Source organism: Pseudomonas sp. SA233 (assembly GCF_054792385.1).
This window is the reverse complement of record NZ_CP096449.1, coordinates 4,575,761-4,632,451: the sequence shown is the minus strand read 5'-3', so window position 1 is coordinate 4,632,451 and position 56,691 is coordinate 4,575,761. Positions and strand designations below refer to the sequence as shown.

Genomic DNA, 56,691 nt, shown 5'->3' with positions numbered 1-56,691 from the left:
GCGAGTGGCGAGGTTCCAGACGAACTCGCCGGTCTGCTCGATGTTGTTCAGGCTGTCTTTGCGCCCGACGCTGCAGAAACCGATGATTGGCGGGATGTAGTTGAAGGCGTTGAAGAAGCTGTAGGGCGCCAGGTTCAGGCGGCCTTCGCGGTCGTGTGAGGAGATCCAGCCGATAGGGCGGGGGCCGACGATGGCGTTGAACGGGTCGTGGGGCAGGCCGTGGCCTTTTGCGGGTTCGTAGTAATACATCTGTGCTGGGCTTGCTGGCCCTACCTCCTGGTGGACAAGGCGCCTAGTGTGCCAAGCCTGTGCCCGCCTGAAAATGATCAAGCCCGGCCGAAGCCGGGCTGGGTGCTCGCATCAGGGATCAGCTGATGCGGTGGGCGTTGGTGCGGTTGAAGCCGTCTTCGGCGAAACGCTGGCCACCAGTGCGGTCGAAGCCGTCTTCGGCGAAGCGTTGACCACCAGTGCGGTCGAAGCCGTCTTCGGCGAAGCGTTGACCACCAGTGCGGTCGAAGCCGTCTTCGGCGAAGCGCTGGCCACCGGTGCGGTCGAAGCCATCTTCAGCGAAGCGCTGGCCGCCAGTACGGTCGAAACCATCTTCAGCGTAGGCAGCGGATTGGCTCTGGGTCGCTGCGAAGGTGTGGGCGTTGGTGCGGTTGAAGCCATCTTCGGCGAAAGCGCCAGCAGCGAAAACCGAGAGGGCCAGGGTGAGGATCAGTTTGTTTTTCATGGTCGTTGCTCCAGGGGTTTTTGAGGTTGTTTTGTTTCTATGGGTTTAATCCTACGCTTATTAATTTGATTAAAAAGCGCAAATAGTAGTGCTTAAAAATCGAATAGTTCGATATGTGTTGGCGTGCATCTTGTGGCTCGGGCAGCGGTTCTGGCTCAGGATGTGCCCGCCCATGCGCCGACGTTCTGCCAGCCATTTCAGCTTGAGGCGGTGGAATTAATGGGGCGTTAAGGATGAAAAATTTGTCATTGAAGGCTGCTGAACGCATTTTTCATACATCACCAACCGATTTTTCAAATGCTGTTCAGCACCATCGCCGCACCTCAAACCGGAGCGGCACAACAATGAACAAACTTCCGCAAATCACCTTGGCCTTCTGGGTCATGAAGATCTGCGCTACCACCCTTGGCGAAACGGCGGGGGATTTGCTGTCGATGACCCTGAACATCGGCTATGCCCTCAGTTCGTTGCTGCTTATCAGCGTGTTCCTGCTGACCTTGCTCGGCCAGCTGTACTCGCGCCGCTACCACCCGATGCTGTACTGGCTGGTGATCCTCTCCACCAGCACCGCAGGCACCACCATGTCCGACTTCATGGACCGCACCCTGGGCCTGGGCTACGCCGCGGGTTCGGCCATCCTCATCGGCATCCTGCTGCTGACCTTCCTGGTATGGCGCCTGAGCGGCAACCCGCTGGATGTCACCCGCATCAAGAACCGCACGGGCGAATTGTTCTACTGGGTGGCGATCCTGTTTTCCAACACCCTCGGCACGGCGCTGGGCGATTACCTGGCCGATGACTCGGGGCTCGGTTTTGCCGGTGGCGCACTGTTGATCGGCAGTGCCATCGCCATGGTAGTGGTGGCCCGCTACTGGACACGCATCCCTGGCGTGGTGTTGTTCTGGGTCGCGTTCGTGCTTACCCGCCCGTTCGGCGCCACCTTGGGCGACTTCCTCACCAAGCCCCACGAGAAGGGCGGTTTGGACTTCGGCACGGTCGGCTCTTCGGCGGTGCTGGGAGGGGTGTTGTTGGTACTGGTGCTGATGGCCACCTGGTACCAGCGCCGTGAGCCGCGTCAGGCGTTGGAGATGTCCTGAGTGTTGATGCGGTAGCGGGTACTGCGGCCCCCGCCAGGCAGGCGAACCAGACAGGCTTTGTCGAGCAGATCGGTCAGGTGGCGGGTCGCAGTGGCCTTTGATACCTTCGCCACCGCCTGGTATTGCGCTGCGTTGATACCTTCCTCGAATCCTCGGGGGCCGCCATCGAGCAACCTGTTGAGCACCTTTACCTGTTCGGGCAGCAAACCATCTGAGCGATGTGCTTGCCAGAACCTGGCCTTGGCCAGTATCCGGTCGATATTGGCCAGGGCCTTCTCCAGGCTGCGCAGCAGGGTAGCAAGAAACCAGGATAGCCAGCGGGTGATATCCAGGTCTCCTTTCTGGCTGTTCTCCAGCACTTGGTAATAGCCGGCCCTGTCTTCGAGGATGCTTGCAGACATGGCATAGAAGCGAATGGCCTGTCGCTCACCTTGTGCCAGCGCCAGGTCGGTGATTGCCCGAGTCAGACGGCCATTGCCATCGTCGAACGGATGCAGGGTGACGAACCAGAAGTGGGCGATGCCGGCACGTAGCAGTGGGTCCAGGCTGGTGGAATCGCGACTGTTGGCAAACCAGTCGAGAAACTCGTTGAGCCGGGCTTCCAGGCCATCGCGCGGTGGTGCTTCGAAATGCACGGTAGGCTTGTCGAGCCGGCCGGAGATCACCTGCATGGGCCTTTCATCACGCAACTGGCCGACCAGTATCGCTTTGCTCAAGGCGCCTTGTGCCAGCGGGAAAAGCCACTGGTGCCAGGTGTACAAGCGCTGCAGGGTCAGAGGTCGGTCATACCCTTGCGTTGCATCCAGCATCAGCTCCGCCAGCCCTTCACTCCGGGCATTGGTAGGTCCTTGCTCCTCGATGCCCAGCCGGCGAGCGAGGGAAGAGCGGACAGAACCCACGTTCAACTGCTCACCTTCGATTGCCGAAGAGGTGACGATGTTTTGCAGCAGCGTATCGAGGATGTTCTGGCACTCGCTGAGCGCATCGACGCTGCCGATCTTGCCCAGCAGGCGTCCTTGCATGTCGATGCAATTGCGTAGCATTGGGGCGATGGCTTCGTTTTGCCAGGTGAAGCGTGGCCAGGCAGGTTGCTGCCAGATCCATAAGGGGCTATTCATGATCCGTCCCATGAGCCAAATAAGCCGGCTATTCGGCTCATTCTGTGAGCCGAATAATAGCGCTATTCGGCTCATCCTGTGAGCCGAATAAGGCCGTTAATCGGCTCACAGGCTGCCGCGTATCACAAAAAAGGGGGCGCCCCATGCACTGGAGCGCCCCTTTTCAGTACTGCCAGGCCAGCATCACTCAGTGGTAATCCGCGAGTGCTGCTTGGTGTCCTTCATGGTTGCGTAAACCAGCAGCGAGCAGGCGATGCAGGCGGTCACGTACCAGTAGAAGCCACTCTCCATGCCGGCGCTCTTGAACCACAGGGCCACGTACTCGGCGGTGCCGCCGAAGATCGACACGGTCAGCGCGTACGGCAGGCCCACGCCCAGAGCGCGGATTTCGGTAGGGAACAGCTCGGCTTTGACCACGGCGTTGATCGAGGTGTAGCCGCTGACGATGATCAGCGCCGCCATGATCAGGAAGAACGCGCCCCACCAGGTCTGGATGGTGTGCAGGGTGCTGAGGATCGGTACGGTGAACAGGGTGCCGAGCACGCCGAAGGCGATCAGGATCGGGCGTCGACCGATCTTGTCGGACAGGCCGCCGATCACCGGCTGCAGGCACATGAACAGGAACAGCGTGGCGGCCGAGATGGTGGTCGAGTCGCTGATGCTCATGCCAACGGTGTTGACCAGGTACTTCTGCATGTAGGTGGTGTAGGTGTAGAAGGCCAGGGTGCCGCCCATGGTCAGCCCGACCACGGTCATCAGCTCCTTGGGGTGGCGCAGCAGGGTGCGCATCAGGCTTTCCTTGGCCTTTTCCTTCTTGGTGAAGGAGGCGGTTTCTTCCATGCCGCGACGCAGGTACAGCGCCACCACGGCGCACAGCGCACCGATCACGAACGGTACGCGCCAGCCCCAGGCATACAGCTGCTCGGTGGTCAGGGTCTGTTGCAGGACGATCAGTACCGCCAGGGCGATGAGCTGGCCGGAGATCAGGGTCACGTACTGGAAGCTGGAGAAGAAGCCACGGCGGTCCTTGCTGGCCATCTCGCTGAGGTAGGTGGCCGAGGTGCCGTATTCACCACCCACCGACAGGCCCTGCATCAGGCGTGCAATGACCAGCAGGATGGGTGCGGCGACTCCGATGGTTTCGTAACCCGGGGTCAGGGCGATGACCAGCGAGCCTGCGCACATCAGCAGTACCGAGGCCATCAATGCGGCCTTGCGGCCTTTGCGGTCGGCGTACAGGCCCATCAACCAGCCACCGATCGGGCGCATGAGGAAGCCCACGGCGAAGATCGCGGCGGTATTGAGCAATTGTGCGGTGGAATCGCCGGCCGGGAAGAAGGCCTTGGCGAAGTACAGCGAGAATGCGGCGTAGACGTACCAGTCGTACCATTCGACCATGTTGCCGATGGACCCGCTGAAGATCGACTTCAGGCGGCTGGCGGTGGTTTTTTCTGTGGCAGGCGCGGTGGACGCCCCGGCTGGCAGGGAGGTGGCATTATCCATCAGGGATACCTTCTCGTTGTTTTTGTGGAGCGCGCCGTGGCGCAGCTTGCACAGGTGATTGCAGAAGGTGTGCCAAATGGGTGCATTGGGTTTCAAATGGGGGCGCTGTGCGCCCCTTCGCGGGCACGCCCGCTCCCACAGAAGCCGCGTTATTCCTGACGTGGCGCATTTCCTTGTGGGAGCGGGCGTGCCCGCGAAAGGCTGCAAAGCAGCCCCGGAAAATCAGATTAATGAGCGGTTTTTTGCTTGCTGATTGAGCGAGATAAGCGGATTTCCGCTCATTCCCGCCCGATGAAGTCCTCGCGCACCAACCCATGCCGCTGCATCTTTTCGTTCAGCGTGCGCCGCGGCAGCTGCAAGGCCTCCATCACCGCCTTGATTTCGCCCCCGTGCTGGCGCAGCGCCGCGCGCAGGCATTGCGCCTCGAACGCTTCCATCTGTTCGCTCAACGACTGCCCGGCAGGCGTCACCTCGATGTTCGGCGAGCCCAGCCCCAATGCATGCCGCTCCGCCGCGTTGGCCAGCTCACGCACGTTGCCCGGCCAGTCATGCGACAGCAGCTGCGCCAGTTGCGCGCCCGACAGTGGCGGGGCTGCGCGACCAAGCTTTTCGCCGGCGGCACGGGCAAAGTGCTCGAACAGCAGTGGAATGTCCTCACGCCGTTCACGCAACGGCGCCAGGCGCAACTCGGCCACGTTCAGGCGATAGGCAAGGTCTTCGCGAAAGCGCCCAGCGCGGGCTTCTTCGAGCAGGTCGGGCTTGGTCGCGGCAATGATGCGCAGGTCGACGCTGATGCTCTGGTTGGCCCCCAGGCGTTCCAGCTTCTGTTCCTGGATCACCCGCAGCAGCTTGGCCTGTTGGGCCAGTGGCATGCTTTCGATTTCGTCGAGGAACACCGTGCCACCGTTGGCGTACTCAAGCTTGCCGATGCGCTTGCCCTGGGCGCCGGTAAAGGCGCCGCTTTCATGGCCGAACAGCTCGGCCTCGAACAGCGACTCGGGGATGGCTGCACAATTGAGGGCGACGAACGGCTTGTCGGCGCGCGGGCCAAAATCGTGCAGGCAGCGGGCCACGCGCTCTTTGCCACTGCCGGTTTCGCCGCGGATCAGCACATTGACCGGCAGGCTGGCCAGGTCCAGCACTTGCCGACGCAGCTGTTGCAGGCCCTGGGACATACCCAGCAGTGTGCCTTCCAGGCGTGACTTGAGATCGGCCTGCTCGTGCAGCCGGCGGTTTTCCAAGACCAGCTGGCGCTTTTCCAGGGCCCTGCGCAGGCTGCCCAGCAGGTGCTGCGGGGTAAAGGGTTTTTCCAGGAAGTCGTAGGCCCCGCTGCGCATGGCTTCCACTGCCATGGGCACATCGCCGTGGCCGGTCAGCAGGATCACCGGCAAGTCGGGGTCGTCCGCCTGCAGGCGTTCGAGCAACTGCAGGCCATCCATGCCCGGCATGCGTACATCGCTGATGATCACCCCGGGAAAGTGCCGTGGCAGGTGTGCCAGGCATTCTTCGGCGCGGGCGAACAGTTGCACGCTGAAGCCCGACAGGCTCAGCCATTGCTCGACCGCCGTGCGGATACTGGCTTCATCATCGACGACGATCACTGAATTCAACATGCAGGCTCCAGTTCACGGGGCAGGGTAAGGCTCAGGCGCGCGCCGCCAGGCAGGTTTTCGGCCTGCAGCTTGCCGCCGGCCTCGTGGACGATGCCGTAGGAAATGGCTAGCCCCAGCCCAAGGCCTTCACCCACCGGCTTTGTGGTGAAGAATGGGTCGAAGACCTTGGCCAGGTTGGCCTCGGCAATGCCGCCACCCGAATCCAGCACGCTCAGGCGCCATAGCTCGCCGTCGGGCTCGATGCGGATCTCCAGGCGTTTGTAGCGCTTGTCGGCCATGGCGTCGAGGGCATTGCGCAGCAGGTTGATCAGCACCTGCTCCAGGCGAATGGCATCGCCGCGCACCCAGGCCGGGCGCGCCAGGTACAGGGCTACCTCCACTTCTTCGCTGCGAATACGCGCCTCCAGCAGGTGCAGTGCCTGGTCGACCACGGTGGCCAGGTCGAGGCGTTCGCGCAGGCCGACCGGGCTGTTGCGGGCGAAGGTTTTCAGGTGACTGGTGAGCGCGGCCATGCGCGTGAGCATCTGCTCCAGCGGCTCCAGTGCCTGGCGTGCTTCGTCATATCGGCCATGGTCGAGCAGCAGACGCAGGGTTTCCAGCTGCATGCGCTGGGTGGTCAGCGGCTGGTTGATTTCATGGGCCATGGCCGCCGACATCTGCCCAAGCGCCGCCAGCTTGGCCGATTGCACCAGCCCCTCCTGGGCGGTGCGCAGCTCACGGGTGCGTTCCTCGACCTGGCGCTTGAGCTCCTCCCGGCTACGCTGGCGCAGGCGGGCAAGGCGCAGGCGCTGGCTGACGAACAGCGCAGCGAACACCAGGCTCAGCCACACGGCGGCGGCGCCGAGGGCGGCATTGCGACCGTCGGCGGCCACCTGCGGCTTGCGCAGCAGATGCAAGGTCCAGTTTTCACTTTCCAGCGGCAGGCTTTCCCACAGGTACTCGGCGCTACCCTCCGGGCCTTGCACGCGGCTGAGGGTGCTGTTGGCGGCAAAGCGGGTCAGCACCTGGTGCTGTAGCGGCACCAGCGGTTGCTTGTCGTACTGACGGGTTTCGGCCAGTTCGGCACGGTCGGCACCATTGAGCGGCTGCAGCTCGCGGTAGCGCCAGCCGTCCTGGTTGGCGATGAAGGTGATGCCACGGGCATCGCTGACCAACAGGATGTCGCTGCCCTGGCGCCACTCGCGCTCCAGTTCGGGGAACTCCAGCTTAACCACCATGGCGCCGAGGAAGCGGCCATGCTCGTCGTTCACCGCGCTGGCGAGGAAGTAGCCCGGCACGCCACTGGTCACACCGACTGCGTAGAAGCGGCCACTGCCTTGGCTGCGGGTTTGCTTGAAGTAGGGGCGGAAACCGTAGTTGGAGCCCACATAGCTGCTGGGCAGCCGCCAGTTGCTGGCGGCGATGGCCAGGCCGGTGCGGTCGAGCAGTTCGAGGGTGGAGGAGTTGGCAGCGCCGTTGATGCGTTCGAGCTTGCGGTTCAGGGCGTCCTGCATCGGTTCGCTGACCGGGCCGCGCAGGGCGGCGATCAGTTCCGGGTCCAGCGCCAGCACGGCGGGCAGGGCGCGGTAGCGGTCGATCAGCGTGTGCAGGGCATTGGCATACAGGCCCAACTGCTGGCTGGCACGCTGGGCGTCGGCTTCCATGGCCTGGCGCTTGGCCTGGTGCATGGCCCAGCCGGCGCTGAGGGCGGTGCCCAGCACGATCAGCAGGGAGATCAGCCCCAGACGCAGGGCGCGAACGGAAAAGGGCATGGGGCGGATCCGAATAAATGGGGTATCAGGGCTGGCCTATTCGCGGGCTTGCCCGCTCCCACAGAAGATTCACAGCCCGATGGACCTGTGCATTACCTGTGGGAGCGGGCAAGCCCGCGAAGGGGCCGGTACAGGCATAACCTGTCAGTTACAGCAGTTCAAAGCTCTGCTGTTGCACCGCCTGGGAATCCAGGCCGACCTGGACATTGAATTCCCCTGGCTCGGCAACCCGCTGCAGTTGGCCATTGTAGAACTTCAGGTCTTCTTCGCTGATGCGGAAGCTCAACGTGCGCGATTCGCCAGGCTTGAGCATCAGCTTCTGGAAGTTCTTCAGTTCCTTCACCGGGCGGCTCATCGATGCCGATACATCCTGCAGGTACAGCTGCACCACGGTCTCGCCTGCCACCTTGCCGGTGTTCTTCACCGTCACCTTGGCCTCCAGCGTGTCGCCACGCCTGAGGTCCTTGTTCGACAGCTTCAGCCCCGACAGCTCGAAGCTGCTGTAGCTCAGGCCATAGCCGAACGGGTACAGCGGGCCATTGGGCTCTTCGAAGTACTGCGAGGTGTAGTTGCCCGGCTTGCCCGGTGTGAAGGGCCGGCCGATACGGGTGTGGTTGTAGTACATCGGGATCTGCCCGACCGAACGCGGGAAGGTGATGGCCAGCTTGCCGGACGGGTTGTAATCGCCGAACAGTACGTCGGCGATCGCGTTGCCGCCTTCGGTACCGGCGAACCAGGTTTCCAGGATGGCGTCGGCCTGCTCGCGTTCCCAGGCAATCGACAGTGGGCGGCCGTTCATCAGCACCAGCACCAGTGGCTTGCCGGTGGCTTTCAGGGCCTTGATCAGCTCCCGCTGGCTGGCCGGGATTTCCAGGGTGGTACGGCTCGACGACTCGTGGGACATGCCGCGGGATTCGCCGACCACTGCCACCACCACATCGGACTGCTTTGCCGCCTTCACCGCCTCGTCGATCAGCACCGCGGGCGGGCGCGGGTCGTCGACGATTTCCGGAGCATCGAAGTTGAGGAAGTTCAGGTAATCGAACATCGCCTTGTCGCCGGTGACGTTGGAACCTTTGGCGTAGACCAGCTTGGCCTTGCCCTCCACGGCGCGGCGCAGGCCTTCGCGCACGGTCACCGAGTGCACCGGTTTGCCGTCGGCAGCCCAGCTGCCCATCATGTCGATCGGGGCATCGGCCAGCGGGCCGACCAGGGCGATGGTGCCGGCCTTTTTCAGCGGCAGGGTCTGGTTGTGGTTTTCCAGCAGTACCAGGCTGCGGCGCGCCACGTCACGCGCGGCGTCGCGGTGCAGGCGGTCGTTGCCGTAGTAGTCCTTCAGGTCAGTTTCGGCCTTGCCGATGCGCACGTACGGGTCCTTGAACAGGCCCATGTCGTACTTGGCGCCCAGTACTTCGCGCACTGCCTGGTCCAGTTCGGCCTGGGTCACTTCGCCAGACTTCAGCAGGCCTGGCAGCTCTTCGCCGTACAGGGTGTCGTTCATGCTCATGTCGATGCCGGCCTTGATCGCCAGCTTGGCGGCTTCGCGCCCGTCGCGGGCGACGCCATGGCGGATCAGCTCCTGGATGGCGCCATGGTCGCTGATGGTCACGCCCTTGAAGCCCCACTCCTTGCGCAGCAGGTCGTTCATCAGCCAGGTATTGGAGGTGGCCGGCACGCCGTTGATCGAGTTCAGCGCCACCATCACCCCGCCGGCACCAGCGTCGAGCGCGGCGCGGTAGGGTGGCAGGTAGTCGTTGTACATTTTCGGCAGGCTCATATCGACCGTGTTGTAGTCGCGCCCGCCTTCCACCGCGCCATACAGGGCGAAGTGCTTGACGATGGCCATGATGCTGTCGGGGTTGGCCGGGCTGCTGCCCTGGAACGAGCGGACCATCACCTGGCCGATCTTCGAGGTCAGGTAGGTATCCTCGCCGAAGCCTTCACTGGTGCGGCCCCAGCGCGGGTCGCGGGCGATGTCGACCATCGGTGCGAAGGTCATGTCCAGGGCGTCGGCCGCGGCTTCGATGGCGGCGGTGCGGCCGACCTTGGCGACGGCGTCCATGTCCCAGGTCGCGGCCATGCCCAGGCCGATCGGGAAAATGGTGCGTTCGCCGTGGACGGTGTCGTAGGCGAAGAACATCGGAATCTTCAGCCGGCTACGCATCGCCGCGTCCTGCATGGGGCGGTTCTCGGGGGCCGTGCGTGAGTTGAAGGTACCGCCGATGCGCCCGGCGGCAATTTCCTCGCGGATCTTATCCTTGGGCATTTCCGGCCCGATACTGATCAGGCGCAGTTGGCCGATCTTCTCGGCTTCGGTCATCTGGCTGATCAGATGGTCGATGAACGCCTGCTTGTCCTGCAGGGGCGGGGCGGAGGGGGCGGCGAGTGCCGCCTGACTGGCAAGGCCCATGGCCAGGCCCAGCAAAGACAGTTTCATCATCAATTCCGTTGTGAGGCCTGTGCCGTATCCACGGTGATACGCGCGCGGCCGAAGTTTTCAGGCGGCTATTGTTGTACGATTTGCAGGCATTTCTTCCAGCGGCGGATTATGCCTGAATATGTCGCCTGCGGATGAAGCCCCGAATGCCGGGACAACAACTATAAGAACGCTCAAGAGACCGACGGCATGACCCCCCTCGACGAATACCATCAGCGCCAGATCGCCGAAGCCATTGCCCGTGCCGAACGGCGCACCGATGCCGAACTGGTGACGGTGCTGGCCCGCCGGGCCGATGACTACGCCTACTGGCCGTTGTTCTGGGCCGCCGTGCTGGCGCTGGCCGTGCCGGCCCTGTTGCACTGGCTGCTGGGTTGGCCCGGAGTGCGTGGCTTGCTGGTGGCCAATGTGCTGCTGTTCGTAGGCTTGTGCCTGCTGCTGCGCAGCCCGCGCCTGGCCGGCTGGCTGATCCCCCGGGCCCTGCGCCGCTGGCGCGCCTCGCGCCTGGCCCGCCAGCAGTTTCGCGAACAGAACCTGCAGCACACTGCCGGTGCCACGGGTGTACTGATCTTCGTCAGCGAGGCGGAGCGGCATGTGGAGATCCTGGTCGACCGCGGTATCGAGCGCCATCTGGATGCCACCGCCCGCGCGGCCATCGTCGCCCGCCTTGCCGAACAGGTACGCCAGGGCCGCACCTTGCAGGGGTTTGTGGAGTGCATAGAAGCGTGCGGCGAACTGCTCAGCGAACATGTGCCGCCTACCCATGCGCGTAACGAGTTGCCCAACCGGTTGGTGATTCTCGATTGAGCCGACCCCGATGGCTTGACGCGCCCCCCTGTAGGAGCGGCTTTAGCCGCGAACACCGGCGCAGCCGGGGCCATGCACCGCGTTGGATTCTTCGCGGCTAAAGCCGCTCCCACAGGGTACGCGTACCGCTTGCGAATTCAGCTCCCTACGCGACAGCGCAGCCCAAAGGACTGGGCGATCTCCCACAGGAAGTTAGCCACCCTGTAGAATGCGTGCATTGCGCCATGCGCTCCCCGCTACCCGAGGCACCGTTTTTCCATGTCCGCCAGTTCTTCTGCCCCATCCGCGCCGGATGCGCGCACCCAGTTTCTCGACCTGCTGAACGCCGCCCTGCATGGCAATACCCTGGTCAAACTGGTATTGGCGCGCCATGTCGGTGCCGACCAGACCCTGCAACGGATCATTGCCAAGCCGCTGCAGGTCAAGGGCCAGCCGTGCCTGTCGCTGGTCTATCGCCACCAGACCCGCGACATCACCCGCAACCTGGCGCTGGAGCAGGCCCAGGCGCTGGTCGCCGAGCTGCTACCGGACAGTTTCCGCAACGCGCACCTGTTCGATGCCGACGGTGAAGTGCAGTTGACCTTCAGCAAGAAGGGCAAGCCCATGCTCCAGCGCCACGGCGCACAGGCGCCACGCGAAGCTGCCAGCAGCAGCGGCCATGACCGCGAGAAGAAGCGCTATCTGGAGCTTTCACGGCCGTTCCTGCGTGATCTCGGGGTTACTGACGCACAAGGCGCGCTGATACCGTCGATGTCGCGCAAGTGGAAGCAGATCAACAAGTTCATCGAAGTCTTCGACCACGCCCTGGCCAGTGCACCGGTGCCGGCGGAGCAGGCGCTGCGGGTGGCCGACTTCGGCTCAGGCAAGGGCTACCTGACCTTTGCCATGCACGACTACCTGCGCAATAGCCTGGGCCGCGAAGCGCAGGTAACCGGCGTCGAGCTGCGCCAGGACATGGTCGACCTGTGCAACGCCGCCGCCTTGCGCCTGGAGCACCCGGGCCTGGAGTTCCAGTGTGGTGACGTGCGTAGCGTGGTGCCCGAGGCCATCGAAGTGATGATCGCCCTGCATGCCTGCGACATCGCCACCGACTACGCCATCCACACCGGCATCCGCTGCAACGCCGCGATCATCATGTGCTCGCCGTGCTGCCACAAGCAGATCCGCCCGCAACTGCACAGCCCGGGGTTGTTGCAACCGATGCTGCAGTACGGCCTGCACATGGGCCAGCAGGCCGAAATGCTGACCGACAGCCTGCGCGCGCTGTACCTCGAAGCCTGCGGGTATGAGACCAAGGTGTTCGAGTTCATTTCGCTGGAGCACACCAACAAGAACAAGATGATTCTTGCGGTGAAGCGGCGTCAGGCAGGGGACAACGGCGCGTTGCTGGAGAAGATCGGGCAGCTCAAGGCCTTTTACGGGGTGCAGGAGCATTGCCTGGAGACGTTGTTGCGTGCGGATGGGTTGCTCTGACGTTGCGACACCAGGCAGCTCCTGCAGCTGACTGCGTTGAGCGATCAGGTGCGAGCTGGCGCCTCGATAGCCAGTTCTGCCTGTCCCAACGGATGCGTACTGGCATCAAAGAAGTGCAGCACTGTCCCCGGCATATCCCCGAACCTGTCGACAAAATGCTGCTTCTGGTTGATCACCGATGCCTCGCTCAATGGCCGTATGGCAATCGACAGATGCTTCGGCCGGGCCTGTCGGATGGCTTCGAGCAGATGCTGGTCACTGCTGCCCAGGTGCAGCCCGAACAGGCATAGCCCCTGGCTTTCCCGCGCCAGTTGCCCCAGGCACCAGCCCAGGTAGTCAGAGTTGCGGATGGCGCGCAGCTTCTCGTCGCTGCGGTCTTCGTTGACGAACAGCGGCACTTCGCCCGGGATGTTCACGGCAAAACCATCGAGCAGTTCGGCGCTGTCGGCACTGCGTTGGCGGGTGGTGCCGTCGGGCAGCTTGAGCAGGTGCAGGCCGCCATGCAGGTGCAGTACCCGCGTGCTTTCGCCGTTGGTGCGGCGCACGTCGAAGAAGCCTTGCTCGTCGAACAGTTCGGCGAAACCCTGCGGGGCGTGTTGCACGGCCCACGGTAGCAGCAGGTCGTAGTTGCTGGTGTAGACGCTGCGGTAGCCGCGCAGGGCCTGGTTGAGGGTTGCCAGGGTCGTGGCCGGCATGAGTGGCCACGGCAGGTGCACCGTGCGTACGGCGTGGATCAGCGCTTCCTTGATCGAGTAGTAGCGGTTCAGCGGCGCGGTGGAGTTGATGGCCAGCGCGGCGTTGGTGCGCACGGTGGTGTTGAGGGCGCTGAGCACCGGCTCGAACAGTTCCGTACCCAGTGACTTGAACAGTGCCTGGTCGCTGACGGCCAGGCCTTTCTTGCGCCCGGCACGTTGCGCTTCCTCGAACAGCGAGAAGTAGCCGAACGGCTTCCACAGCACGCGGCTGGCGCCGTTGCCCAGCATCAGGGCGTCGCAAGGGTGGCGGGCGGCGAGTTCCGGCCAGGGGGTGAGGGTGGCGTCTAGTGCGGGCATGCTGGGGTCCGTTGGGTGGAGCGGGAACGGGGGCGACTTTAGCATGTCATGCAAGGTGTGCGAGGGTTGGTGTCCAGGCAACTGCTTTGTGCAGCCTGTACTGGCCCTATCGCCGGCAAGCCAGCTCCCACGGTTCGCCACAGGCCTTGAGAGCAGTGCAGTACCTGTGGGAGCCGGCTTGCTGGCGATATGGCCAGTAGCAACGACGCAATGCTTCAACCTTGTTCAGCCCGTTGCTCAACGCGACTCCTGTTACGCCAAACCCGATAGGCGCGAATGCCCGCCCGCACCGAGCCGAACAGCAGTTTGTCTTCCATCTCCCGGGCCATCCCCGAGCGCACCAGCATGCGCAGGAAGGTGCCGCGGGCGCGGGCGATGGCGAAGAAGATGCCCTGGGCGGCCAGGGTGTCGCGCACTTCGCGCAGGGCGGCGATGCCGCTGACGTCGATGCTGGTCACCGCCTCGGCATCGAACAGCACGGCCCTGGGTCGTTCCTGGCTCTGCACCGCTTCGAGCAGGCGCATCTTGAAGTAGTCGGCGTTGAAGAACAGGATCGCGTCGTCGAAGCGGTACACCACCAGGCCTGGCACGGTGCGGGCATCCTTGTGTTTGCGGATGTCCACCTGGCCTTCGGTGCCGGGCAGCCAGCCCAGCACCGCGTCGGTGGGCTGATAGATGCTGTACAGCAGGCGCAGGATCGCCAGGGTCACGGCAAACACGATGCCGGGCAGCACGCCCAGGCTCAGCACACCGACCGTGGTCAGCAGGCACAGCCAGAACTCGAAGCGGCTCAGGCGGCGAATGTGCTTCAGCGACTTGATGTCGATCAGCCCCCAGCCTGCCATCAGCAGCACGGCACCCAGCGCTGCCTGCGGGATCCACGCCATCGGCGCGGTGAAGAACAACAGGATCAGGGCGATGACCAGTGCTGCGATGATGCCCACCAGTTGGCTCTTGCCACCGACCATGTCGTTGACCGCAGTGCGCGAGTCTGCACCGCTGATGGCAAAGCCCTGGGAAACCCCGGCAGCCAGGTTGCTTACGCCCAAGGCGACGAATTCGTGGTTGGCGTTGATCGCGTAGCCGTGCCGGGCGGCAAAGCTGCGTGCGGTGAGCATGGCGCTGCAGAAGCTGACGGTGGCGATACCCAGGGCGTCGCGCAGCAGGCTTTTCATTTCTGCCAGGTTACTGTGTGGCCAGGCCAGCTGCGGGATGCCGGCAGGTACCGGGCCGAGAATGGCGACGCCAAAGCGGTCAAGGCCGAGCAGGCCGACCAGCAGCATGAACAGCGCCACTACAGTTAGCGCCGCAGGCAGCTGGGGGTAGCGTCGTGGCAGCCAGATCAGCAGGCCCAGTGCGGCGATGCCGATGAGCAGCGTCACCCAGTGGATTTCGCCCAGGCGCTGGAAGAAGTTGATCAGGCTGAGGATGAAACCGTCGCCCTCGATCTTGAACCCCACCACCTTGGACAACTGCCCGGCGATCAGGCTCAGGCCGATACCGTTGAGATAACCGATCAGGATCGGCCGCGAGAAGAAGCTGGCGATGAACCCGGCCCGGGCCACCCCGGCCGCGATCAGCATTACCCCGACCAGCAAGGTGACGATCACCGACAGCTCGGCAATCCGGTGCGGTTCGCCCATGGCCAACGGCGCCACGGCGCCGGCGATCATCGCGCAAGTGGCGGCGTCTGGGCCGACCATCAGCTGGCGCGAGCTCCCGATAAGGGCATAGACCATCATCGGCAGCACACAGGCATACAGGCCGTACTGCGGCGGCAGGCCGACGATCTGCGCGTAGGCGATGGCAATGGGAATCTGGATCGCCGCCACCGAGAGGCCGGCCTGCAGGTCGGCGTGGAACCACTCGCGGCGGTAGTGCAGCAGGTTGGCAAGGCCCGGTAGCCAGCGGGAGAGAAACATGCGTCGTCCTTTCGAAATGCTTCACGAATCCATCCACGCATTGAAGCGGATCGGCAGGCAAATGGCCATGGGGCAGGTCAAAGGGAGGGGGAGAAACGAAAAAAGGAGCCTGGGCTCCTTTTGACAGCGATGACGTTGCTGGAACGCCATGCGGGAATGCGATGTGGAGCGGGTAGAGGGAATCGAACCCTCAACTAAAGCTTGGGAAGCTTTCGTTTTACCACTAAACTATACCCGCGTTTGCGCAGCACTTTTTACCAGAACCCTCAACGAATTAGAAGCCCAAGTTATTAAAAAGCTTGTCGGCGCCCCATGGTTGCGGGTTTGAGCCACAGGACGCCGAGTTGCTCAGATGGCCAATGCATGCTGCCCCTGTTTTACAGGCTGGTAACGTTGACGAGGTTCACGCACGGTTGGCTTCAGGAACCCCAGCATGACACTGCGAGTGTCCTCGCAAGCGGCCTTGTTTTCCATATCCAGGAAGTGGCCTGCATCGCGGATCACGCTGAAGTGGCTTCGGCCCACGTGCTTGCTGAACTGCCGCGCATCTTCGACCGTGGTGTACTCGTCGCGGTCACCATTGATGAAAAGTACCGGGATGTCGATATTGCGTGCACCATCCAGCGCCCGCTCCAGGTCATGTTGCAGCACCTCGTTGATATGGAAGTGCATCTGCGCATATTCGTGGCTGTCCAGGCTGCTGACATGGCGGTAGTTGAAGCGCTTGAACAGTGACGGCAGGTGTTTGCCGATGGTGTCGTTGATCAAATTGCCGACCTGATAACGGTCGCAGGCGGCCAGGTACTGGCAACCACGGTCCAGGTAGTCGCGCATCGGTTCGTTGATCACCGGTGAGAACGAACTCACCACTGCCTTCTTCACGCCCCGCGGCTGGTGCGCCAGCGCCAGCAGCGTACTTGCGCCACCCCACGAGAACGACATCACGTGGTCTGCCTGGAAGTGCTCGATCAGCTCGAGGAGAATATGCGCTTCGGTCTCCTTGCTGATAAAGCGTTCCTGGCGATTGTGCGGCTTGGATTTGCCAGCGTATGGCTGGTCGAACAGTACAACGTTGAACTGCGGGTGCAGGTTACGTACCGTCTGGGCGAACGAGGCCGTGGTGGCAAGCGAGCCATTGATCAGGATGATCGTATTCTCGGCCGCATCCGCGCGATAGAACTCCGTGTAAACCCGATACTGACCTTGGATATCAAGTACAGCGATTTCTGGCCTCATGTCATCGACTCCTGGCGCAAAAAGGGTATTCGCGTCACCTAGGGTGCACGTTCTTTATGACAGGTAGGCATTTGCCTGAAGAGAAACCGGGGGGCCCTGTGTCGATCCTTGGCACGTGCGTCGACGGTATTGTTTTTGGCGGGCAATTCGCCGTGCCCCAAGGCATCGAGGCCTTGGGTGGCCGGCAAAAAGTGTCTTCGGCTGCGGGCGTGACTTGGTAGTCACATGCAGACTGACGATTTGGATTCAAGCAGTGGGTCGGGAATCCCGCAAGTGCCGTTCGGGGGAAAATGTGACTTTTGTCGCTGAGCGGTCGTATGACGACCCCTGATCTGTCTGGTCCGGCCTCTTCGCGGGCTCGCCCGCTCCCACAGGGATTACACCAGCCCGGAGGCCTGTGGTGTACCTGTGGGAGCGGGCGTGCCCGCGAAGAGGCCGGTACAGGCTGATTAGACCGTCGCTATTTCATCCGCCGTCAGCTCACGAAACGCCCCAGGCGCCAACCCCGGGTCCAGCCGGATCGCCCCCATGCTCTCCCGATGCAACCCCACCACCTTGTTGTCGAAATGGCCGAACATGCGCTTCACCTGGTGATAGCGCCCTTCGATGATCGACAGCCGTGCCTGGCGCGGCCCGAGGATGTCCAGCTGGGCGGGCAGGGTGGTGAGGTCTTCGAAAGCGAAGTAGAAGCCCTCGAGGAACTTGGCCACATAGTGCTCGCCAATCTCGTCCTCGGTTTGCACCAGGTAGTGCTTGGGCAGCTTGGTCGCGGGCTGGGTAAGCCGGCGTGACCATTGGCCATCGTTGGTCAGGATCATCAAGCCCGTAGTGTTGAAGTCCAGCCGCCCGGCAATGTGCAGGTCCTCACGCAAACCGGCTGGCAGCAGGTCGAGCACGGTGCGGTGTTGCGGGTCCTGGGTGGCGCTGACGCAGCCTGCGGGCTTGTGCAACATCAGGTAGCGTGCCGGGCGGCCAGCCTGCAGCAGCTGATCGTCCAGCTCCACGCGGCTGAATTCGCGCACTTCGGCCAGTGGGTCGCTGACCACTTGGCCATCCACCCGCACACGGCGTTGCGCCAGCATCAGACGGACTTGCTGGCGGTTGTGGCTGGGCAGGTTGGCGAGGAAACGGTCGAGGCGCATGGCAAACGGTCAGTCGGAAGCGGGGGAGCGAAGTTGTTCTTCGACGGCGGCGCAGCGCGGGCACAGGCAGGCTTTGTCGCGCAACTCGGCGGGCAGGGCTTCGAGCACGGCAGGGTCGATGGTCACGCTGTAACACCAGCAGGCCTGGGTGGCTCGGCGCGGATCGGCCAAGCTGCACTGGTTGAGGGAGCCACAAGCGGGGCAGTGCTGGTTGTCGGGCATGGCCGCCATTCACCTGTATCAAATTGTTGCAGAAATGGCACTGCACCTTGGCGGCACTGTCTTATTCAGTGTCGATGATCGCATTTCGCATCGACGCTCGCCAGCGCCGCTGTTCGGGCACTCCAGCGGTCCAGGAGGCCGCCATGTCCTATCGAATCCTGTTGATCGCCCTGCTGGGGCTGATGACTTCCGCCTGCGTTCCGTACTACGAGAGCGGGGGCTATTACCGATCGGACCACTACTACTCCGACCGTTATGTGTCACCGGATTATTACCGTTATGACCGCTATTACGTAGCGCCGCAGCCCCGTTATTACTATCAGCCTGCGCCACGCTACTACTACCGCTCGGCGCCCGCGCCTCACTACCGGTCTCATCCGCAGCCGGGGATGAAGCAATGGTATGGCAACCCACGCAACGACTATGGCAACCGCCAGCGGTATGACTATGGGCGCGACCGGGATCGTCATGATTATCGCGATGGCAGCCAGCGCTATCAGCAGAAGGACCGTTGGCACTCCAACGGGCGGGGGGATGGTGACCGGCGCGGGGACGGGCGGCGTGGGCACGGGCAAGGGGGGAACTGGCAGCGGTAGGTGAATTGAAAACCGGGGGCGCGTTGCGCCCCTTTCGCGACGCAAGGCCGCTCCCACAGGTACGGCGCAGCATTGGAAACCATCGCTGTACCTGTGGGAGCGGCCTTGTGTCGCGATGGGCTGCAATGCAGCCCCAACTTCTCGAAGCTACCCGAGATCCGCCAGCGGATGCCGCCCCTCCCACACCTTGGCAAAATGCGCCTCCACCACCGCCGCCGGCACTTGCGCCACATCGGGCCAGTGCCAGTGCGGCTGGTTGTCCTTGTCCAGCAGGCGCGCACGCACGCCTTCGCTGAATTCCGGGTGGCGGCAGCAGTTCAGGCTCATGTTGTATTCCATCTGGAATACCTGCGCCAACGACAGGTGCCGTGCCCGGCGGATCTGTTCCCACACCAGATGTGCGGTCAGTGGGCAACCTTCATGCAACCGTTGGCCGGCATCTGCCAGCAGCGGGTCGCCGTGGTGCTTGAGCCCCTCCAGCGCACGCCAGGCGGCAGCTGCGTCGGCCACGTCGAGCAACTGATCGATCACCTGTCGCCTTGGTAGCCACTGGGCCTCGGGCAACTCGGCGCAGACGCGGTGCTGTTCGGCCTTGAGCAGGCTGTTCAGTTGCAGGGCGGTCTGTTCCTGCCAGTTCAGTTGCAGCAGTTCCTCGATCAGCGCCTCTTGCTGGTACTCGCCCAGAAATCGGTCGGCCAGGCCCAGGTCCAGGGCGTCGTGGGCATTGATCGGCGCACCCGTCAGGCCGAGGAACAATCCCAGCTTGCCCGGCAGGCGGGCAAGGAACCAGCTGGCGCCCACATCCGGATACAGGCCGATGCTGATTTCCGGCATGGCCAGCCGACTGCTGGGGGTGACAATACGCACATTGGCGCCCTGCAGCAGGCCCATGCCGCCGCCCAGCACATGCCCGTGCCCCCAGCACAGCAGCGGCTTGGGATAGGTGTGCAGGGCAAAGTCCAGGCGATATTCGGCGGCGAAGAAGGTGGCGGCCAGCGGGGGCACGCTACCAGGGTGGTCGCGGCAGGCTTGTACCAGCGCACGCACATCACCGCCGGCACAGAAGGCCTTGGCACCGTTGCCGCGCAGCAGCACGCAGACGATTCCTGGGTCGCGGGCCCAGGCGTGCAACTGTTCGCCCAATACTTCGATCATCGGCAGGCTCAGCGCATTGAGCGCCTTGGGCGCATCCAGGGTGGCGATGCCGATGCGGGCGCCATCGGCGCCGGTGAGTACCTCGCAATGAATGGCCATGGACTACCTCGCGCAAGTCATCGCCCAAGTATGGCTTGCCTGGCCGAACATGCCGGTCGTCGGTCGGATCGTTTGACAAGCGGGAAGGGCTTACCTAGTGTCGCGCCATTGTTTATGGAAGGCCCCATGACTGACGACGATCGCATCAAACTCGAACCCAGCTGGAAGGCCGCCTTGCGCGCGGAATTCGACCAGCCCTACATGCATCAGTTGCGCGAGTTCCTGCGCAGCGAGTACGCCGCCGGCAAAGAGATCTACCCGCCAGGGCCGTTGATCTTCAACGCACTCAACTCGACGCCGCTGGACCAGGTGAAGGTGGTCATCCTTGGCCAGGACCCTTACCACGGGCCGGGCCAGGCGCATGGCCTGTGCTTCTCGGTGCAGCCGGGCGTGGCCACGCCACCGTCGCTGGTCAACATCTACAAGGAGCTGCAGCGCGACCTGAACATCCCGATTGCCAGTCATGGCTACCTGCAGAGCTGGGCCGAGCAGGGTGTGCTGTTGCTCAACACGACCATGACCGTGGAGCGCGCCAATGCCGCGTCGCATGCCAAGAAGGGCTGGGAGTTCTTTACCGACCGGATCATCCAGGTGGTTAGCGAGCAGTGCCCGAACGTGGTGTTCCTGCTGTGGGGCTCGCATGCGCAAAGCAAGCAGAAGCTGATCGACGGGACCAAGCACCTGGTGCTGAAATCGGTGCATCCATCACCGTTGTCGGCTTACCGTGGGTTCCTGGGGTGCGGGCATTTCAGCCGGGCCAACAGTTTCCTCGAGCAGCGTGGGCTGGCGCCGATCAACTGGGCATTGCCACCCTTGTAAAGGCCTGAAATGTCGCGTTGCCTTCTTCGCGGGTGAACCCGCTCCCACAGGTTCTGCACTACCCTCAGGGCTTGTGTGGTCCCTGTGGGAGCGGGTTTACCCGCGAAGAGGCCGTCACAGTCATTCCGGGGTTGCGTTCCACACCCGGAACAACGGCTCTGCCAGAAACAGCACAAACAACAAGCGCATCACCTGCAGCGCCGTCACCAGCGGCACCGACAGCTGCAGGGTCTCCGCCGTCAGGCTCATCTCGGCAATTCCGCCCGGCATCATCCCCAATGTCAGCGAACGCAGATCCAGCGCGGTCATCATGCTCAGCACCCATGCGGCACTGCCGGCAATCGCCATGCACAACGCCGTGGCCACCAGGGTGCGGCCCAGGAACGACGGTGCGCGGCGGAAGAACGCGCGGTTGAAGTGGCAGGCCAGGCCGCTGCCGATCAACCACTGGCCGATCTGGCTGGCGCCATTGGGCAGGGTTATCTGCAGGTCGCCCGCCAGGCTCACGGTGGCTGCGACCAACAATGGCCCGAACAACCACGGGTTGGGCTGGCGCAAGCGCTGCCACAGCAGGGCGACGGCAACGCCCAGCGGTGCAATCAGCGCCAGCCAGCCCCAGCTCACACTGCCGGTGTGATTCAGCGGTACCCCGTCACCCAGCAGGAACTTGAACAGCGCCGGCACGCACAGTACCACCGCCAGTACGCGCAGGCTTTGCGCCGCCGCCACCTGGCTGAGCACTGCGCCATTGCGGGCGCCAAGGTTGACCATCTCCCCCGAACCACCCGGCATGCTGGCGAAGAACGCCGTGGCACGGTCTTCACCGGTGCGCCGCAGCAGCCATACGCTGATCACGCTGGACAAGGTGGTGAACAGCGCGCCGAAGAAGATCAGTGCGAAATGGCTGGCCACCTGCTCGATCACCGCCGGGGTGAAGTGCAGGCCAATGCCGATGCCGATGATGCATTGCCCGCATTTGCGGCCATTGGGGATTTCCGGGAGCTGCCAGGGTGTCAGGCAGCGCACCAGGATGATCGCCAGCAACGAGCCGACCATCCATGGCAAAGGCCAGCCGACCTTGCTGGCGGCAAAACCGCCAGCAAGGCCGACCAGCCCGGTCGCGACAAACAACGGCAACGAGCGATCAGGCATCGGCCATCGCCCGGCGCTGCAGGCTGCGTTTGCGCCAGATGCGCAGCAGCGGCAGGGTCAGCATGCAAATGGTCAGTACCCATACCGACATGCTGATCGGGCTCGACCAGAGGATGCCCAGTTCGCCGTTGGAGATAGACAGCGCCCGGCGCAGGTTCTGCTCCATCAGCCCACCGAGGATGAAACCGAGCAGGATCGGCGACAGCGGGAAGTCCAGCTTGCGCAGGATATAGCCCATGATGCCGATACCGACCATCAGGAACAGGTCGAAGGTAGTGGCATGCACGGCGTAAACGCCGATTGCGGTGATGATGGCGATCACCGGTACCAGCGCCCAGTTTGGCACGGCGAGGATGCGGGTGAAGATGCGGATCATCGGGATGTTGAGGATCACCAGCATGATGTTGGCGACGAACAGCGAGGCGATCAGGCCCCAGACGATGTCTGGCTGCTGTTCGAACAACAGCGGGCCCGGGGTGATGTTGTACAAGGTCAGCGCGCCGATCATCACCGCGGTGGTGCCCGAGCCAGGTACGCCCAAGGTCAGCATCGGTACCAGGGCGCCACAGCAGGAGGCGCCGATGGCGGTTTCCGGTGCGGCCAGGCCGCGGGCGTCGCCCTTGCCGAACTTGCCCTTGTCGCCCGCCAGGCGTTTTTCGGTCATGTAGGCCACGGCGCTCGCCAGTGTTGCACCGGCACCAGGCAGCACACCCATGATGAAGCCAAGCAGGCCGCAGCGGATGTTGACCACGAACACCGAGGCCGCTTCCTTGAAGTTGAACAGCATGCGGCCGGTGGCTTTGACTGCCTGGTGGCCATGGTGGGTCTTTTCCAGCAGCAGGAGGATTTCGCTGATGGAGAACAGGCCCAGCACCAGTACCACGAACTGGATGCCGTCGGCCAGGTGCACGCTGTCGCCGGTGAAGCGGTACACGCCACTGTTGGCATCGATGCCGACTGCCGACAGGAACAGGCCGATCAATGCGGCAATGAAGGTTTTCAGCGGCTTGTCGCCGGCCATGCCGCCGAGCGCGACGATGGCAAACACCATCAGCACGAAGTACTCCGCCGGGCCGAAGGCGATTGCCCATTTCGCCAGCAGCGGTGCGAACAGCACCATGCCGCAGGTGGCGATCAGCGCACCGATGAACGAACTCCAGGCCGACAGCGACAGCGCTACGCCAGCCAGACCATTGCGGGCCATCGGGTAGCCATCGAGAGTGGTCATCACGGTCGAGGCTTCGCCGGGGATGTTCAGCAGGATCGAACTGATACGTCCGCCGTACTCGCAGCCCAGGTACACCGCTGCCAGTAGGATCAGCGCCGATTCCGGCGGCAGGCCGAGGGCGAAGGCGATGGGGATCAGCAAGGCCACGCCGTTGATCGGGCCCAGGCCCGGCAGCAGGCCGACCACGGTACCGATCAGCGTGCCGGTGAGGGCGGTGACCAGGTTGTAGGGGGACAGGGCGACGCCGAAGCCCTGGCCCAGGTAGCTCAAGGTATCCATGTGTCAGTTCTCCAGTACGCTCAGCAGGCCAAGGGGCAGGGGCACGTCCATCACGCGGTCGAACAGCCAGTAGAGAAACAGGCTCATGCCCGCCACCACGATGGCGCTGTGCAGCCAGCGGCCGCCGTACAGGCGGGCCATGGGCACGCCGACCAGGATGGCGCTGAGGATGAAGCCCAGGGCTTCGAAGGTGCTGGCGAACACGATCAGCAGGCCGACGCAGGCGGCGATCTTGATCAGGGTCTCGCGGTCCAGTTCCGGTTCGTCGTCCTTGCGCACGATGGGGGTGGGGCGGAACACCAGGTACAGCAGGCCCAGGCCGAGCAGGCCGAGCGTCAACAGCGGATAGGCGCGCGGGCCCACCGGTTCATAGGAAAACGCCGCCTGGTAAGGCCAGGCCATCACGGCCAGGGCGGCGCACACCGCCAGCAGGGCCAGGGCGAAGATGCGTTGCAGGATCATCAGAGAGTCCTCATTGAGCACGGGCCCTGTGGGAGCGGGCATGCCCGCGAACACCGGCAACGCCGGTGCCAGGCACCGCGGTGTCTTCTTCGCGGGCGCGCCCGCTCCCACAGGGTCGGTGAAAGGGCGTTGGCGTGTTACTGGATCAGGCCAAACTCCCTGGCCAGTGTCTTGTAGTCAGCCACTTGCTTCTTCACATAGCCGTCCAGCTCTGCACCGGTCATGGCGAACGGGAACAGTTCGCGCTGGTCACGCAACTTGGCGAAGTCTTCCGAAGCCAGCATCTTGTCGAATGACTGCTTCCACCAGGCGTATTCTTCGTCGCTCACCTTTGGCCCCAGGTAGAAGCCGCGTACCACTGGCCAGACGATGTCGTAACCCTGTTCCTTGGCGGTGGGGATGTCTTTCATCTCGGGCTCGTCCAGGCGCTTTTCCGAGAACACCGCGAGGATGCGCATGTTGCCGCTCTGAATGTGCGGCATGGAGTCGGAGATGTCGGTCGAGCCTACCTGGATATGCCCGCCCAGCAACGCCGTGGCGATCTCGCCGCCACCTTCCAGGGCGACGTAGCGCAGGTCACGCGGGTTGATGCCGGCGGCCTTGGCAATCAGGGCGGTCTGCATCCAGTCCTGGCTGCCGACGGTACCGCCGGAGCCGATCACCACCTTGCTCGGGTCTTTCTTCAACGCTGCGACCAGGTCGTCGAGGGTCTTGTAGGGCGAGTCGCTTTTCACTGCGATGGCGCCGTAGCTGGTGCCGACGGCGGCCAGCCATTTCACCGCGTTCTCGTCGAAGCGGCCGAACTTGCCCTGGGCCAGGTTCAGCAGCGAACCGCTGGACCAGGCCACCAGGGTGCCGGCATCGGCCGGGCGCTGGGCGACCACGGCGTTGTAGGCCACCGCACCAACACCGCCGGGCATGTAGGTGACGCGCATCGGCTTGGTGAGGATTTTTTCCTGCACCAGGGCGCTCTGCACCAGTTTGCAGGTCAGGTCGAAGCCGCCGCCGGGCGAGGCGGGGGCAATGCATTCGGGGCGTTTCGGTTCGGCAGCGAGGGCGTTGCCGGCCAGCAGCAGGCAGCCGGTAGCGAGGACGAGGCGGCGCAGTGAGTAGGTCATCGTCTTTCTCCGTGAGCGTTGTTGTTATCAAGTTATCGCTATGGGGTTACCACAGCGCCACGCTGTAGCTCACCAGCAGCCGCACCTCGTCCGCGTCGCGGGCGAAGTTGGAGCGGAAGGTGGCGTTGCGCAGGCGCACGGCGACGTTCTTCAACGGGCCGCTTTGTACCACGTACTTCATTTCGGTATCGCGTTCCCACTCCTTGCCCTCGCCACCGACGGCGCGGCTGACGTTGTCGCCGCTGATGTAGCGGGTCATGAAGGTCAGGCCGGGCACGCCGAGCGCGGCGAAGTTGTAGTCGTAGCGCGCCTGCCAGGAGCGCTCGTCGGCGCCTGCGAAGTCGTTGATCTGGACGAAGTTGACCAGGTACGGGTCGGCACCATCGACGTACGGGAAGGCGCTGTCGCCTGACAATTGCTGCCAGGCGGCGCTGACCTTGTGCCCGCCCAGGGCGTAGCTGAGCATGCCATTGACGGTGGTGTTGTCGATGTTGCCGGCCTTGGCGGCGCCGGCGTCGTCACTCACAGCCAGGCGCAGGTCGGCGCCCAAGGTGCCGGGGCCCCATGGCTGGGTGGCGACCATGCCGATGAAGTGCTGGCGGTAGATATCGTCGAGCTGGGCAAAGTGGTAGCTGCCGGTGATGCGATCGGTGAACTGGTAGTCGAGGCCGGCCAGGTCCAGGTTGTCGGCGCTGAACGAGCCACCGAAGCGGCCGTTCTTGTTGTTCAGGGCCAGGTCTTCCCAGTTGGTGTCGTTGCGGTCCTTGGCCTTGTCCAGTCGGCCTCCGGTGAAGGTCAGGCCCTTGACCTCCTTCGAGGTGAGCAGGCCGCCTTCGAAGGTTTGCGGCAGGATGCGCCCATCGTTGGGCTGCAGGGTCGGCAGTTCGGGGATCAGCGTGCCGATCTTCAGTTCGGTCTGCGACACCTTCACCTTGCCGGTCAGGCCGAGCTTGGAGTACTCGTCGGCGGCCTTGCCATCATCGTGCGTCGGCAGCAGGCCGGTGTCGGTGCGGTCGGGGCTGGAGTCGAGCTTGATGCCGAGCATGCCCAGCGCATCCAGGCCGAAGCCCACGGTGCCATCGGTGTAGCCAGACTCGAAGTTGAGCATGAAGCCCTGGGCCCACTCGTCGCGCTTGGATTGCTGCGCACTAGTGCCGTCGCGGAAGTCGCGGTTGAAGTACATGTTGCGGGTTTCGAAGGTGGCCGTGCTGTCTTCGAAGAAGGCGGCCTGGCTCATCGGCGCGACACCGGCAAGCGCAAGGGCGCTGACGATGGCGGAGGGGCGTGCGGCAAAGGAACGGGTAGGCGCGAACGCCTGAGGCTGCGATGACAGCATCACTGATGGCTCCGTTTATTGTTCTTATTCGTTGCACCTTGCTGGTGCTTTTTTTCGGCGCGTAGGGCGACCGTGGTGCGATGCTAGGTAACCAACCTTTCGCTAACCTTTCAGCGTGAAAGGTTTGTCGACAGGGCTTCACAGGCCTGCCGACAGCGGTACACTCCGCGCCACCGTCCCACCCGAGCAGGGAGAATCCGATGCGTGTGCTGCTGGTCGAAGACCACCTGCAACTGGCCGAAAGCGTGGCCCAGGCCTTGAAAAGCCATGGCCTGACCGTGGATGTGCTGCATGACGGCGTGGCCGCCGACCTGGCCCTGGCCAGCGAGGAGTACGCCGTGGCCGTGCTGGATGTCGGCTTGCCGCGCATGGACGGCTTCGAGGTGCTGGCGCGCCTGCGCAGCCGTGGCAAGACCCTGCCGGTGCTGATGCTGACCGCGCGCAGCGACGTCAAGGACCGGGTTCATGGGCTGAACCTGGGCGCCGACGACTACCTGGCCAAGCCGTTCGAGCTGACCGAGCTGGAAGCACGGGTCAAGGCCCTGTTGCGGCGCAGCGTGCTCGGTGGCGAGCGCCAGCAACGCTGCGGGCCGCTGGTGTACGACCTGGACACCCGGCGCTTCGCCCTGGGTGGCGAAAACCTGACCCTGACCTCGCGCGAACAGAGCGTACTGGAAGCGCTGATCGCCCGACCGGGCCGGGTGATGAGCAAGGAGCAACTGGCCGCCCAGGTGTTCGGCCTGGACGAAGAGGCCAGCCCCGACGCCATCGAAATCTACATCCACCGCCTGCGCAAGAAGCTCGACGGCCACCCGGTGGCCATCGTCACCTTCCGTGGCCTGGGCTATCTGCTCGAGCACCGCGATGCGTGACAACGGCAGCCTGCGCGGGCGCTTGCTCGGCAACCTGGCCTTGCTGCTGGTGGTGCTGATGCTGGCCAGCGGCCTGAGCGCCTACTGGAACGGCCGCGAGGCCGCCGATACTGCCTACGACCGGACCCTGCTGGCCTCGGCAAGGACCATTGCCGCAGGCCTGTCCCAGCGTGACGGTTCGCTGAGCGCGGATGTGCCCTACGTGGCCCTGGACACCTTCGCCTACGACAGTGCCGGGCGCATCTACTACCAGGTGCTGGACATCCAGCAGCGGCTGATTTCCGGCTACGAGAACCTGCCAGCACCGCCGCCGGGCACGCCGCGTACCGACGACTACCCGGCGCTGGCGCGGTTCTACAACGCCACCTACCTGGGCCAGGACGTGCGCGTGGTCAGCCTGCTGAAGCCGGTGAGCGAGCCGAACATGAACGGCATGGCGGAAATCCGCGTGGCCGAGACCGAGGAAGCGCGGGTGCGCATGGCCCGTGGCCTGATGGCCGATACCCTGCTGCGCCTGGGGATGCTGGCGCTGGGCGCGCTGGTGATGGTGTGGTTTGCCGTGAGTGCCGCGTTGAGGCCGCTGGAGCGCCTGCGCACGGCGGTTGAAGAGCGCCAGCCGGATGACCTGCGGGCCTTGCCGGTTGTGCAGGTGCAGCGTGAGCTGGGCCCGCTGGTGCGGGCTTTGAACCATTTCACCGAGCGTTTGCGCGGCCAGTTCGAGCGCCAGGCGCAGTTCATCGCCGACGCCGCCCACGAGTTGCGCACGCCGCTGGCCGCGCTGAAGGCGCGGGTCGAACTGGGCCTGCGTTCGGGCGAGCCGCAGGAGTGGCGACAGACGCTTGAGTCCGCGGCCCAGGGCACCGACCGGCTGACCCATCTGGCCAACCAGCTGCTGTCGCTGGCGCGGGTCGAGAACGGTGCGCGCGCGATTGCAGAAGGCGGCGCGCAGCGCCTGGACCTGAGCCAGTTGGCTCGTGAGCTGGGCATGGCCATGGCACCGCTGGCGCACAAGCGCGGGGTGGCGCTGGCCCTGGAGGCCGAGGCGCCGGTGTGGCTGAAGGGGGAGCCGACGCTGCTCAACGAACTGTTGAGCAACCTGGTGGACAATGCCTTGGCGCATACGCCGGCTGGCGGCAACGTGATCTTGCGAGTGCTGGCGCCGGCGGTACTGGAGGTGGAGGATGACGGACCGGGGATTCCCGAGGCCGAGCGTGAGCGGGTATTCGAGCGCTTCTACCGGCGCAGTGCGCAGGGCAGTGGGCTTGGCTTGGCGATTGTCGGCGAGATCTGCCGGGCGCACCTGGCACAGGTGAGCCTGCATGACGGTGCGAAGGGCGGGTTGCGGGTGCGGGTGAGTTTTATCGCGGATTGATGTGTTGCCTGTACCGGCCCTTTCGCGGGTGAACCCGCTCCCACAGGTACAGCGCAGCCTTCAGCAGCGGCGCGGTCCCTGTAGGAGCGGGTTTACCCGCGAAGAGGGCCGAACAGGCTGACACCGGTCAGCGCAACATGCTCCGCGCCTCGATCAGCTCACCCACTTCAAGCTCGGTGCCGTACGGCAGGCCCAGGTGGCGGTATGCCGGCAGTGCCGCCAGCGGTCGGTGACGGCCTCGCTGGCTGATGCAGCGGGCGATCTGCACGATGTCGATGTAGTCGATCTTGTCAGTCTGCCGGTCCAGGTCCTGCACCTGGCTCGGCAGGTTGACCAGTTGCTCCGGAAACTCCCAGGCCTTGAGGATCTTGTCGCCGAGCACTGGCTGGATCTGTTCGATCACGTAGTGTAGGCACACCGGGTCGGACAGCAGTTCGTTGTGCTCTTCGGCGTAGATCAATACCGGCAGCGCGCCAATCTGGTTGACCAGCCCGCCAAGGGTGGCCTGGTCGGGTTTGAGTTGTGTAAAGCGCCGGCAGATTTCGTAGCTGATGCCCGCCACATCCAGGCTGTTGGCCCAGATATCACGTAACTTCTGCTCCACCGCCGGCGCCCGTGCGTGGAAAATCTGCTCGATCACCAGGCCAATGGCCAGGTTGCAGCTGTAGTTGATGCCCAGCCGCGTGATGGCAGTGTGCAGGTCGGTGACCTCGACCGCCGCGCGCAGCAGTGGGCTGTTGACGACTTTGATCAGGCGCGCTGAAAGGGCCGCATCGCGACCGATCACCTTGCTCAGGGCCGCTACGCTGATCTCGCTGTCTTCCGCCGCCTCGCGGATGCTCAAGGCAACCTCGGGCAGGGTCGGCAGGACCAGGTCATCCTTTTCGATGGCATCGAGCAACTGTGCTTGAACCATCTCGGCCAGCTTGTTCATGGGCGTGTCTACCGCAGTGGTGGTGCGGCCCCGCCATGTAGGCGGGGCAGGCTGGTCAGCGCTGGATTTCCCGGTCGCGGTCCAGTTCGTAGGGCAGGGTCAACACCTGCAGGCGTGGGCCTTCGAGGCTGCCCAGGTGCAGGTTGTCGTCTTCCACCGCTTCGGCGCTGAGCACCGCGAGCAGTTCGCAGCCTGTGCCGTTGCTGGCAGCAATGACCACTTCACCGACCGACGAACCATGGGTGGGCGAGAAGATCTCGACGCCCGGGGCCGGAATGGCCTGCTGGTCCAGTGCCAGGCGGTACTGGCGGCGCTTGAGCTTGCCCAGGTACTGCATGCGGGCAACGATTTCCTGACCGGTGTAGCAGCCTTTCTTGAAGCTGACGCCGTCGACGGCCTGCAGGTTGATCATCTGCGGGATGAACAGCTCGCGGGTCGGCCCCATGACCTGGCCGATACCGGCGCGAATCTGCCCCAGCAGCCAGTCGTCCAGGCTGCCTTCGGGCAGCGCGGCGGCCAGCACCTGGCGAACGCGGTCGGCGTTGTCTGCCGGTACCCACAGTTCCACGCGGTCGGCGGACACGGCGATGGCGATCAACCCGTCGTGGCGCACGGTGCTACCGGCTGCCGCAGGCACATCGAGCCCCAGGGCCTGCAGCGCCGCATCGCCGCCTTGCAGGCCGAAGCGTGCCCAGGCAGCGCTTTCATCGGTCAGCGTGGCCTTGGAGAACACGGCGTACTTCTTGAGGTCGGCCAGCTGGGCGTCGAGCAGCTCGCTGGCCATGGCCAGCAGGTAGCCGTTGCCTTCGGGCAGGATGCGGAAACTCGACTGCATGCGCCCCTTGACCATGCAGCGGGCGCCGAGGCTGGCGTGTTCCGGGCTGAGGTAGTTGATGTTGCAGGTCAGCTGGCCTTGCAGGAACTTGCCTGCATCGGAGCCGCGGACGGCGAGGATGCCCTCGTGGGACAGGGGGCAGAAGAAAGCGGAATCGGCCATGGGTCATCGCGGTGGCTAAAGACTGGCGGCCATCATAGAACGCCGGTAACAAAATAGGTAGTTGACTAGACCAACGCCCGGTGTCGCTTCGCTCGCCTGGCTGTATACTGGCGGGCCATTCGAGGAGGGCCCCATGGTCGAACAAACTGAACTCAACCGGCTTTTCTGGCACAGCCGCCGCGGCATGCTGGAACTGGACGTACTGCTGGTGCCTTTCACCCAGGAAGTCTACCCCACGCTCAACGAAACCGACCGCGAACTCTACGTGCGTCTGTTGAGCTGCGAGGATCAGGACATGTTCGGCTGGTTCATGGAGCGCACCGAGTCCGAAGACCCGGAGCTGCAGCGCATGGTCCGCATCATCCTGGACCGTGTCCAGCCCAAGTGAGTGCTTCGAGTGCCGCTGGCAAGGCTCGCGCCTGCTGCTGGCGGCCTACCTGGGTTGCCAGGTACTGGCGTGGTTCGCCGTATGGGCGAGCCCGCTGCCTGGGTGGTCGGCCCTTGCTGTTGTCGCCGCCTGTATTGCCCACGCTGGCTGGGCCATTCCCCGACGTATTCTGCTGACGCATGAGCATGCCGTTGTCGGCCTGCGCCGTGATGTGCGCGGCTGGCAGGTGTTCAGCCGTGCCCGTGGCTGGCAGCCGGTGCGCTTGTGCCGGGACAGCGTGGCGTTGCCGGCGCTGGTGGTGTTGCGCTTTGTGCGGGCGGGGCGCTGGTTGGGGGAGAGCCAATGCGTGCCACGGGATGCGCTGGGGGCTGATGAGCACAGGCGCTTGCGGGTGCGGTTGAAATTCAGCCGGCGCAGGTGGGCAGGGGTGGGGGCGAGTCAGGGCTGACAGGTGTTCGTCGTGGCAGCTTCAGCGCCTGCGAGATCGAGCGCCGCCCGCGCGGCGCTTCGCAGCACAAGGCTGCTCCTACCGTTTGTTTCGGGCCAGTTATTCCTGTGAGCGCGGCACGCGGCCCCTGGCGTACGCCTCGATATCGTGTCGGGCAAACAAGGCGGTCGCGTTCGCAGGCACAGGCGTTACTGGCCCGAAACAGATGTAGGAGCAGCCTTGTGCTGCGAAGCGCCGCGCGGGCGGCGCTCGATCTCGCAGGCGCTGAAATTGCCGCGCCAGGGGCCGGACTTAGATCGGACTAAGGATGGTGTCCTTGGCCTCGTCCAGCATCCCCGGGTAATCCAGTGTGTAATGCAGTCCTCGGCTTTCCTTGCGCTGCATGGCCGACAGGATCATCAACTCGGCCACCTGCGCCAGGTTGCGCAATTCGATCAGGTCGCGGCTGACCTTGTAGTTGCTGTAGAACTCGTCGATTTCGTCCAGCAGCAGGCGAATGCGGTGCTGCGCTCGCTGCAGGCGCTTGCTGGTGCGCACGATGCCGACGTAGTCCCACATGAAACGCCGCAGTTCGTCCCAGTTGTGCGCAATGATCACGTCCTCGTCCGAATCGGTTACCTGGCTGGCGTCCCAGCCGGGCAAGGCCTTGGGCATGGTCACCTCATCCAGGTGCGCCTGGATGTCGGCGGCGGCGGCACGGCCATAGACGAAGCATTCCAGCAGCGAGTTGCTGGCCATGCGGTTGGCGCCGTGCAGGCCGGTGAAGCTGGTTTCGCCAATGGCATACAGGCCCGGCACGTCGGTGTGGCCGCGGTCGTCGACCATCACCCCTCCGCAGGTGTAGTGCGCCGCTGGCACCACCGGGATCGGCTGACGGGTGATGTCGATGCCGAAGGCCAGGCAGCGCTCGTACACGGTGGGGAAGTGGCTCTTGATGAAGTCGACCGGCTTGTGGGTGATATCCAGGTATACGCAGTCCACGCCCAGGCGCTTCATCTCGTGGTCGATGGCGCGGGCCACGATGTCGCGCGGCGCCAGTTCTTCGCGCGGGTCGAAGCGTGGCATGAAGCGTTCGCCATTGGGCAGGCGCAGCAGGGCACCTTCGCCACGCAGGGCTTCGGTGATCAGGAAGCTCTTGGCCTGTGGATGGTACAGGCAAGTCGGGTGAAACTGGTTGAACTCCAGGTTCGCCACCCGGCAGCCAGCCCGCCAAGCCATGGCGATGCCGTCGCCGCAGGCACCGTCGGGATTGCTGGTATACAGGTACACCTTGGCCGCACCACCAGTGGCCAGCACGGTGAAGCGCGCACCGAAGGTGTCCACCTCGCCGGTGTTGCGGTCGAGCACGTAGGCACCCAGGCAGCGCTCGCCGGGCAGGCCGAGGCGGCGTTCGGTGATCAGGTCGACCGCCACGCGCTGCTCCAGCAACTGGATATTCGGGCGTTTGCGGGCCTGCTCCAGCAGCGTGGTGAAGATGGCTGCGCCGGTGGCGTCGGCGGCGTGGATAATGCGCCGGTGGCTATGGCCGCCTTCGCGGGTCAGGTGGAACTCGAAGCCGCCGTCGTCGACGCTGTAGTGCTCGTCGCGGGTAAAGGGCACGCCTTGCTCGATCAGCCACTCGATGGCCTCGCGGCTGTGCTCGACGGTAAAGCGCACGGCGTCTTCATGGCAAAGGCCGCCGCCGGCATTGAGGGTGTCCTCGACATGCGACTGCACGGTATCGGTATTGTCCAGCACCGCCGCGACACCGCCCTGGGCCCAGAAGGTCGAGCCGTTGGCCAGGTCGCCCTTGCTGAGTACGGCGACTCGAAGGTGGCTGGGGAGGTTCAGTGCCAGGCTGAGACCGGCGGCACCGCTGCCGATCACCAGGACATCATGTTGGAATTGTTGGCTCATGTCGGGACACTAGTATTCTTTGGAAGGGGCGCGGCACAATAGTCACGCGCCGATGGCATTGTGAAACTATCGTAAAAGCTGGCCGGGTTGCCTTTATAGCAGCCCCGGGTGGCCAATTTCCATGCCACTTGCCTGGTCGCGACAACCTTTGTGGGAACTTTCCGACATGGCCGGAAATCCTATGAAGGCTGCCCACGCGCCACAACTTGCCGCGGCGACGCAGGGCGGCAGGCCTGTCCGGGCTGTCCCTGCGTACTCGAAACCTGATTATCGACGTAGCCGGCCGTGACCGTGCCGCGTCTTTCGTGCAAGCCGACCAAGGGCTGCAGGAAACTTGCTTGGAGGGGAGAACTTTTGCGCAAAGCCCGAGTCTATGGTTGCAAGCCTGAACGATGGCTGATGCAACGCTCCTTCGAGTTCACTGAGGAGTGTTCATGCTAACCCAGGAAGAGGATCAGCAGCTTGTCGAGCGCGTTCAGCGTGGTGACAGGCGAGCGTTCGATCTGTTGGTGCTGAAGTATCAGCACAAGATTCTCGGGTTGATCGTGCGGTTCGTTCACGACACCCACGAGGCCCAGGATGTAGCACAGGAAGCCTTCATCAAGGCCTACCGTGCGCTTGGCAACTTCCGCGGAGACAGTGCGTTCTATACGTGGCTGTACCGCATCGCCATCAACACGGCGAAGAACTACCTGGTGTCCCGTGGAAGACGGCCGCCAGACAGTGATGTGAGCTCCGAGGATGCGGAGTTTTACGACGGCGATCATGGTCTCAAGGATCTCGAGTCCCCAGAGCGCTCGTTGTTGCGGGATGAAATCGAAGGCACTGTCCATCGCACCATCCAGCAACTGCCTGAAGACCTGCGCACGGCGCTGACCCTGCGCGAGTTCGACGGGCTGAGTTACGAAGACATTGCCAGTGTCATGCAATGTCCGGTGGGTACCGTGCGCTCTCGAATCTTCCGCGCTCGGGAGGCAATAGACAAAGCCCTGCAACCTTTGCTGCAGGAAACCTGAGACAGCGGCGACAGCCAAGAGAGGAACCGCCATGAGTCGTGAAGCTTTGCAGGAATCGCTGTCCGCGGTGATGGATAACGAAGCGGACGAGCTTGAACTGCGTCGTGTGTTGAACGCCGTAGACGATGCTGAAACCCGTGCCACCTGGTCGCGTTACCAGGTAGCCCGCGCAGCCATGCACAAGGAGCTGCTGCTGCCTAACCTGGATATCGCCTCGGCGGTGTCTGCAGCGCTGGCTGACGAAGCCGTGCCGGCCAAGGTCAAGAAAGGGCCATGGCGCAGCATTGGCCGCCTTGCGGTAGCTGCCTCGGTCACCGTAGCCGTGCTGGCCGGTGTGCGCATGTACAACCAGGACGAGATCACTGGCGCCGAGCTTGCTGCCCAGCAACCTGCCCAGCAAGGCCTGAGTGTGCCACAAGCACAAGGCCCTGCCGTTTTGGCAGGCTATAGTGAGAGCAGTGAGCAACCGACCGGGCCGATGGCCAACGGCGTGCTGCAGAACCAGGCCGGCTGGGACCAGCGTCTGCCGGGCTACCTGCGCCAGCATGCCCAGGAATCTGCGCTCAAGGGCACTGAAACCGCATTGCCGTATGCCCGCGCCGCCAGCCTGGAAAACCGTTAAGTAAGGAGGATCATGCGCGCGCTACCTCTCCTGTCGCTGCTGATTGGCAGCTGCGTGACGGTGCCAGCATTGGCGGCCAATTCTTCGCCCGAGGCGAGCGAGTGGCTGAGCAAGCTGGCACAGGCCGAGCAAAAGCAGAGCTACCAAGGCTCTTTTGTCTACGAACGGAACGGCAGTTTCTCTTCCCACGAGATCTGGCACAGGGTCGACGACGGCAAGGTCAGCGAGCGGCTGTTGCAGCTCGATGGTGTCGCTCAGGAGATCGTGCGCGTGGATGGCAAGGTGGAGTGCGTCAGCGGGGCCTTGGTCAGTGGAGTGACGACGCCCCCGAACACTACGCAGCGTGTACTTGATCCGCTGAAACTGATGGGCTGGTATGACTTGAGCGTGGCGGGCAAGTCACGGGTCGCTGGGCGCGATGCCGTGATCGTGACGCTCACCCCGCGTGACCAGCACCGCTATGCCTTCGAATTGCACCTGGACCGTGCTACCGGCCTGCCGCTGCGCTCGTTGATGATCAACGACAAAGGGCAGTTGCTGGAGCGCTTCCAGATGACCCGTCTCGATACTGACGCACCCAGCGATGATGACCTGCGCGCCAGTGCTGCATGCAAGCCGGTGCAGCATGTGGCTGCTGCCGCCAATGACACGGTCGCCGGCTGGCGTTCGGACTGGCTGCCGCCCGGCTTCGAGCTGGTCAACAGCTCGGTACGCCGCGACCCTAAGAATGACAGCACGGTCAGCAGCCTGATGTATGACGATGGCCTGGCGCGCTTCTCGGTGTTCCTCGAGCCGGTAAAGGATGAGGGCGGGACCGACATGCGCACCCAGCTTGGCCCGACCTCGGCGGTCTCCCGTCGGCTGAACACGCCCAAAGGCAAGGTCATGGTCACTGTGGTCGGCGAGATTCCGCTGGGTACCGCAGAGCGTGTTGCGCTGTCGATGCGCCCCCAGGATGGCCAGGCGCGCCAGTGATGGCGTGCATTTGCGGGCATGGCGTGCAGGCCATGCCAAGGCGTGCGGACATGCCGCTGAAATGAAATTAAAGCATTGTCATTTGCAATCCATCGGCAAATTTTCTATAGGTCAGGCTTCTAGGAGCCTGGCCTTTCCTGTTTTGTGCAGGGGCCTTTCTAAACTACCGCTCGTTGTGACGGGAGCCGTATGTCAATACCACGCTTGAAATCCTACCTATCGATGTTCGCCGCCGTGCTGATGCTCGGCCAGGTGCTCAGCGCCCAGGCCGAGGAAGCCCTGCCGGACTTCACTACCCTGGTCGAGCAGGCCTCGCCAGCCGTGGTCAACATCAGTACCAAGCAGAAACTGCCGGACCGCCGCATGGCCGCCGGGCAGATGCCCGACCTGGAAGGCCTGCCGCCGATGTTCCGCGAGTTCTTCGAGCGCAACATGCCGCAGCAACCGCGCTCACCGCGTGGCGACCGCCAGCGCGAGGCCCAGTCGCTGGGTTCGGGCTTCATCATTTCCAGTGATGGCTACGTACTGACCAACAACCACGTGGTAGCCGATGCCGACGAGATCATCGTCCGCCTGTCGGACCGCAGCGAGCTGCAGGCCAAACTGGTCGGCACCGACCCGCGCACCGACGTGGCCCTGCTCAAGGTCGAGGGCAAGAACCTGCCGACCGTCAAGCTGGGTGATTCCGAGAAGCTCAAGGTGGGCGAGTGGGTGTTGGCCATCGGTTCGCCGTTCGGCTTCGACCATTCGGTGACCAAAGGTATCGTCAGTGCCAAAGGCCGCACCCTGCCCAATGACACCTACGTACCGTTCATCCAGACGGACGTGGCCATCAACCCCGGCAACTCCGGCGGCCCGCTGTTCAACATGAATGGCGAAGTAGTGGGTATCAACTCGCAGATATTCACCCGTTCCGGTGGTTTCATGGGCCTGTCGTTCGCCATCCCGATCGATGTGGCGATCGATGTCTCCAATCAGCTGAAGAAAGACGGCAAGGTCAGCCGCGGCTGGCTGGGCGTGGTGATCCAGGAGGTCAACAAGGACCTGGCTGAATCGTTCGGCCTGGACAAGCCGGCCGGTGCCCTGGTGGCCCAGGTGCTGGAAAACGGCCCAGCAGCCAAGGGCGGCCTGCAGGTGGGTGACGTGATCCTGAGCATGAACGGCCAGCCAATCATCATGTCGGCCGACCTGCCGCATCTGGTCGGCAGCCTCAAGGATGGCGAAAAGGCCAAGCTGGAGATCATCCGCAACGGCAAGCGCCAGAACCTCGACATCAGCGTTGGCGCACTGCCCGACGAAGATGCCGACATCGGTACCGGCGCCGAAGGCAGCGCCGAGCGTAGCAGCAACCGCCTGGGCGTCTCGGTTGCCGACCTGACCGCCGAACAGAAGAAAGCCCTCGAACTCAAGGGGGGTGTGGTCATCAAGGAAGTTCAGGATGGCCCGGCCGCGATGATCGGCCTGCGCCCGGGTGATGTGATCAGTCACCTGAACAACCAGGCTATCGGTTCGGCCAAGGAATTCACCGAAATCGCCAAGGAACTGCCGAAGAACCGTTCGGTGTCGATGCGTGTGCTGCGTCAGGGCCGTGCCAGCTTCATTACCTTCAAGCTGGCTGAATAAGGTGTAGTTGCCTTCGCAGGCATTGTCCGGCTTGACAAGCCCGGTGCGTGAGCGCCGGGCTTTGTCATTCAGGGGGGGCTCAGTTGAAAATGGACATCAACGTGCCGAGGTATCCAGCAACTGCGGTTGAGTTGAAACCGATCGCAGTGCGCTGCCCGTTGTCCAGGCAAGTCATGGCATCGGGTATGCCAACAAGATCATTGATCGGTCGGAAGGATGTATCAATGGAGCCATCCGCAAGATAGCGACGGTTTTCCAGGCTCCTGCCCAGGCCGAACGCAAACAGCCGATGTTGCCCATCGATGGCCACTGCACACCAATCTGTAAAGCCTGAGTCGTCCAGGATCGGTGCACCGCCGTTAAATGTCGGGTCCTTCGCGCCACTGGCATCGAACTGCCAGAGCAGTGCTTGTGATGAATTGTCTCCGTTTGTCGCTTTACCAGCGACCAGCAGCTGTCCTTCCGGCCTTGCTAGCAGCGCGTTGAGTTCGGTAGCGAAACCCTCAGCCCGGAAATACACTGTGCCGCCTTCACCGAAGGCTGAATCCAGCTCGCCGTCGTGACGGTAGCGAGCGAGAAAGCTTTCTGCGGGCTGCCCCTGCTGCGAGCGGGTTCCGCTGACCACGAACCCGTCAGGCAACTGAACGATTCCGGCGACAGCAATTTGGCCTGCGTCCGGTAGAATATCGATGAATTCCTGAAGCCCTGCTGCTGGCTGGCCGGAGTGTTCCCGCAGGTACACCCTGGCCATCGTGGCACGCGCGCCTTGAGCCTTTTGGAGGTTCAGGGAAACCATGAGGTATGGCCCATCGCTTGCAAGGCGACCGCTACCAATCACCATGCCCATATCCGGCGGCACGTTCAGGAGCTGGTGTTCACCTCCTCGGCCATCGCGGTCGTAACAGGTGAGCCTGGGCTTTGCCAGCAGGTTCGAGGTAGGGGCACTCCATCCCAGCACTGTGAAGCGTTGGTCAGCCAGTACCGTTAGCGCTTCAGTCGATGCATGCTCGTCAATCACGTAACGGCCAACGATCACGCCGCCCTGTGCAAAGTCGTTGTCAACTGAACCGTTTGCGGTAAAGCGGGTCAGGGCAAAATGACGCCCCCCGGAGGAGTCAAAGGCAAGCGCGCTGACAAGCAGGCTGCTCCCTTGTAGCGCCATGCCAGTCAGGTTTCGGCCTATTGAAGCGCCATGGAACGAAGGGAGCTCGGCCCTGCCATTCATTCCAAATGCAGGGTCGTAATCCCCCGGTGTCATGTGTTGTTCGGGCATGCTGGTCACCTTGGTCGAGAGATTGGCAAGGATGGTCGACTCCCGATGCGGTGAGTACTGGCAGAAATGTCAGGTAGCACCTCTGTCAGGCAACCATGTTCACCAACGGCTGGATGGCGTGGCGGCCTGCTGCGGCTTAAGGTACAATTCCCGGCTATTTTTCGGCGGGCGTCCGGCTCGCAGCCTTTTCGAGTGTTGACCCGTGAGTGATTTGAGTCATATCCGCAATTTCTCCATCATCGCCCACATCGACCATGGCAAGTCGACGCTGGCCGACCGTTTCATCCAGATGTGCGGTGGCCTGTCGGCACGCGAGATGGAAGCCCAGGTGCTCGATTCCATGGACCTGGAGCGTGAGCGCGGTATCACCATCAAGGCCCACAGCGTCACGCTCAACTACAAGGCGCAGGACGGCAAGGTCTACCAGCTGAACTTCATCGATACTCCTGGCCACGTCGACTTCACCTACGAAGTCTCGCGTTCGCTGGCGGCCTGTGAGGGCGCGCTGCTGGTGGTGGATGCCGGCCAGGGCGTCGAGGCCCAGTCCGTGGCCAACTGCTATACCGCCATCGAGCAGGGCCTTGAGGTCATGCCGGTACTGAACAAGATGGACCTGCCCCAGGCCGATCCGGATCGCGTCAAGGACGAGATCGAGAAAATCATCGGCATCGACGCCACCGACGCCGTGGCCTGCAGTGCCAAGAGCGGCATGGGCGTGGACGAGGTGCTCGAGCGCCTGGTGCAGACCATTCCCGCGCCGGAAGGCGATATCGAGGCGCCGCTGCAGGCGCTGATCATCGACTCCTGGTTCGACAACTACCTGGGCGTGGTCTCGCTGGTGCGCGTGCGACACGGTCGCGTCAAGAAAGGCGACAAGATCCTGGTCAAGTCCACCGGCAAGGTGCACCTGGTCGACAGCGTGGGCGTGTTTACCCCGAAGCACACCCAGACCGCCGACCTGAAGGCCGGCGAAGTGGGCTTCATCATCGCCAGCATCAAGGACATTCACGGTGCCCCGGTCGGTGACACCCTGACCCTGTCCGCGACCCCTGAGGTCGAAGTGCTGCCAGGCTTCAAGAAGATTCAGCCGCAGGTCTACGCCGGCCTGTTCCCGGTCAGCTCCGACGACTTCGAGGACTTCCGCGATGCGCTGCAGAAGCTGACCCTGAACGACTCGTCGCTGCAATACATGCCGGAAAGCTCCGACGCCCTGGGCTTCGGCTTCCGTTGCGGCTTCCTCGGCATGCTGCACATGGAGATCATCCAGGAGCGCCTGGAGCGCGAATACGACCTGGACCTGATCACCACCGCGCCAAGCGTGATCTATGAGCTGGAACTGAAAACCGGCGAGACCATCACCGTCGACAACCCGTCGAAGCTGCCGGACGTCTCGGCGGTCGCCGATTTCCGCGAGCCGATCGTCACCGCCACCATCCTGGTGCCGCAGGAACACCTGGGCAACGTCATCACCCTGTGCATCGAGAAGCGTGGCGTGCAGCGCGACATGCAGTTCCTCGGTAGCCAGGTGCAGGTGCGCTACGACCTGCCGATGAACGAAGTGGTGTTGGACTTCTTCGACCGCCTCAAGTCCACCAGCCGCGGCTATGCTTCGCTGGACTATCATTTCGATCGCTACCAGTCGGCCAATCTGGTCAAGCTGGACGTACTGATCAACGGCGACAAGGTCGATGCCCTGGCATTGATCGTGCACCGCGACAACGCGGCCTACAAGGGCCGTGCGTTGACCGAAAAGATGAAGGAACTGATCCCTCGGCAGATGTTCGACGTGGCGATCCAGGCAGCTATCGGCGGCCAGATCATTGCGCGGACAACCGTCAAGGCGCTCAGAAAGAACGTACTGGCCAAGTGCTACGGTGGCGACGTCAGCCGTAAGAAGAAGCTGCTGGAGAAGCAGAAGGCCGGTAAGAAACGCATGAAACAGGTGGGTAACGTGGAAATTCCACAGGAAGCCTTCCTCGCCGTGCTCAGGTTGGATAGCTAGGTCCTATGTCGCTAAATTTCCCGCTGTTGCTAGTCATCGCCGTCTTCGTCTGCGGCCTGCTGGGCTTGATCGACCTGCTGTTCCTGGCCCCGCGCCGGCGTGCGGCAATCGCCAACTACCAGGGCAGCGTCAGCCAGCCCGAGATGGCGGTGGTCGAGCGCCTGGGCAAGGAGCCGTTGCTGGTCGAGTACGGCAAGTCGTTCTTCCCGGTGCTGTTCATCGTGCTGGTGCTGCGTTCGTTCCTGGTCGAGCCGTTCCAGATCCCTTCGGGGTCGATGAAACCGACCCTGGAAGTGGGCGACTTCATCCTGGTGAACAAGTTCTCGTACGGCATTCGCTTGCCGGTGATCGACAAGAAGGTCATCGAGGTGGGTGACCCGCAACGCGGTGATGTGATGGTGTTCCGCTACCCGAGCGACCCGAACGTCAACTACATCAAGCGTGTGGTCGGCCTGCCGGGCGACCAGGTGCGCTACACCAGCGACAAGCGGTTGTTCGTCAACGGCCAGCCGATTGCCGAACAACTGGTGGGCACCGAGCCGGGCACTTTGGGCAGCGCCGAGCTGTACAAGGAAAAGCTCGGCGAGGCCGAACACCTGATTCGCAAGGAAATGAGCCGTTATCGCATGCCGCCGGACCAGCAATGGACCGTGCCGGCAGGCCATTACTTCATGATGGGCGACAACCGCGACAACTCCAACGACAGCCGTTACTGGGATGACCCGAACATCCCGAAGGAACTGCACGGCATGGTTCCCGACCGGAACATCGTCGGCAAGGCCTTCGCGGTGTGGATGAGCTGGCCAGAGCCCAAGCTCAGCCACCTGCCCAACCTGTCGCGGGTCGGTCTGATCCATTGATACCCATCGGCGCTGGCCTGCAGGCAGCGCCGAATGCATTTCTGACATAGGCTGTGTTCTCAGGGATCGGGAGATTCGTCGCACATCGCGGCGGGCCACAGCCAAACAGTCTTTCAGGATGTTGATTTGAACAACGCGTTGAACAACGAACGGGTGGCTGCATGAGTGCTCCCCTTGCCCGTCTGGAGCGAAAGCTCGGTTATACCTTCAAGAACCAGGACCAGATGCTCCTGGCACTGACCCATCGCAGCTACGCCGGGCGCAACAATGAGCGCCTGGAGTTTCTCGGTGACGCCATTCTCAACTTCGTCGCCGGCGAAGCGCTGTTCGAGCGCTTCCCGCAGGCCCGCGAAGGCCAGCTGTCGCGCCTGCGCGCGCGGCTGGTCAAGGGTGAGACCCTGGCCCGCCTGGCCCGTGGTTTCGACCTTGGCGATCACCTGCGCCTGGGCTCGGGTGAGCTCAAGAGCGGTGGCTTCCGCCGCGAGTCGATCCTGGCCGACGCCCTGGAGGCGCTGATTGGCGCCATCTACCTGGACGCCGACATGGAAACGGCCCGGGAGCGCGTGTTGGCCTGGCTGGCCGATGAATTCGAAGGCCTGACCCTGGTCGATACCAACAAGGACCCGAAAACCCGCCTGCAGGAGTTCCTGCAGTCGCGCAGCTGTGAGCTGCCGCGTTACGAAGTGGTGGATATCCAGGGCGAACCGCATTGCCGGACCTTCTTCGTCGAATGCGAAGTGGTGCTGCTGAACAACAAGAGCCGTGGCCAGGGCGTTAGCCGGCGTATCGCCGAGCAAGTCGCCGCCGCGTCTGCACTGATCGCCCTGGGCGTGGAGAATGGCAATGACTGATAGCAACCCGACCCGCTGCGGCTATGTGGCCATTGTCGGCCGCCCGAACGTGGGCAAGTCGACCCTGCTCAACCACATCCTCGGCCAGAAGCTGGCGATCACCTCGCGCAAGCCGCAGACCACCCGCCACAACATGCTCGGCATCAAGACCGAGGGTGACGTGCAGGCGATCTACGTCGATACCCCCGGTATGCACAAGGCCAATGACAAGGCCTTGAACCGCTACATGAACCGCAATGCCTCGGCGGCCCTGAAGGACGTCGACGTGGTGATCTTCGTGGTCGACCGCACCAAATGGACCGACGAGGACCAACTGGTGCTGGAGCGCGTGCAGTACGTGACGGGCCCACTGATCATCGCGGTCAACAAGACCGACCGCATGGAAGAGAAGGCCGAACTGATCCCGCACCTGCAATGGCTCCAGGAGCAGTTGCCGAACGCCGAAGTGATGCCTATCTCCGCGCAGCAGGGGCACAACCTGCAGGCGCTGGAAGCACAGATCGCCAAGCACCTGCCCGAGAACGAGCACTTCTTCCCCGAAGATCAGATCACCGACCGCAGCAGCCGCTTTTTGGCCGCGGAACTGGTGCGCGAAAAGATCATGCGCCAGCTGGGTGCGGAATTGCCGTACCAGATCACCGTGGAAATTGAAGAATTCAAGCAGCAGGGCCACGTGCTGCACATCCACGCGCTGATTCTGGTCGAGCGCGATGGCCAGAAGAAGATCATCATTGGCGACAAGGGCGAGCGCATCAAGCGCATCGGCTCCGAGGCGCGCAAGGACATGGAGGTGCTGTTCGACTCCAAGGTCATGCTCAACCTGTGGGTCAAGGTGAAAGGCGGCTGGTCCGATGACGAGCGCGCCCTGCGCTCGCTGGGCTACGGCGACCTGTAAATTCGCCTGACGGCTCAGGTTACTCTGTGGGAGCGGGTTTACCCGCGAATGCGTCAGTGGGTTCACCATCGCATTCGCGGGTAAACCCGCTCCCACAGTTGTCTGGGGCATTTAGAGAACGTTTATGGAACAACCTGTCGGCCAGCCAGCCTACGTGCTGCACAGCCGCGCCTACAAGGAAACCAGCGCGCTGGTGGACTTCTTCACCCCGCAGGGCCGTATGCGTGCCGTGCTGCGCCGTGCGCGTGGCAAGGGTGGCAGCCTGGTGCGGCCGTTCGTGCCGCTGGAACTGGAGCTGCGCGGGCGTGGCGAGCTGAAGAATGTCGGGCGCATGGACAGCGCTGGCATCGCCGCCTGGCTGCATGGCGATGCCCTGTTCAGCGGGTTGTACCTCAACGAACTGCTCATGCGCCTGCTGCCCGCCGAAGCGCCTTTCCCGGCGCTGTTCGAGCACTACACCCTGACCTTGCAAGCCTTGGCCGCCGGTCGCCCGCTGGAGCCGCTGCTGCGCTCCTTCGAATGGCGGCTGCTGGACGAGCTCGGTTACTCGTTTTCGTTGCACCACGACGTCAATGACCAAGCGATCGCGGTCGATGGCCTGTACCGCTTGCGTGTGGACGCCGGCCTGGAGCGGGTCGAGCTGGTGCAACCCGGGCTGTTCCGCGGCACCGAACTGCTGGCCCTGGCCGAAGCCGACTGGGATGCCCCAGGTGCCTTGCTCGCCGCCAAGCGCCTGATGCGCCAGGCACTGGCGGTTCACCTGGGGGCAAAACCACTGGTCAGCCGCGAACTGTTTCGCAAGCGCTGATCACGACGTATGCTGTGGGGCTCAATCTTCAGGAGAGCCTTTCGTGACTCACAGCAACCGCATGCTTCTCGGCGTAAACATCGACCACGTGGCGACCCTGCGCCAGGCCCGGGGCACACGTTACCCCGATCCGGTCAAGGCTGCCCTGGATGCCGAGGAAGCGGGCGCCGATGGCATCACCGTGCATCTGCGTGAAGACCGCCGGCACATCCAGGAGCGAGATGTGGTGCTGCTGAAGGACGTGCTGCAGACGCGCATGAACTTCGAGATGGGCGTCACCGAAGAGATGATGGCCTTTGCCGAGAAGATCCGCCCGGCGCACATCTGCCTGGTACCCGAAACCCGTCAGGAACTGACCACCGAAGGCGGCCTTGACGTGGCGGGCCAGGAGGCACGGATCAAGGCTGCGGTTGAGCGGCTGTCGCGTACTGGTGCCGAAGTGTCGCTGTTCATCGATGCCGACGAGCGGCAGATCGAGGCGTCGCGTCGCGTTGGTGCGCCTGCCATCGAACTGCACACCGGGCGTTACGCCGATGCCGAAACCCCGACCGAAGTGGCCGAGGAGCTCAAGCGTATCGTCGATGGCGTGGCGTTTGGCGTGGGGCAGGGGCTGATCGTCAATGCTGGCCACGGGCTGCACTACCACAACGTGGAGGCGGTGGCGGCGATCAAAGGCATCAATGAGCTGAACATCGGTCATGCGCTGGTGGCGCATGCGCTGTTCGTCGGCTTCAAGGCCGCTGTGGCCGAGATGAAGGCGCTGATCGTGGCGGCTTCGCGCTAATCGTTGGTCGCCTGTACCGGCCTCTTCGCGGGTAAACCCGCTCCCACAGGTACCCCACAGGCCTTGAGGCTTGTGCAATCCCTGTGGGAGCGGGTTTACCCGCGAAGAGGCCGGCACAAGCGATGTATTACTCGGCAGGAAACACAAGGGTAAACCGGGTAGGCCCCAAGGGCCTGCTGCTGACCTCGACCCGCCCGCCATGCAACTGCATGATCGATTTCACGATCGCCAGCCCCAACCCGGTCCCTCCCTCCAGCCGCGAGCGCCCCGAGCCTACCCGGTAAAATCGCTCGAACAAGCGCGACTGGTGCTCTTCAGCAATACCAGGCCCCTGGTTTTCCACCGAAAGCCGAACTTCGCTGCCCACGCGCTCGATACGTAGTTCCACAGGCTTGTCATCGGGGCAGTGCCGAATGGCATTGCTCAACAGGTTCGACAGTGCCCGCTGAAACATCAGCCGATCACCCTGCGCCGTCCCCCAGCCTTGCACACGCAACTCAACCCCTTTCAGCTCGGCACTGAAGGCAAACAGCTCGACAACCCGCGCCGTCTCGTCGGCCAATGCCATGGGCTTGAGCGCGACCTGGGCCTGGGGTTGGCTGACCTGGGCGAGAAACAGCATGTCATTGATGATGCGGTTGAGCCGGGTCAGTTCTTCGATGCTGTCTTCCAGCACTTCGCGGTAATTCGCGTTGTCCCGTTCGCGGGCCAGCGTCACCTGCGCCTTGCCCATCAGGTTGCTCAACGGTGTGCGCAGTTCATGGGCCAGATCATCGGAAAACTGCGACAGCTGGCTGACGCCCTGATCGAGGCGGTCGAGCATCACGTTGATGCTGCTGGCCAGCTCTGCCAGCTCCAGCGGCAGGCCGGTAGCGGGAAGGCGATGTTGCAGGTCCTGGGCCGACACCCGCCCGGCGATGCGCCGGAAGTGCCGCAGTGGCCTCAGGCCGCGCTGCATCAGCCACCAGGCACCGGCCCCGATCAGCGACAGCAGCAACGGCAGCGCGAGCAAGGTGGAGTGCAGATAGGCCTGCAGCAGGGCGTTGTCGTCGGCGCGGTTGAGCGACATCATCACCTTGACCGGGGTGTCGTCGCGCAGGCGCATCAGCCGGGTCACGGTGAGTATCTGGTTGCCATTGCTGTCGCGCCACGCATGAAAGGCCAGACGGGCATCGGTGCGCAGATCGCCTACCTGTGATTCCAGCGCTGGCCCCAGGCTGAGCAGGTGCGGATGGCGGCCTTCGAGGGCCAGCACGCTGAGGCTGAGGTTGTCATGCCCCATCACCAGGTCGAGCAAGGGATGGGCGCGGCTGCCCAGGTCTTCGCTACGCAGGTCGACGCGCAGATTGTGCTCGACCTGCAGCATCTTGCGAGCCAGGTCCTTGCGTGCGCGGCTGTCCAGTTCGTGATCGAGGGCGAACACGGCCAGGCAGGCCAGCAGCAGCACCAGTGCGGCGCCCATCAGCGTCACGCTCAGGCCCAGGCGCAGTGACAGGCTGGCGTTTTTCAAAAGCGTGCCTCGAGCACGTAGCCGACGCCACGCAGGGTATGGATCAGCTTGTTGTCGAACGGGTCGTCGATCTTTGCCCGCAGGCGCCGGATCGAAACCTCGACCACATTGGTGTCGCAGTCGAAGTTCATGTCCCACACCAGCGAGATGATCTGGGTGCGCGACAGCACCTCGCCGGTCTGACGCATCAGCAGGTGCAGCAGGGCGAATTCCTTGGCGGTCAGGTCGATACGCTGCCCGGCGCGGTAGGCGCGGTGGCGGCCGGGGTCCAGCTCCAGATCGGCGACGCGCAGGGTGCTGGGCTGCAATTGCTGGTCGTTGCGGCGCAGCAGGCTGCGGATGCGGGCCAGCAGCTCCGGGAACTCGAAGGGCTTGAGCAGGTAATCGTCGGCACCCAGGTCCAGGCCCTTGACCCGGTCGGCCAGGCGGCCATGGGCGGTCAGCATCATGATGCGCGTGGCCGATTCGGCGCGCAGCCGCTGCAGCACGGTCCAGCCATCGAGCTCGGGCAGGTTGACGTCGAGGATGACCAGGTCGTAGGGCTGCTGGCGGGCCAGGTGCAGGCCATCGGTGCCGGTGTGGGCGCAGTCGACCACGTAGCCGTTCTCGCGCAGGCCCTGCTGCAGGTAGTCGGCGGTGCGCAGTTCGTCCTCGATGATCAGTAGACGCATGGGTGGGCTCGGTGTGATGAAAGGGGGGCGATTCTCGACCCTGTAGTGGCATCAGGGTCAAGGAGCGGGATGTTACGGCATGAGTAAGGGCGCGCGGCGCAGATAACGGATTTGTAATGCTGCTGTTATCTGGCTGTCTGTTCGGCCCTATCGCCGGCAAAACAAGGCCACATTGCAAGACTGTAATCCCCGCCTCACCTTGCCGTTAGCTAGCCCTCGCTAGGATGGCCGCATCTGATCGGTTATCACGAGGCAACCACGATGAACCTGACCAAATACCTGCTGTTGGCCACCCTTGCCCTGGGCAGCGCCAGTGTTCACGCCGAGGGCGGTGCGGAACGTTCGAAACAATTCTGGCAAGCGTTCCGCGAAGACCAGCAGCGCCTGTACGGCGACAAGCAACAGGCCGTCGCAGAGCGTGAGCGCAAGGCACAGGAGAAGGCCCGCGAGTTGGCCAAGGATTGAGGTAACACCACCTGCGCCGCGACAGCTCCTCGGCGCAGGTATATTCAGGCGCCCAACCGGGCGCCTTTTTCATTTGCGTGCCAGCAGGGTGGCGCGGCGCGGAGCCGGCAGGCCTTCGATGGTCTTGCTGTGGTCGTTCGGGTCAAGGAAGTCGCCCAACGACTGGTAGCGCATCCACTCGGTGCTGCGCTGTTCCTCGACGCTGGTCACGCTCACGTCGACGCATCGCACATCGCTGAAGCCGGCGCGGCGCAACCAGCGCTCCAAGGCCGGTACCGACGGCAGGTACCAGACGTTGCGCATCTGTGCATAGCGGTCCTCAGGTACCAGCACCTGGTTTTCGTCACCCTCGATCACCAGGGTTTCCAGTACCAGTTCCCCGCCTTTTACCAGGCAGTCCTTCAGCGCCAGCAGGTGCTCGATGGGCGAGCGGCGGTGATAGAACACCCCCATGGAAAACACCGTGTCGAAACCTTCGAGGTTGGCCGGCAGGTCTTCCAGGGCGAACGGCAGGTGCCAGGCGGGCAGCTCTGGCAGGTATTGCTGGACGGCCTGGAACTGGCAGAAGAACAGCCAGTTGGGATCGACGCCAATCACCATGTCGGCACCGGCACCGAGCATGCGCCACTGGTAGTAGCCGTTGCCGCAGCCCACGTCGAGCACGCGCTTGCCCTTGAGGTCCAGGTGCGGGCCAACCCGCGACCATTTCCAGTCCGAACGCCATTCGGTGTCCACATGCACGCCGAACAGGTCGAAGGGGCCTTTGCGCCAAGGCGACAGGCCCATCAGTGCCTGATGCATCTGCGCGCGGGTCGCGTCGTCGCAATCGCAGTCCAGGCGCAGCCCGTTGACCAGGTCGACTTCGCTCGGCTGCAGGGTGGGCAGGGCTTCCAGCGCACCGCGCCAGCGGTCGAGGTCACCGTGGCCCTTCTCCAGCTTGGCTTCCAGTTGCGCTTGCAGGCCTTGCGACCAGGAAGCCAGGGGCGTGCCCGCCAGGCGGCGGACGAGGGGGGACAGATCGATCATGGCAGGGCAATCAACGAGGCGAAGTTAAGGCATTGGAACCAGGGCACCACCTTCGAGAACCCGGCTGCGCGCAGGCGCGCCTGGTGGGCTTCGAGGGTGTCGGGCTTCATCACGTTCTCGATGGCGCTGCGCTTCTGGGCAATTTCCAGTTCGCTGTAGCCATTGGCACGTTTGAAGTCCAGGTGCAGTTCATTGAGCAGGTCTTGCTGTTCCGCATCGGCGAAGCGCAGTTTTTCCGAGAGGATCAGCGCACCACCGGGCAAAAGCGCCTGGCGGATGCGGCCAAGCAGTTCCAGACGCTGGTCGGGGGCGACGAATTGCAGGGTGAAGTTCATCGCCACCACCGAGGCGGGCTCGAATGGCAGGGCCAGGATGTCGGCTTCCAGCACCTGCACTGGCAGCAGTTCCTGGAACATCGAGTCCTGGGCAGTGAGGTACTGGCGGCAACGCTCGACCATCGCCGCGGAGTTGTCCACGGCAATCACCCGGCAGCCATCACTGCGCACATGGCGGCGCAGCGACTGGGTAACGGCACCCAACGAGGCACCGAGGTCGTACAACGCGGTGTGCGGCTGGGCGAAGCGCGCGGCCAGCACGCCGAGGTTCTCGACGATGGTCGGGTAGCCTGGCACCGAGCGCTTGATCATGTCCGGGAACACGCGCACCACATCCTCGTTGAAGACGAAGTCGGGCACTTGCTCCAGGGGCTGGGCGAAAAGGCGGTCGGGTTGTTTGCTCACGGGAGGGCTCGATACAGGGTGAAACGGAGGCGCATTTTAGCCAAAGGCCGCGATTCTTGCCATGGCAGCGCTTCAGGGGCGGGGCGCCGAGGGGCCTCTGCCCCTAACAAGTGGCCGTTCAGGTTGCCCGGGACGGAGCTGCGGCCTTTAGCGGACGATGATCTTGCAGTCGAAGGTTTGTACGGGCGCAATATCTGCGGCCCACGGCTGCTGGTACACAAGCACCAACTGGCCATCGCCGGTTCCACTGGCCTGGTAGCGCCAGGTGGAGACACCGGCATTGCCGACCAGGTCTTCCTCCTCGGGAGCGCTGTACACCTCCGGGCCAAGGCTGCGCAGTACATTGGCGGCGGGGTTTTCGACGCGCCAGCGATAGCCGGTGGATGGGTTGCTGGGCAGGGTCAGTGTCAGCACCTGGCCAACCTGCAGGCGTGTCGGGCATTCGCTTTCTGCGTCCAGTTCGACGGGTTGCGTAGGCTGTTGAGCGCAGGCGGAAATCAGGGCGAAGCTCAGGGGAACGAGCAGACGAGGGGCGGTCATGTTGGCTCCGGAGGCTGGCGATGGCCTGAGGATAACCGATGATCGAGGAGATTTGTGTTGCCTGTGCCGGCCCTTTCGCGGGTAAACCCGCTCCCACAGTGATCTCACTGGGCTCAAGCCCTACGCTATCCCTGTGGGAGCGGGTTTACCCGCGAAGAGGCCAGTGCTGGCTAGAACAGCACTTTGGCTACATCGGCAAAGCGCTTGGCGAAATGCACGGTCAGGCCTTCGCGCAGGTAGTCCGGCAGTTCTTCATAGTCCCCGCGGTTAGGCTCCGGCAAGATCAGCTCGAAGATCTTCTGCCGTCGTGCTGCAATCACCTTCTCGCGCACACCGCCAATCGGCAGTACCTGCCCGGTCAGGGTCAGCTCGCCAGTCATGGCCACCCCTTTCTTCGGCGCCTGGTCACGGGCCAGCGACAGCAGGGCGCTGGCCATGGTGATACCGGCACTCGGGCCGTCCTTGGGCGTGGCGCCTTCGGGCACGTGCAGGTGAATGAACGCTTCGTTGAAGAAACCAGGGTCACCACCAAACTGCTTGAGGTTGGAGCTGACGTAGCTATAGGCGATTTCGGCCGACTCTTTCATCACCTCACCCAGCTTGCCGGTCAGCTTGAAGCCGCGGTTGAGGCTGTGGATGCGGGTGGCTTCGATCGGCAGCGTCGCGCCGCCCATGCTGGTCCAGGCCAGGCCGGTGATCACACCTTTGCCGGCCAGCACCTGCTCGCTGCGGAACACGGGCATGCCGAGCGCAGCTTCCAGGTCCTTGGTGCCAATCTTCAGCTTGGCTTCGGGGTTGTCCAGCAACTTGACCACTGCCTTGCGCACCAGCTTGCCCAGTTGTTTCTCCAATTGGCGTACCCCGGCTTCGCGGGCATAGCCTTCGATCACCGCGCGCAGGGCGCTGTCGCTGATGCCGAGGCTGGTCTTGGCCACGCCAGCCTTTTCCAGCTGTTTGGGCCACAGGTGGCGCTTGGCGATGGCCAGTTTCTCTTCGGTGATATAGCCGGACAGGCGGATCACTTCCATGCGGTCGAGCAACGGCCCGGGGATCGAATCCAGGGTGTTGGCGGTGCACACGAACAGCACCTTGGACAGGTCCAGGCGCAGGTCGAGGTAGTGGTCGAGGAAGTCGACGTTCTGCTCCGGGTCCAGGGTTTCCAGCAGCGCTGAAGCCGGGTCGCCCTGATAGCTCTGGCCCATCTTGTCGATCTCGTCGAGCATGATCACCGGGTTCATCACTTCGACGTCCTTCAGGGCCTGCACCAGCTTGCCGGGCTGGGCGCCGATGTAGGTGCGGCGATGGCCCTTGATCTCGGCCTCGTCACGCATGCCGCCGACACTGAAGCGGTAGAACGGCCGGCCGAGCGATTCGGCGATGGATTTGCCGATGCTGGTCTTGCCTACCCCGGGCGGGCCCACCAGCAGCACGATCGAGCCGCTGATCTCGCCTTTCCAGGCGCCCACGGCAAGGAACTCGAGAATGCGCTCCTTGATGTCATCGAGGCCGGCGTGGTGCTGGTCGAGGACCTTGCGCGCGTGGTTGAGGTCGAGCTTGTCCTTGCCGTACACACCCCAGGGCAGGGCGGTTGCCCAGTCCAGGTAGTTGCGGGTGACGGCGTATTCGGGCGAGCCGGTTTCGAGGATGGCCAGCTTGCCCATCTCTTCGTCGATGCGCTTGCGTGCCTGGTCCGGCAGGGTCTTGCCTTCGAGGCGCTGCTCGAACTGCTCCAGGTCGGCGCTGCGATCGTCCTTGGTCAGGCCCAGTTCCTGCTGGATGACCTTGAGCTGTTCCTTGAGGAAGAACTCGCGCTGGTGCTCGCCGATCTGCCGGTTGACTTCGGCCGAGATCTCGTTCTGCAGGCGCGCCACCTCGACTTCCTTGCGCAGCATCGGCAGGACCTTTTCCATGCGCTTGAGCATGGGGACGCAGTCGAGCACTTCCTGCAACTGGTTGCCGGTGGCCGAGGTGAGGGCGGCGGCGAAGTCGGTGAGCGGCGAGGGGTCGTTGGGGCTGAAGCGGTTGAGGTAGTTTTTCAGCTCTTCGCTGTACAGCGGGTTGAGTGGCAGCAGTTCCTTGATCGCGTTGATCAGCGCCATGCCATAGGCCTTGACCTCGTCGGTCGGCTCGGCGGGCTGGCGCGGGTATTCGACCTCTACAAGGTACGGCGGGCGGTGGTGCTTGAGCCAGGTACGGATGCGTACCCGGGTCAGGCCCTGGGCGACGAACTGCAGCTTGCCGTTTTCGCGGCTGGCGTGGTGCACCTTTACCAGCGTGCCGTACTGCGGCAGCGCCGAGGTATCGAAGTGGCGGTGGTCTTCTGGCGGGGTATCCATGAAGAACAGGGCCAGGCTGTGGTCTGGCGACTTGGCTACCAAGTCCAGGGTTTCTGCCCAAGGGTCTTCATTGACGATGACCGGCAGCACCTGGGCCGGGAAGAACGGACGGTTGTGGATCGGGATCACGTAGACCTTGTCCGGCAGCTGCTGGCCGGGCAGGGCGAGGGCGTGGCCGGTTTCGGCCTGGGGTGTGGTGTGTTCGACTTCGCTGTGTTCGTCGGGATGTTCCGGGAAATCCTGCTGGTCGCTCATGGGGCACCTGCGTGAATGACTATGGTGCTTAGATGGGGCGCGGGGGGATGGGTTTCAATGGTAGTTGAAGGGTGCAGATAGGAGTGATGCCTGTACCGGCCTCTTCGCGGGTAAACCCGCTCCCACAGGTACGGCGCCGAACTTGGGGGGAGCGCCGTACCTGTGGGAGCGGGTTTACCCGCGAATGCGGCAGCAGGTTCACTGCCGCATCTCTGGATTACTCAGCCAGTTTGTAAGCGATGATGTAGTCGCCCATCCTGGTGCCCAGCGAGCCATGCCCGCCGGCAGTCACCAGCACGTACTGCTTGCCATCCTTGCCGCTGTAGGTCATCGGCGTGGCCTGGCCACCCGCGGGCAGGCGGGCTTTCCACAGTTCCTTGCCGTTGTTCACGTCATAGGCGCGCAGGTACTGGTCCAGGGTACCGCTGAGGAAGCCGACGCCACCAGCGGTGACGATCGAACCACCCATGCTCGGCACGCCAACCGGCAGGCCGATCGGCACCGGGGTGCTGTCGCGGGTGGTGCCGTTCTTGTGCTTCCACACTACCTTGTTGGTGAACAGGTCGATGGCGGCGACATAGCCCCAGGCCGGGGCCTGGCACGGTACGCCCAGTGGCGACATGAACGGGTGCATGGTCACCGCGTACGGCGCACCGGTGTTCGGCTGCACGCCGCTGGTCTCGCTTTCGCGCTTGCTGCCCTCGGCCACCTGCTCACGCGGGATCATCTTCGACACGAAGGCCATGTAGTTGGGCGAGGTGAACAGCAGTTGGCGCACCGGGTCGACCGACACGCTACCCCAGTTGAACACACCGACGTTGCCCGGGTAGACCAGCGAGCCTTGCTCGGACGGCGGGGTGTACTGGCCTTCGTAACGCAGCTCGCGGAACTGGATGCGGCACAGCATCTGGTCGAACGGCGTGGCGCCCCACATGGCCTGTTCGGTCAGTTCAGGGCCGAGCAGGTTGAGGTCGGAGCGGGCCTGGGTCGGCGAGGTGTGGTCGCCTTTCACCGCACCTTGCGGGGTGGGGATCTCGCGGATCGGCACGATTGGCGTACCGTCGCGGCGGTCGAGCACGTACAGGCTGCCTTGCTTGGTCGGCACGATGATTGCCGGCTTCACGCCATCGTCGGTCTTCAGGTGGACCAGGGTCGGCTGGCTGCCGACGTCCATGTCCCACAGGTCGTGGTGGGTGAACTGATAGTTCCAGCGAGCCTTGCCGGTGGCCAGGTCGAGTGCGACCACGCCGGCGCTGTACTTCTCGGCGCCCGGGGTGCGGTCGGCGCCCCACTGGTCCGGGGTCTGGTTGCCCAGTGGCAGGTAGATCATGCCGAGGTCTTCATCGACGCTGGCGATCGACCACATGTTGGCCGAGTTGCGGCTGTACATCTTGCCGGGGGCCAGTGGCTGGGTGTCGTCCGGGTTGTTGCTGTCCCAGTTCCACACCAGGTGACCATCGTGTACATCGTAGGCGCGGATCACGCCGGATGGCTCGTTGGTCGACTCGTTGTCGGTGACGTGGCCACCGATGATCACCAGGTCACGGGTGATTGCGGCTGGCGAGGTGGAGTAGTAGCCGCCAGCGGTGAACGGGCCGATGCCGGTGGTGAGGTCGATCACGCCCTGGTTGGCGAAGCCTTCGCAGACCTTGCCGTTGTCGGCATTGATGGCGATCAGGCGGGCGTCCGCAGTCGGCAGGTAGAGGCGGCGAGGGCAGGCCTGGGCCACGGCTTGGCCGGCGTCGGTAATTTTCGGTGCCGGGCTGCCGTCGCGGCTGACGTAACGGTTTTCGTCATAGTACGAAACGCCACGGCAGGTCATGTGGGCAAAGCCTTTGAAGGTGCCGACGGGGCTCTTGACCTGTGGATCAAAGCGCCAGATTTCCGCGCCGGTGTCCGGGTCCAGGGCCAGCAAGCGGCTATGCGCGGTGCAGGCATAGAGCATGCCGTTGACCTTCAGTGGGGTGTTCTGGTTGGTCAGCTCCACAGGGTCGTTTTCGGTCGGCAGGTCACCGGTGCGGATGCGCCAGGCCTCTTCCAGGCGGTAGGCGTTCTGCGGGGTAATCTGGCGCAGTGGCGAATAGCGGTCGCCATGCTCGGTGCGGCCGTAGGCCTGCCATTCACCGTCGGGCATGGCCGGGGCGGCGCTGGCCATTTCGCTGCTGTCGCGGCCCAGTTCGCCAAACACTTCACCGGGGTGGGTGAACTGGCTGCCCAGGGCACAAGCGCCAGATGCTACCACTGCAACGCCGAGCAGCGCAGTGTTGGCCTTGCTGGCCGGGCCGACCAGCGGACGACGCGCCCAAGGCAGCAGCAGGACCACGCCGATGGCAAACCAGATGGCCAGGCGTGGCACCAGTTGCCACCAGTCCAGGCCCACTTCGAACAGGGCCCATGCGGTGCTGCCCAGCAGTACCAGGCCGTACAGGCCCAGGGCGATGCGGCGTTGGGCCAGCAGCAGAATACCAGACAGGGCAAAGCCGATTCCGGCGATCAGGTAGTACAGCGATCCGCCCAGCTGGCTCAGCTTGATGCCGCCAGCCAGCAGGGCCAGGCCCATCAGCAACAGCAGCGCGCCGATCAGGCGCGGTAGCCAGCGGCTTCCATTGTTGGCACCTTCAGTGCTCATCGTAGGTTCTCCGTCAGGTCAAGAAAGGGGTTAGAAACTGCTCTGGATCTTCAGGCCGCCGATCAGGGCGCCATCGACTTGCGACACCCCGCCCGGGTGGCGGATGTACTGCAGGTTGGGGCGTACCGTGAGCCAGTCGGCCAAGTGGATGCCGTAATACAGCTCGGCGCTGTACTCGGTGTCCTGTACCGGCAGGAAACCGGGGTTGTCATAGTCGTCGATGCCGGCGGCCTGGTTGACCAGACGCGCGTTCTTGCGATAGGCAGGGTTGACGTGCACGCGGGCGAGGGCGAAACCGATGTCGTCCTTGGCGCGGGCGTCGAATGGCCCTTTGTATACCAGTCCTGCCTGAACATAGTTGTCGATGGCATTGGTCTTCTTGTCGTGCACCGTGGCGTTGGCGAACAGGCTCAGGCCACGCGACTGGTCGGACGCCAGCGAAGTCACCTGCTGCTGGGCGCCGAGCCACAAGCCGTGCTTGCTCGAACTGCTGCGGTAGGCGGCGCCGCTGAGTGCTGCCGGCTGGCCATTGCTGTCCTTGAGAACATCCTGTGCCTTGGCATTACTGTAGTAGTAGCCGGCGCGATATTCCCCTTTCAGGCCATTGACCTGTGGGCTCCATACCAGTTCGATCGGCATTACCGCGCCTTGGGTGCCGCTGCCGCTGAGCTTGAAGCCGTTGCCCGACTCCAGGTTGGAGGGGTTCTGCTCGTACACGCCGACCTGGGCGTAGAGCGCATCGCTGAGGTTGTAGCGGACGCGCAGGGCCCACTGGCTGACCGGCCAGTTGTACCAGATGCCACCTACCCAGTTGCCTACCTGCGAGCCGCAGAAGGCCAGGTTCTGGAAGTCGCAGGGGAAGCTGTTGAAGTCTTCGCCTTCGCCGAAACGGCCGAATTTCACATCCAGTGCGCCATCGAAGTACTTCTGCTTGATCCACATCTGCGTCAGCCGCCAGGTTTCGCCACGGCCCCAGACCTCCTGGGCCGAGGTGAAGCCGCCGACACGCGGGTCGTTGATACGGTCGTTGCTGATGTTGTCGCCGTGGCGCTCGGTAATGGTCAGCTGGAATTCGGTGTCGTTCCAGCCGAGGATCTTCTCCAGGTCCAGGTGGCTGCCGAAGGTGAACTGGTCGCTGTAGCGCGCGGTGCGGTCGTGATCGTAGCCACCGTGCAGGTTGCTGCCCATCTCGCCGGTGTAGCCAAGGGTGAAGTCGTAGCCTTTTTCCAGCAGTTCGCTGCGGGTGCCACCCCAGTCGCCAAGCATCCATGGCGAATCGCTGGCGAACATCTCGCTGGCGCTGCTGGGAGCCGCCAGGGCGCTGAGGGCAAGGCCGATGTAACAGGTTTTGGGCAGTTGGAGCATGAGATAGCGCTATCTTTTGATTATTGAATAAACGGCAGGCGCATCGAAGGGCGGGCCCCTCAATGAATATGGCGACAAGATGGTTTCGATGAAGCGATTCAGCTTGCGGCGGGGAGGATATAGGGGAAGTTGTAAGAAAAAAAGACAAATTGTCGCAGTGGATTGTTGTTGATATGGCAACAGTCCAG

Annotated in this window: 50 protein-coding genes and 1 tRNA gene (1 of these 51 running past the window's edge); 20 read left to right on the top strand and 31 right to left on the bottom strand. The window is 63.5% G+C overall.

Annotated features, from left to right (window positions below; all coding sequences use genetic code 11):
* Both M1D87_RS21250 and M1D87_RS21245 read right to left on the bottom strand, forming a co-directional pair.
* Window positions 1-249: the beginning of a flavin reductase family protein gene (locus M1D87_RS21250; protein ID WP_085721045.1), read on the bottom strand. Its footprint begins 357 nt before the window's first position; only the first 249 of its 606 coding nucleotides appear in the window; the start codon lies at window positions 247-249; its stop codon lies off the left edge, out of view.
* Window positions 250-367: 118 nt separating this feature from the next.
* The gene (locus M1D87_RS21245; protein ID WP_015271636.1) at window positions 368-733 is read right to left on the bottom strand and encodes a hypothetical protein; all 366 of its coding nucleotides are present in this window, start codon (window positions 731-733) and stop codon (window positions 368-370) included.
* 344 nt (window positions 734-1,077) lie between these two features.
* On the opposite strand from M1D87_RS21245, the gene M1D87_RS21240 reads away from it, so the two are divergent.
* A complete protein-coding gene (locus M1D87_RS21240) occupies window positions 1,078-1,830 on the top strand; it encodes a COG4705 family protein (protein WP_054571987.1) in 753 nt (250 codons plus the stop codon).
* Here the strand turns inward: M1D87_RS21240 and M1D87_RS21235 are convergent.
* From M1D87_RS21235 to bglX, 5 genes are all read right to left on the bottom strand, one after another.
* Window positions 1,809-2,948, bottom strand: a complete 1,140-nt coding sequence (locus M1D87_RS21235; RefSeq protein ID WP_123084934.1) for a Fic family protein — start codon at window positions 2,946-2,948, stop codon at window positions 1,809-1,811. The genes M1D87_RS21240 and M1D87_RS21235 overlap by 22 nt on opposite strands.
* A gap of 183 nt (window positions 2,949-3,131) precedes the next feature.
* Entirely contained in the window at window positions 3,132-4,451 is a 1,320-nt protein-coding gene (locus M1D87_RS21230; RefSeq protein ID WP_003258436.1) for an MFS transporter, read from the bottom strand.
* A 278-nt stretch (window positions 4,452-4,729) separates the two neighbouring features.
* Window positions 4,730-6,064, bottom strand: coding sequence for a sigma-54-dependent transcriptional regulator (locus M1D87_RS21225; RefSeq protein ID WP_039613761.1), 1,335 nt, complete (start codon window positions 6,062-6,064; stop codon window positions 4,730-4,732).
* On the bottom strand, window positions 6,058-7,815 hold the full coding sequence (locus M1D87_RS21220; RefSeq protein ID WP_123084915.1) for a sensor histidine kinase: 1,758 nt from the start codon (window positions 7,813-7,815) through the stop codon (window positions 6,058-6,060). Before M1D87_RS21220 ends, M1D87_RS21225 begins: the two co-directional genes overlap by 7 nt.
* Window positions 7,816-7,963: 148 nt before the next feature.
* Window positions 7,964-10,255 (bottom strand): beta-glucosidase BglX, encoded by a 2,292-nt coding sequence (bglX, locus tag M1D87_RS21215; protein WP_085721047.1) that lies wholly within the window; start codon window positions 10,253-10,255, stop codon window positions 7,964-7,966.
* 186 nt (window positions 10,256-10,441) lie between these two features.
* On the opposite strand from bglX, the gene M1D87_RS21210 reads away from it, so the two are divergent.
* Complete coding sequence (locus M1D87_RS21210; protein ID WP_085721048.1) at window positions 10,442-11,059, top strand: TPM domain-containing protein; 618 nt, start codon at window positions 10,442-10,444, stop codon at window positions 11,057-11,059.
* A 258-nt stretch (window positions 11,060-11,317) separates the two neighbouring features.
* On the top strand, window positions 11,318-12,532 hold the full coding sequence (locus M1D87_RS21205; protein WP_013974019.1) for a class I SAM-dependent methyltransferase: 1,215 nt from the start codon (window positions 11,318-11,320) through the stop codon (window positions 12,530-12,532).
* Window positions 12,533-12,576: 44 nt separating this feature from the next.
* Here the strand turns inward: M1D87_RS21205 and M1D87_RS21200 are convergent, their stop codons facing one another.
* From M1D87_RS21200 to M1D87_RS21175, 6 genes are all read right to left on the bottom strand, one after another.
* Window positions 12,577-13,584, bottom strand: coding sequence for a DUF4917 family protein (locus tag M1D87_RS21200; RefSeq protein ID WP_123084914.1), 1,008 nt, complete (start codon window positions 13,582-13,584; stop codon window positions 12,577-12,579).
* Between the two features lie 215 nt (window positions 13,585-13,799).
* A complete protein-coding gene (locus tag M1D87_RS21195) occupies window positions 13,800-15,506 on the bottom strand; it encodes a SulP family inorganic anion transporter (RefSeq protein ID WP_123084913.1) in 1,707 nt (568 codons plus the stop codon).
* 164 nt (window positions 15,507-15,670) lie between these two features.
* Window positions 15,671-15,744: transfer RNA gene (locus M1D87_RS21190), tRNA-Gly, on the bottom strand.
* 110 nt (window positions 15,745-15,854) lie between these two features.
* Window positions 15,855-16,742 (bottom strand): (R)-3-hydroxydecanoyl-ACP:CoA transacylase, encoded by an 888-nt coding sequence (phaG, locus tag M1D87_RS21185; protein ID WP_123084912.1) that lies wholly within the window; start codon window positions 16,740-16,742, stop codon window positions 15,855-15,857.
* A 449-nt stretch (window positions 16,743-17,191) separates the two neighbouring features.
* Window positions 17,192-17,884, bottom strand: coding sequence for a pseudouridine synthase (locus M1D87_RS21180; protein WP_061550377.1), 693 nt, complete (start codon window positions 17,882-17,884; stop codon window positions 17,192-17,194).
* A gap of 9 nt (window positions 17,885-17,893) precedes the next feature.
* Entirely contained in the window at window positions 17,894-18,106 is a 213-nt protein-coding gene (locus tag M1D87_RS21175; protein WP_123084933.1) for a cysteine-rich CWC family protein, read from the bottom strand.
* A gap of 143 nt (window positions 18,107-18,249) precedes the next feature.
* On the opposite strand from M1D87_RS21175, the gene M1D87_RS21170 reads away from it, so the two are divergent.
* Window positions 18,250-18,702 carry a hypothetical protein gene (locus tag M1D87_RS21170; RefSeq protein ID WP_039613740.1) on the top strand — a complete coding sequence of 151 codons (453 nt, stop codon included), beginning with the start codon at window positions 18,250-18,252 and terminating at the stop codon, window positions 18,700-18,702.
* Window positions 18,703-18,849: 147 nt separating this feature from the next.
* Here M1D87_RS21170 and M1D87_RS21165 read toward each other — a convergent pair whose 3' ends face one another.
* Entirely contained in the window at window positions 18,850-19,956 is a 1,107-nt protein-coding gene (locus M1D87_RS21165; protein ID WP_013974012.1) for an enoyl-CoA hydratase/isomerase family protein, read from the bottom strand.
* A gap of 126 nt (window positions 19,957-20,082) precedes the next feature.
* Between M1D87_RS21165 and ung the strand changes: the two genes are divergently transcribed.
* A complete protein-coding gene (gene ung, locus M1D87_RS21160) occupies window positions 20,083-20,775 on the top strand; it encodes a uracil-DNA glycosylase (protein WP_044047153.1) in 693 nt (230 codons plus the stop codon).
* A 120-nt stretch (window positions 20,776-20,895) separates the two neighbouring features.
* Here ung and M1D87_RS21155 read toward each other — a convergent pair whose 3' ends face one another.
* The 5 genes from M1D87_RS21155 to M1D87_RS21135 all read right to left on the bottom strand — a co-directional run bounded on the left by M1D87_RS21155 (window position 20,896) and on the right by M1D87_RS21135 (window position 26,350).
* Window positions 20,896-21,927, bottom strand: a complete 1,032-nt coding sequence (locus M1D87_RS21155) for an AbrB family transcriptional regulator (protein WP_023661344.1) — start codon at window positions 21,925-21,927, stop codon at window positions 20,896-20,898.
* Window positions 21,920-23,434 (bottom strand): tripartite tricarboxylate transporter permease, encoded by a 1,515-nt coding sequence (locus M1D87_RS21150; protein ID WP_013974009.1) that lies wholly within the window; start codon window positions 23,432-23,434, stop codon window positions 21,920-21,922. Before M1D87_RS21150 ends, M1D87_RS21155 begins: the two co-directional genes overlap by 8 nt.
* Before the next feature lie 3 nt (window positions 23,435-23,437).
* Window positions 23,438-23,896 carry a tripartite tricarboxylate transporter TctB family protein gene (locus tag M1D87_RS21145; RefSeq protein ID WP_015271606.1) on the bottom strand — a complete coding sequence of 153 codons (459 nt, stop codon included), beginning with the start codon at window positions 23,894-23,896 and terminating at the stop codon, window positions 23,438-23,440.
* A 137-nt stretch (window positions 23,897-24,033) separates the two neighbouring features.
* Entirely contained in the window at window positions 24,034-25,014 is a 981-nt protein-coding gene (locus tag M1D87_RS21140) for a Bug family tripartite tricarboxylate transporter substrate binding protein (RefSeq protein WP_013974007.1), read from the bottom strand.
* A gap of 46 nt (window positions 25,015-25,060) precedes the next feature.
* Window positions 25,061-26,350: an OprD family porin gene (locus tag M1D87_RS21135; protein WP_123084911.1), complete on the bottom strand. Its 1,290-nt coding sequence runs from the start codon at window positions 26,348-26,350 to the stop codon at window positions 25,061-25,063.
* A 200-nt stretch (window positions 26,351-26,550) separates the two neighbouring features.
* Between M1D87_RS21135 and M1D87_RS21130 the strand changes: the two genes are divergently transcribed.
* Both M1D87_RS21130 and M1D87_RS21125 read left to right on the top strand, forming a co-directional pair.
* The gene (locus M1D87_RS21130) at window positions 26,551-27,222 is read left to right on the top strand and encodes a response regulator (protein ID WP_085721055.1); all 672 of its coding nucleotides are present in this window, start codon (window positions 26,551-26,553) and stop codon (window positions 27,220-27,222) included.
* Window positions 27,215-28,594, top strand: coding sequence for a sensor histidine kinase (locus M1D87_RS21125; RefSeq protein WP_041505629.1), 1,380 nt, complete (start codon window positions 27,215-27,217; stop codon window positions 28,592-28,594). The genes M1D87_RS21130 and M1D87_RS21125 overlap by 8 nt, the downstream gene beginning before the upstream one ends.
* 127 nt (window positions 28,595-28,721) lie before the next feature.
* Here the strand turns inward: M1D87_RS21125 and M1D87_RS21120 are convergent, their stop codons facing one another.
* Window positions 28,722-29,528 (bottom strand): HDOD domain-containing protein, encoded by an 807-nt coding sequence (locus tag M1D87_RS21120; RefSeq protein WP_015271603.1) that lies wholly within the window; start codon window positions 29,526-29,528, stop codon window positions 28,722-28,724.
* Between the two features lie 55 nt (window positions 29,529-29,583).
* Window positions 29,584-30,525: a CAF17-like 4Fe-4S cluster assembly/insertion protein YgfZ gene (gene ygfZ / locus M1D87_RS21115; RefSeq protein WP_123084910.1), complete on the bottom strand. Its 942-nt coding sequence runs from the start codon at window positions 30,523-30,525 to the stop codon at window positions 29,584-29,586.
* 133 nt (window positions 30,526-30,658) lie between these two features.
* Between ygfZ and M1D87_RS21110 the strand changes: the two genes are divergently transcribed.
* Both M1D87_RS21110 and M1D87_RS21105 read left to right on the top strand, forming a co-directional pair.
* On the top strand, window positions 30,659-30,913 hold the full coding sequence (locus M1D87_RS21110) for an FAD assembly factor SdhE (protein WP_003252043.1): 255 nt from the start codon (window positions 30,659-30,661) through the stop codon (window positions 30,911-30,913).
* Window positions 30,897-31,361 carry a protein YgfX gene (locus tag M1D87_RS21105; RefSeq protein WP_100412747.1) on the top strand — a complete coding sequence of 155 codons (465 nt, stop codon included), beginning with the start codon at window positions 30,897-30,899 and terminating at the stop codon, window positions 31,359-31,361. The genes M1D87_RS21110 and M1D87_RS21105 overlap by 17 nt, the downstream gene beginning before the upstream one ends.
* A 291-nt stretch (window positions 31,362-31,652) precedes the next feature.
* Here the strand turns inward: M1D87_RS21105 and nadB are convergent, their stop codons facing one another.
* The gene (gene nadB, locus M1D87_RS21100; RefSeq protein ID WP_013974000.1) at window positions 31,653-33,257 is read right to left on the bottom strand and encodes an L-aspartate oxidase; all 1,605 of its coding nucleotides are present in this window, start codon (window positions 33,255-33,257) and stop codon (window positions 31,653-31,655) included.
* A 434-nt stretch (window positions 33,258-33,691) separates the two neighbouring features.
* On the opposite strand from nadB, the gene rpoE reads away from it, so the two are divergent.
* From rpoE to M1D87_RS21080, 4 genes are all read left to right on the top strand, one after another.
* A complete protein-coding gene (gene rpoE / locus M1D87_RS21095; protein WP_003252049.1) occupies window positions 33,692-34,273 on the top strand; it encodes an RNA polymerase sigma factor RpoE in 582 nt (193 codons plus the stop codon).
* A gap of 31 nt (window positions 34,274-34,304) precedes the next feature.
* The gene (locus M1D87_RS21090; protein WP_015271600.1) at window positions 34,305-34,895 is read left to right on the top strand and encodes a sigma-E factor negative regulatory protein; all 591 of its coding nucleotides are present in this window, start codon (window positions 34,305-34,307) and stop codon (window positions 34,893-34,895) included.
* A 12-nt stretch (window positions 34,896-34,907) separates the two neighbouring features.
* Window positions 34,908-35,870 (top strand): MucB/RseB C-terminal domain-containing protein, encoded by a 963-nt coding sequence (locus M1D87_RS21085; protein WP_421091708.1) that lies wholly within the window; start codon window positions 34,908-34,910, stop codon window positions 35,868-35,870.
* A gap of 222 nt (window positions 35,871-36,092) precedes the next feature.
* Entirely contained in the window at window positions 36,093-37,493 is a 1,401-nt protein-coding gene (locus M1D87_RS21080; protein WP_370290353.1) for a DegQ family serine endoprotease, read from the top strand.
* A gap of 79 nt (window positions 37,494-37,572) precedes the next feature.
* Here M1D87_RS21080 and M1D87_RS21075 read toward each other — a convergent pair whose 3' ends face one another.
* Window positions 37,573-38,766: a hypothetical protein gene (locus M1D87_RS21075; protein WP_421091707.1), complete on the bottom strand. Its 1,194-nt coding sequence runs from the start codon at window positions 38,764-38,766 to the stop codon at window positions 37,573-37,575.
* A 202-nt stretch (window positions 38,767-38,968) separates the two neighbouring features.
* Between M1D87_RS21075 and lepA the strand changes: the two genes are divergently transcribed.
* From lepA to pdxJ, 6 genes are all read left to right on the top strand, one after another.
* Window positions 38,969-40,768: a translation elongation factor 4 gene (gene lepA / locus M1D87_RS21070; RefSeq protein WP_013973995.1), complete on the top strand. Its 1,800-nt coding sequence runs from the start codon at window positions 38,969-38,971 to the stop codon at window positions 40,766-40,768.
* A gap of 5 nt (window positions 40,769-40,773) precedes the next feature.
* Entirely contained in the window at window positions 40,774-41,628 is an 855-nt protein-coding gene (gene lepB, locus M1D87_RS21065) for a signal peptidase I (protein ID WP_003258486.1), read from the top strand.
* Between the two features lie 161 nt (window positions 41,629-41,789).
* Entirely contained in the window at window positions 41,790-42,479 is a 690-nt protein-coding gene (gene rnc, locus M1D87_RS21060; protein ID WP_003258487.1) for a ribonuclease III, read from the top strand.
* Window positions 42,472-43,374, top strand: a complete 903-nt coding sequence (gene era / locus M1D87_RS21055) for a GTPase Era (RefSeq protein ID WP_015271595.1) — start codon at window positions 42,472-42,474, stop codon at window positions 43,372-43,374. Before rnc ends, era begins: the two co-directional genes overlap by 8 nt.
* Window positions 43,375-43,498: 124 nt before the next feature.
* Entirely contained in the window at window positions 43,499-44,182 is a 684-nt protein-coding gene (recO, locus tag M1D87_RS21050) for a DNA repair protein RecO (protein ID WP_421091706.1), read from the top strand.
* Between the two features lie 61 nt (window positions 44,183-44,243).
* A complete protein-coding gene (gene pdxJ, locus M1D87_RS21045) occupies window positions 44,244-44,966 on the top strand; it encodes a pyridoxine 5'-phosphate synthase (RefSeq protein ID WP_153670549.1) in 723 nt (240 codons plus the stop codon).
* A gap of 127 nt (window positions 44,967-45,093) precedes the next feature.
* On the opposite strand, the gene M1D87_RS21040 is transcribed toward pdxJ, so the two are convergent.
* Together M1D87_RS21040 and M1D87_RS21035 are read right to left on the bottom strand one after the other, a co-directional pair.
* Complete coding sequence (locus tag M1D87_RS21040; RefSeq protein WP_421091705.1) at window positions 45,094-46,476, bottom strand: heavy metal sensor histidine kinase; 1,383 nt, start codon at window positions 46,474-46,476, stop codon at window positions 45,094-45,096.
* Window positions 46,473-47,147, bottom strand: coding sequence for a heavy metal response regulator transcription factor (locus M1D87_RS21035; RefSeq protein ID WP_003258489.1), 675 nt, complete (start codon window positions 47,145-47,147; stop codon window positions 46,473-46,475). Before M1D87_RS21035 ends, M1D87_RS21040 begins: the two co-directional genes overlap by 4 nt.
* A 261-nt stretch (window positions 47,148-47,408) precedes the next feature.
* Here M1D87_RS21035 and M1D87_RS21030 point away from each other — a divergent pair, with 261 nt between their 5' ends.
* The gene (locus M1D87_RS21030; protein ID WP_061550369.1) at window positions 47,409-47,612 is read left to right on the top strand and encodes a hypothetical protein; all 204 of its coding nucleotides are present in this window, start codon (window positions 47,409-47,411) and stop codon (window positions 47,610-47,612) included.
* Between the two features lie 69 nt (window positions 47,613-47,681).
* Here the strand turns inward: M1D87_RS21030 and cmoB are convergent, their stop codons facing one another.
* The 6 genes from cmoB to M1D87_RS21000 form a co-directional block, all read right to left on the bottom strand.
* The gene (gene cmoB / locus M1D87_RS21025; RefSeq protein ID WP_003258492.1) at window positions 47,682-48,638 is read right to left on the bottom strand and encodes a tRNA 5-methoxyuridine(34)/uridine 5-oxyacetic acid(34) synthase CmoB; all 957 of its coding nucleotides are present in this window, start codon (window positions 48,636-48,638) and stop codon (window positions 47,682-47,684) included.
* Window positions 48,635-49,378 (bottom strand): carboxy-S-adenosyl-L-methionine synthase CmoA, encoded by a 744-nt coding sequence (gene cmoA, locus M1D87_RS21020; RefSeq protein WP_013973988.1) that lies wholly within the window; start codon window positions 49,376-49,378, stop codon window positions 48,635-48,637. The genes cmoB and cmoA overlap by 4 nt, the downstream gene beginning before the upstream one ends.
* 147 nt (window positions 49,379-49,525) lie before the next feature.
* Window positions 49,526-49,918, bottom strand: coding sequence for a protease inhibitor I42 family protein (locus tag M1D87_RS21015; protein WP_013973987.1), 393 nt, complete (start codon window positions 49,916-49,918; stop codon window positions 49,526-49,528).
* A 170-nt stretch (window positions 49,919-50,088) separates the two neighbouring features.
* Window positions 50,089-52,509, bottom strand: a complete 2,421-nt coding sequence (lon, locus tag M1D87_RS21010) for an endopeptidase La (RefSeq protein ID WP_061550368.1) — start codon at window positions 52,507-52,509, stop codon at window positions 50,089-50,091.
* Window positions 52,510-52,726: 217 nt separating this feature from the next.
* Window positions 52,727-55,138, bottom strand: coding sequence for a glucose/quinate/shikimate family membrane-bound PQQ-dependent dehydrogenase (locus M1D87_RS21005; protein ID WP_085721061.1), 2,412 nt, complete (start codon window positions 55,136-55,138; stop codon window positions 52,727-52,729).
* Window positions 55,139-55,168: 30 nt separating this feature from the next.
* Window positions 55,169-56,503: a carbohydrate porin gene (locus tag M1D87_RS21000; protein WP_013973984.1), complete on the bottom strand. Its 1,335-nt coding sequence runs from the start codon at window positions 56,501-56,503 to the stop codon at window positions 55,169-55,171.
* Window positions 56,504-56,691 lie beyond the last annotated feature (188 nt).

Coding starts and splice junctions, on each gene's coding strand:
- M1D87_RS21175 (WP_123084933.1), bottom strand. CDS start 18,106: ATGCCCGACAACCAGCACTGCCCCGCTTGTGGCTCCCTCAACCAGTGC.
- M1D87_RS21110 (WP_003252043.1), top strand. CDS start 30,659: ATGGTCGAACAAACTGAACTCAACCGGCTTTTCTGGCACAGCCGCCGC.
- M1D87_RS21225 (WP_039613761.1), bottom strand. CDS start 6,064: ATGTTGAATTCAGTGATCGTCGTCGATGATGAAGCCAGTATCCGCACG.
- M1D87_RS21240 (WP_054571987.1), top strand. CDS start 1,078: ATGAACAAACTTCCGCAAATCACCTTGGCCTTCTGGGTCATGAAGATC.
- M1D87_RS21195 (WP_123084913.1), bottom strand. CDS start 15,506: ATGTTTCTCTCCCGCTGGCTACCGGGCCTTGCCAACCTGCTGCACTAC.
- lepB (WP_003258486.1), top strand. CDS start 40,774: ATGTCGCTAAATTTCCCGCTGTTGCTAGTCATCGCCGTCTTCGTCTGC.
- era (WP_015271595.1), top strand. CDS start 42,472: ATGACTGATAGCAACCCGACCCGCTGCGGCTATGTGGCCATTGTCGGC.
- M1D87_RS21200 (WP_123084914.1), bottom strand. CDS start 13,584: ATGCCCGCACTAGACGCCACCCTCACCCCCTGGCCGGAACTCGCCGCC.
- M1D87_RS21000 (WP_013973984.1), bottom strand. CDS start 56,503: ATGCTCCAACTGCCCAAAACCTGTTACATCGGCCTTGCCCTCAGCGCC.
- M1D87_RS21220 (WP_123084915.1), bottom strand. CDS start 7,815: ATGCCCTTTTCCGTTCGCGCCCTGCGTCTGGGGCTGATCTCCCTGCTG.
- M1D87_RS21155 (WP_023661344.1), bottom strand. CDS start 21,927: ATGCCTGATCGCTCGTTGCCGTTGTTTGTCGCGACCGGGCTGGTCGGC.
- M1D87_RS21210 (WP_085721048.1), top strand. CDS start 10,442: ATGACCCCCCTCGACGAATACCATCAGCGCCAGATCGCCGAAGCCATT.
- M1D87_RS21080 (WP_370290353.1), top strand. CDS start 36,093: ATGTTCGCCGCCGTGCTGATGCTCGGCCAGGTGCTCAGCGCCCAGGCC.
- ygfZ (WP_123084910.1), bottom strand. CDS start 30,525: ATGGCCGATTCCGCTTTCTTCTGCCCCCTGTCCCACGAGGGCATCCTC.
- M1D87_RS21145 (WP_015271606.1), bottom strand. CDS start 23,896: ATGATCCTGCAACGCATCTTCGCCCTGGCCCTGCTGGCGGTGTGCGCC.
- M1D87_RS21170 (WP_039613740.1), top strand. CDS start 18,250: ATGTCCTATCGAATCCTGTTGATCGCCCTGCTGGGGCTGATGACTTCC.
- M1D87_RS21035 (WP_003258489.1), bottom strand. CDS start 47,147: ATGCGTCTACTGATCATCGAGGACGAACTGCGCACCGCCGACTACCTG.
- M1D87_RS21125 (WP_041505629.1), top strand. CDS start 27,215: ATGCGTGACAACGGCAGCCTGCGCGGGCGCTTGCTCGGCAACCTGGCC.
- M1D87_RS21075 (WP_421091707.1), bottom strand. CDS start 38,766: ATGCCCGAACAACACATGACACCGGGGGATTACGACCCTGCATTTGGA.
- M1D87_RS21245 (WP_015271636.1), bottom strand. CDS start 733: ATGAAAAACAAACTGATCCTCACCCTGGCCCTCTCGGTTTTCGCTGCT.
- recO (WP_421091706.1), top strand. CDS start 43,499: ATGGAACAACCTGTCGGCCAGCCAGCCTACGTGCTGCACAGCCGCGCC.
- M1D87_RS21005 (WP_085721061.1), bottom strand. CDS start 55,138: ATGAGCACTGAAGGTGCCAACAATGGAAGCCGCTGGCTACCGCGCCTG.
- M1D87_RS21150 (WP_013974009.1), bottom strand. CDS start 23,434: ATGGATACCTTGAGCTACCTGGGCCAGGGCTTCGGCGTCGCCCTGTCC.
- M1D87_RS21165 (WP_013974012.1), bottom strand. CDS start 19,956: ATGGCCATTCATTGCGAGGTACTCACCGGCGCCGATGGCGCCCGCATC.
- ung (WP_044047153.1), top strand. CDS start 20,083: ATGACTGACGACGATCGCATCAAACTCGAACCCAGCTGGAAGGCCGCC.
- phaG (WP_123084912.1), bottom strand. CDS start 16,742: ATGAGGCCAGAAATCGCTGTACTTGATATCCAAGGTCAGTATCGGGTT.
- M1D87_RS21140 (WP_013974007.1), bottom strand. CDS start 25,014: ATGACCTACTCACTGCGCCGCCTCGTCCTCGCTACCGGCTGCCTGCTG.
- cmoB (WP_003258492.1), bottom strand. CDS start 48,638: ATGATCGATCTGTCCCCCCTCGTCCGCCGCCTGGCGGGCACGCCCCTG.
- M1D87_RS21085 (WP_421091708.1), top strand. CDS start 34,908: ATGCGCGCGCTACCTCTCCTGTCGCTGCTGATTGGCAGCTGCGTGACG.
- M1D87_RS21135 (WP_123084911.1), bottom strand. CDS start 26,350: ATGCTGTCATCGCAGCCTCAGGCGTTCGCGCCTACCCGTTCCTTTGCC.
- M1D87_RS21030 (WP_061550369.1), top strand. CDS start 47,409: ATGAACCTGACCAAATACCTGCTGTTGGCCACCCTTGCCCTGGGCAGC.
- rnc (WP_003258487.1), top strand. CDS start 41,790: ATGAGTGCTCCCCTTGCCCGTCTGGAGCGAAAGCTCGGTTATACCTTC.
- M1D87_RS21230 (WP_003258436.1), bottom strand. CDS start 4,451: ATGGATAATGCCACCTCCCTGCCAGCCGGGGCGTCCACCGCGCCTGCC.
- M1D87_RS21015 (WP_013973987.1), bottom strand. CDS start 49,918: ATGACCGCCCCTCGTCTGCTCGTTCCCCTGAGCTTCGCCCTGATTTCC.
- pdxJ (WP_153670549.1), top strand. CDS start 44,244: ATGCTTCTCGGCGTAAACATCGACCACGTGGCGACCCTGCGCCAGGCC.
- lon (WP_061550368.1), bottom strand. CDS start 52,509: ATGAGCGACCAGCAGGATTTCCCGGAACATCCCGACGAACACAGCGAA.
- M1D87_RS21130 (WP_085721055.1), top strand. CDS start 26,551: ATGCGTGTGCTGCTGGTCGAAGACCACCTGCAACTGGCCGAAAGCGTG.
- rpoE (WP_003252049.1), top strand. CDS start 33,692: ATGCTAACCCAGGAAGAGGATCAGCAGCTTGTCGAGCGCGTTCAGCGT.
- M1D87_RS21205 (WP_013974019.1), top strand. CDS start 11,318: ATGTCCGCCAGTTCTTCTGCCCCATCCGCGCCGGATGCGCGCACCCAG.
- M1D87_RS21180 (WP_061550377.1), bottom strand. CDS start 17,884: ATGCGCCTCGACCGTTTCCTCGCCAACCTGCCCAGCCACAACCGCCAG.
- nadB (WP_013974000.1), bottom strand. CDS start 33,257: ATGAGCCAACAATTCCAACATGATGTCCTGGTGATCGGCAGCGGTGCC.
- bglX (WP_085721047.1), bottom strand. CDS start 10,255: ATGATGAAACTGTCTTTGCTGGGCCTGGCCATGGGCCTTGCCAGTCAG.
- M1D87_RS21235 (WP_123084934.1), bottom strand. CDS start 2,948: ATGAATAGCCCCTTATGGATCTGGCAGCAACCTGCCTGGCCACGCTTC.
- M1D87_RS21120 (WP_015271603.1), bottom strand. CDS start 29,528: ATGAACAAGCTGGCCGAGATGGTTCAAGCACAGTTGCTCGATGCCATC.
- M1D87_RS21090 (WP_015271600.1), top strand. CDS start 34,305: ATGAGTCGTGAAGCTTTGCAGGAATCGCTGTCCGCGGTGATGGATAAC.